Source organism: Streptomyces sp. NPDC020958 (assembly GCF_055562175.1).
Window position 1 is genome coordinate 579,322 of sequence record NZ_JBVHFU010000001.1, and the last position, 57,671, is coordinate 636,992.

General features: G+C 68.2%; 46 protein-coding genes and 1 pseudogene (2 of these 47 only partly in view). 27 read left to right on the forward strand and 20 right to left on the reverse strand.

Going from position 1 to position 57,671, the window contains the following annotated elements:
- Positions 1 to 602: the 3' portion of a TetR/AcrR family transcriptional regulator gene (locus ACZ3KP_RS02690; RefSeq protein ID WP_467495779.1), read on the forward strand. Its footprint begins 52 nt before the window's first position; only the last 602 of its 654 coding nucleotides appear in the window; its start codon lies beyond the left edge, outside the window; the stop codon is at positions 600 to 602.
- A 24-nt stretch (positions 603 to 626) separates the two neighbouring features.
- Here ACZ3KP_RS02690 and ACZ3KP_RS02695 read toward each other — a convergent pair whose 3' ends face one another.
- Positions 627 to 1,535, reverse strand: coding sequence for a short-chain dehydrogenase/reductase (locus ACZ3KP_RS02695; RefSeq protein ID WP_467495781.1), 909 nt, complete (start codon positions 1,533 to 1,535; stop codon positions 627 to 629).
- Between the two features lie 187 nt (positions 1,536 to 1,722).
- Positions 1,723 to 2,778, reverse strand: coding sequence for an aldo/keto reductase (locus tag ACZ3KP_RS02700; RefSeq protein ID WP_387141573.1), 1,056 nt, complete (start codon positions 2,776 to 2,778; stop codon positions 1,723 to 1,725).
- Between the two features lie 188 nt (positions 2,779 to 2,966).
- Between ACZ3KP_RS02700 and ACZ3KP_RS02705 the strand changes: the two genes are divergently transcribed.
- A complete protein-coding gene (locus tag ACZ3KP_RS02705) occupies positions 2,967 to 3,635 on the forward strand; it encodes a TetR/AcrR family transcriptional regulator (protein WP_387141575.1) in 669 nt (222 codons plus the stop codon).
- A gap of 356 nt (positions 3,636 to 3,991) precedes the next feature.
- On the opposite strand, the gene ACZ3KP_RS02710 is transcribed toward ACZ3KP_RS02705, so the two are convergent.
- Complete coding sequence (locus ACZ3KP_RS02710; protein WP_467495783.1) at positions 3,992 to 4,381, reverse strand: hypothetical protein; 390 nt, start codon at positions 4,379 to 4,381, stop codon at positions 3,992 to 3,994.
- A gap of 441 nt (positions 4,382 to 4,822) precedes the next feature.
- On the opposite strand from ACZ3KP_RS02710, the gene ACZ3KP_RS02715 reads away from it, so the two are divergent.
- Together ACZ3KP_RS02715 and ACZ3KP_RS02720 are read left to right on the forward strand one after the other, a co-directional pair.
- Complete coding sequence (locus ACZ3KP_RS02715) at positions 4,823 to 5,344, forward strand: restriction endonuclease (RefSeq protein WP_467495785.1); 522 nt, start codon at positions 4,823 to 4,825, stop codon at positions 5,342 to 5,344.
- Positions 5,345 to 5,633: 289 nt separating this feature from the next.
- Entirely contained in the window at positions 5,634 to 5,786 is a 153-nt protein-coding gene (locus ACZ3KP_RS02720) for a hypothetical protein (protein WP_387141584.1), read from the forward strand.
- A gap of 82 nt (positions 5,787 to 5,868) precedes the next feature.
- Here ACZ3KP_RS02720 and ACZ3KP_RS02725 read toward each other — a convergent pair whose 3' ends face one another.
- From ACZ3KP_RS02725 to ACZ3KP_RS02760, 8 genes are all read right to left on the reverse strand, one after another.
- Positions 5,869 to 7,674: an RICIN domain-containing protein gene (locus ACZ3KP_RS02725; RefSeq protein ID WP_387141587.1), complete on the reverse strand. Its 1,806-nt coding sequence runs from the start codon at positions 7,672 to 7,674 to the stop codon at positions 5,869 to 5,871.
- 26 nt (positions 7,675 to 7,700) lie between these two features.
- A complete protein-coding gene (locus ACZ3KP_RS02730; protein WP_467495788.1) occupies positions 7,701 to 9,875 on the reverse strand; it encodes a beta-galactosidase in 2,175 nt (724 codons plus the stop codon).
- 48 nt (positions 9,876 to 9,923) lie between these two features.
- A complete protein-coding gene (locus ACZ3KP_RS02735; RefSeq protein ID WP_387141590.1) occupies positions 9,924 to 10,859 on the reverse strand; it encodes a carbohydrate ABC transporter permease in 936 nt (311 codons plus the stop codon).
- Complete coding sequence (locus tag ACZ3KP_RS02740; RefSeq protein WP_387141602.1) at positions 10,856 to 11,797, reverse strand: carbohydrate ABC transporter permease; 942 nt, start codon at positions 11,795 to 11,797, stop codon at positions 10,856 to 10,858. Before ACZ3KP_RS02740 ends, ACZ3KP_RS02735 begins: the two co-directional genes overlap by 4 nt.
- A gap of 77 nt (positions 11,798 to 11,874) precedes the next feature.
- Positions 11,875 to 13,272 carry an ABC transporter substrate-binding protein gene (locus ACZ3KP_RS02745; RefSeq protein WP_387141593.1) on the reverse strand — a complete coding sequence of 466 codons (1,398 nt, stop codon included), beginning with the start codon at positions 13,270 to 13,272 and terminating at the stop codon, positions 11,875 to 11,877.
- A gap of 367 nt (positions 13,273 to 13,639) precedes the next feature.
- Positions 13,640 to 14,737 (reverse strand): LacI family DNA-binding transcriptional regulator, encoded by a 1,098-nt coding sequence (locus tag ACZ3KP_RS02750; protein WP_387141596.1) that lies wholly within the window; start codon positions 14,735 to 14,737, stop codon positions 13,640 to 13,642.
- A 1,055-nt stretch (positions 14,738 to 15,792) separates the two neighbouring features.
- Positions 15,793 to 16,818 carry a LacI family DNA-binding transcriptional regulator gene (locus tag ACZ3KP_RS02755; protein ID WP_387141599.1) on the reverse strand — a complete coding sequence of 342 codons (1,026 nt, stop codon included), beginning with the start codon at positions 16,816 to 16,818 and terminating at the stop codon, positions 15,793 to 15,795.
- 309 nt (positions 16,819 to 17,127) lie between these two features.
- On the reverse strand, positions 17,128 to 19,128 hold the full coding sequence (locus tag ACZ3KP_RS02760) for an RICIN domain-containing protein (RefSeq protein ID WP_387152551.1): 2,001 nt from the start codon (positions 19,126 to 19,128) through the stop codon (positions 17,128 to 17,130).
- A gap of 565 nt (positions 19,129 to 19,693) precedes the next feature.
- Between ACZ3KP_RS02760 and ACZ3KP_RS02765 the strand changes: the two genes are divergently transcribed.
- The 6 genes from ACZ3KP_RS02765 to ACZ3KP_RS02790 all read left to right on the forward strand — a co-directional run bounded on the left by ACZ3KP_RS02765 (position 19,694) and on the right by ACZ3KP_RS02790 (position 28,213).
- A complete protein-coding gene (locus ACZ3KP_RS02765; protein WP_387152553.1) occupies positions 19,694 to 20,692 on the forward strand; it encodes a LacI family DNA-binding transcriptional regulator in 999 nt (332 codons plus the stop codon).
- Between the two features lie 305 nt (positions 20,693 to 20,997).
- A complete protein-coding gene (locus tag ACZ3KP_RS02770) occupies positions 20,998 to 22,296 on the forward strand; it encodes an ABC transporter substrate-binding protein (protein ID WP_387152555.1) in 1,299 nt (432 codons plus the stop codon).
- 51 nt (positions 22,297 to 22,347) lie between these two features.
- Positions 22,348 to 23,232, forward strand: a complete 885-nt coding sequence (locus tag ACZ3KP_RS02775; protein ID WP_467495791.1) for a carbohydrate ABC transporter permease — start codon at positions 22,348 to 22,350, stop codon at positions 23,230 to 23,232.
- Between the two features lie 6 nt (positions 23,233 to 23,238).
- Positions 23,239 to 24,135 (forward strand): carbohydrate ABC transporter permease, encoded by an 897-nt coding sequence (locus ACZ3KP_RS02780; RefSeq protein ID WP_467495793.1) that lies wholly within the window; start codon positions 23,239 to 23,241, stop codon positions 24,133 to 24,135.
- Positions 24,132 to 26,783, forward strand: coding sequence for a family 78 glycoside hydrolase catalytic domain (locus ACZ3KP_RS02785; RefSeq protein WP_467495795.1), 2,652 nt, complete (start codon positions 24,132 to 24,134; stop codon positions 26,781 to 26,783). The genes ACZ3KP_RS02780 and ACZ3KP_RS02785 overlap by 4 nt, the downstream gene beginning before the upstream one ends.
- Positions 26,780 to 28,213 (forward strand): family 43 glycosylhydrolase, encoded by a 1,434-nt coding sequence (locus ACZ3KP_RS02790; protein WP_387145871.1) that lies wholly within the window; start codon positions 26,780 to 26,782, stop codon positions 28,211 to 28,213. The genes ACZ3KP_RS02785 and ACZ3KP_RS02790 overlap by 4 nt, the downstream gene beginning before the upstream one ends.
- Before the next feature lie 414 nt (positions 28,214 to 28,627).
- Here the strand turns inward: ACZ3KP_RS02790 and ACZ3KP_RS02795 are convergent, their stop codons facing one another.
- On the reverse strand, positions 28,628 to 29,941 hold the full coding sequence (locus ACZ3KP_RS02795; protein WP_467495798.1) for a PucR family transcriptional regulator: 1,314 nt from the start codon (positions 29,939 to 29,941) through the stop codon (positions 28,628 to 28,630).
- 222 nt (positions 29,942 to 30,163) lie between these two features.
- Between ACZ3KP_RS02795 and ACZ3KP_RS02800 the strand changes: the two genes are divergently transcribed.
- The 3 genes from ACZ3KP_RS02800 (at position 30,164) to ACZ3KP_RS02810 (ending at position 33,398) form a co-directional block, all read left to right on the forward strand.
- Positions 30,164 to 30,979, forward strand: coding sequence for an alpha/beta fold hydrolase (locus tag ACZ3KP_RS02800; protein ID WP_467495800.1), 816 nt, complete (start codon positions 30,164 to 30,166; stop codon positions 30,977 to 30,979).
- A gap of 315 nt (positions 30,980 to 31,294) precedes the next feature.
- A complete protein-coding gene (locus ACZ3KP_RS02805) occupies positions 31,295 to 33,016 on the forward strand; it encodes an aldehyde dehydrogenase family protein (protein WP_387145862.1) in 1,722 nt (573 codons plus the stop codon).
- A gap of 28 nt (positions 33,017 to 33,044) precedes the next feature.
- Positions 33,045 to 33,398 carry a nuclear transport factor 2 family protein gene (locus ACZ3KP_RS02810; protein WP_467496756.1) on the forward strand — a complete coding sequence of 118 codons (354 nt, stop codon included), beginning with the start codon at positions 33,045 to 33,047 and terminating at the stop codon, positions 33,396 to 33,398.
- Here ACZ3KP_RS02810 and ACZ3KP_RS02815 read toward each other — a convergent pair.
- Positions 33,371 to 33,826 (reverse strand): dihydrodipicolinate synthase family protein, encoded by a 456-nt coding sequence (locus ACZ3KP_RS02815; RefSeq protein ID WP_387145856.1) that lies wholly within the window; start codon positions 33,824 to 33,826, stop codon positions 33,371 to 33,373. The genes ACZ3KP_RS02810 and ACZ3KP_RS02815 overlap by 28 nt on opposite strands.
- A 207-nt stretch (positions 33,827 to 34,033) precedes the next feature.
- Here ACZ3KP_RS02815 and ACZ3KP_RS02820 point away from each other — a divergent pair, with 207 nt between their 5' ends.
- From ACZ3KP_RS02820 to ACZ3KP_RS02845, 6 genes are all read left to right on the forward strand, one after another.
- Positions 34,034 to 36,577: a flavin-containing monooxygenase gene (locus tag ACZ3KP_RS02820; protein WP_467495803.1), complete on the forward strand. Its 2,544-nt coding sequence runs from the start codon at positions 34,034 to 34,036 to the stop codon at positions 36,575 to 36,577.
- Positions 36,578 to 36,633: 56 nt separating this feature from the next.
- On the forward strand, positions 36,634 to 37,419 hold the full coding sequence (locus ACZ3KP_RS02825) for a glucose 1-dehydrogenase (RefSeq protein ID WP_467495805.1): 786 nt from the start codon (positions 36,634 to 36,636) through the stop codon (positions 37,417 to 37,419).
- Positions 37,420 to 37,689: 270 nt separating this feature from the next.
- Complete coding sequence (locus ACZ3KP_RS02830; RefSeq protein ID WP_387147693.1) at positions 37,690 to 38,193, forward strand: SRPBCC family protein; 504 nt, start codon at positions 37,690 to 37,692, stop codon at positions 38,191 to 38,193.
- A 278-nt stretch (positions 38,194 to 38,471) separates the two neighbouring features.
- A complete protein-coding gene (locus tag ACZ3KP_RS02835; RefSeq protein WP_387147690.1) occupies positions 38,472 to 38,978 on the forward strand; it encodes an SRPBCC family protein in 507 nt (168 codons plus the stop codon).
- Positions 38,978 to 40,036 carry an LLM class flavin-dependent oxidoreductase gene (locus ACZ3KP_RS02840; protein WP_387147687.1) on the forward strand — a complete coding sequence of 353 codons (1,059 nt, stop codon included), beginning with the start codon at positions 38,978 to 38,980 and terminating at the stop codon, positions 40,034 to 40,036. Before ACZ3KP_RS02835 ends, ACZ3KP_RS02840 begins: the two co-directional genes overlap by 1 nt.
- The gene (locus ACZ3KP_RS02845) at positions 40,033 to 40,536 is read left to right on the forward strand and encodes a winged helix-turn-helix transcriptional regulator (RefSeq protein ID WP_387147685.1); all 504 of its coding nucleotides are present in this window, start codon (positions 40,033 to 40,035) and stop codon (positions 40,534 to 40,536) included. Before ACZ3KP_RS02840 ends, ACZ3KP_RS02845 begins: the two co-directional genes overlap by 4 nt.
- Before the next feature lie 39 nt (positions 40,537 to 40,575).
- Here the strand turns inward: ACZ3KP_RS02845 and ACZ3KP_RS02850 are convergent, their stop codons facing one another.
- From ACZ3KP_RS02850 to ACZ3KP_RS02860, 3 genes are all read right to left on the reverse strand, one after another.
- Positions 40,576 to 41,442, reverse strand: coding sequence for an alpha/beta fold hydrolase (locus ACZ3KP_RS02850; protein ID WP_387147682.1), 867 nt, complete (start codon positions 41,440 to 41,442; stop codon positions 40,576 to 40,578).
- A gap of 115 nt (positions 41,443 to 41,557) precedes the next feature.
- Positions 41,558 to 42,043, reverse strand: coding sequence for a zinc-binding dehydrogenase (locus ACZ3KP_RS02855; protein ID WP_387147679.1), 486 nt, complete (start codon positions 42,041 to 42,043; stop codon positions 41,558 to 41,560).
- Between the two features lie 380 nt (positions 42,044 to 42,423).
- Positions 42,424 to 43,026 carry a TetR/AcrR family transcriptional regulator gene (locus tag ACZ3KP_RS02860; protein WP_387147676.1) on the reverse strand — a complete coding sequence of 201 codons (603 nt, stop codon included), beginning with the start codon at positions 43,024 to 43,026 and terminating at the stop codon, positions 42,424 to 42,426.
- 630 nt (positions 43,027 to 43,656) lie between these two features.
- Between ACZ3KP_RS02860 and ACZ3KP_RS02865 the strand changes: the two genes are divergently transcribed.
- Positions 43,657 to 44,769 carry an alpha/beta fold hydrolase gene (locus ACZ3KP_RS02865; RefSeq protein WP_467495810.1) on the forward strand — a complete coding sequence of 371 codons (1,113 nt, stop codon included), beginning with the start codon at positions 43,657 to 43,659 and terminating at the stop codon, positions 44,767 to 44,769.
- Positions 44,770 to 44,780: 11 nt separating this feature from the next.
- On the forward strand, positions 44,781 to 46,133 hold the full coding sequence (locus tag ACZ3KP_RS02870) for a LuxR C-terminal-related transcriptional regulator (RefSeq protein ID WP_387147670.1): 1,353 nt from the start codon (positions 44,781 to 44,783) through the stop codon (positions 46,131 to 46,133).
- Between the two features lie 403 nt (positions 46,134 to 46,536).
- On the opposite strand, the gene ACZ3KP_RS02875 is transcribed toward ACZ3KP_RS02870, so the two are convergent.
- A complete protein-coding gene (locus tag ACZ3KP_RS02875) occupies positions 46,537 to 47,169 on the reverse strand; it encodes a TetR/AcrR family transcriptional regulator (protein ID WP_467495813.1) in 633 nt (210 codons plus the stop codon).
- 96 nt (positions 47,170 to 47,265) lie between these two features.
- Between ACZ3KP_RS02875 and ACZ3KP_RS02880 the strand changes: the two genes are divergently transcribed.
- Positions 47,266 to 48,444: a saccharopine dehydrogenase NADP-binding domain-containing protein gene (locus ACZ3KP_RS02880; protein WP_467495815.1), complete on the forward strand. Its 1,179-nt coding sequence runs from the start codon at positions 47,266 to 47,268 to the stop codon at positions 48,442 to 48,444.
- 203 nt (positions 48,445 to 48,647) lie between these two features.
- Complete coding sequence (gene lpdA, locus ACZ3KP_RS02885; RefSeq protein ID WP_467495817.1) at positions 48,648 to 50,060, forward strand: dihydrolipoyl dehydrogenase; 1,413 nt, start codon at positions 48,648 to 48,650, stop codon at positions 50,058 to 50,060.
- Between the two features lie 57 nt (positions 50,061 to 50,117).
- Here the strand turns inward: lpdA and ACZ3KP_RS02890 are convergent, their stop codons facing one another.
- The 3 genes from ACZ3KP_RS02890 to ACZ3KP_RS02900 form a co-directional block, all read right to left on the reverse strand.
- Positions 50,118 to 50,879: an amidase family protein gene (locus ACZ3KP_RS02890; protein WP_387145399.1), complete on the reverse strand. Its 762-nt coding sequence runs from the start codon at positions 50,877 to 50,879 to the stop codon at positions 50,118 to 50,120.
- A gap of 670 nt (positions 50,880 to 51,549) precedes the next feature.
- The gene (locus ACZ3KP_RS02895) at positions 51,550 to 52,125 is read right to left on the reverse strand and encodes a TetR/AcrR family transcriptional regulator (RefSeq protein ID WP_387145396.1); all 576 of its coding nucleotides are present in this window, start codon (positions 52,123 to 52,125) and stop codon (positions 51,550 to 51,552) included.
- A 1,206-nt stretch (positions 52,126 to 53,331) separates the two neighbouring features.
- On the reverse strand, positions 53,332 to 54,309 hold the full coding sequence (locus ACZ3KP_RS02900) for a GlxA family transcriptional regulator (RefSeq protein ID WP_387145390.1): 978 nt from the start codon (positions 54,307 to 54,309) through the stop codon (positions 53,332 to 53,334).
- A gap of 69 nt (positions 54,310 to 54,378) precedes the next feature.
- On the opposite strand from ACZ3KP_RS02900, the gene ACZ3KP_RS02905 reads away from it, so the two are divergent.
- The 4 genes and pseudogenes from ACZ3KP_RS02905 to ACZ3KP_RS02920 all read left to right on the forward strand — a co-directional run.
- A complete protein-coding gene (locus ACZ3KP_RS02905; protein ID WP_387145387.1) occupies positions 54,379 to 55,407 on the forward strand; it encodes a nuclear transport factor 2 family protein in 1,029 nt (342 codons plus the stop codon).
- A 404-nt stretch (positions 55,408 to 55,811) separates the two neighbouring features.
- Positions 55,812 to 56,156, forward strand: a complete 345-nt coding sequence (locus tag ACZ3KP_RS02910; RefSeq protein ID WP_387145384.1) for an alpha/beta hydrolase fold domain-containing protein — start codon at positions 55,812 to 55,814, stop codon at positions 56,154 to 56,156.
- A gap of 27 nt (positions 56,157 to 56,183) precedes the next feature.
- Positions 56,184 to 56,417: a hypothetical protein gene (locus ACZ3KP_RS02915; RefSeq protein ID WP_387145382.1), complete on the forward strand. Its 234-nt coding sequence runs from the start codon at positions 56,184 to 56,186 to the stop codon at positions 56,415 to 56,417.
- 844 nt (positions 56,418 to 57,261) lie between these two features.
- Positions 57,262 to 57,671, forward strand: a pseudogene (locus ACZ3KP_RS02920) (NADP-dependent oxidoreductase) (its annotated part continues 529 nt past the right edge of the window); the annotation flags it as partial.

Consider the following 57,671-nt stretch of genomic DNA (forward strand, 5'->3'; position numbering starts at 1 on the left):
CTTCGGCCATCAAGGCGCGTACGGTGGCGTCCGCCAGCGGCCTGTCGACGATGGTGGTCTACAGCCACTTCGGGGGTATCCCCGAGCTCGTCCGGGCCGTCGCGGATCACGGGTTCGAGGAGCTCGGCAAGGCTTTCTCCCAGGTGCCGGTGACCGACGACGCGGTCGCGGATCTCTTTGTCATGGCGTTGACCTGTCGACGGGTCGCCGGTGAGAACCCTCACCTGTACGACCTGATGTTCGGGCTGTCCACTCGTGCCACCTACCGACCGCTGTCGGATGCCGACCTCCGGTTCAGCGGACGCTCGCCGGCCTTCCGCAAGGCCCACGCGGTCGTCGCCGAAGCGTGCGCACGGCTCGTGGGTTCCGGCCGGGTGGCGCAGCAGGACCCCGATGTCGTGACGGCTCAGTTGTGGAGCTACGTCCACGGCTACATCACCCTCGAACTGGCCGAGCACTTCACTGAGTTCGAGGACCCGGTGACGCAGGTGCTGCTGCCGATGGGGGTGGGTTTCGCCGTGGGGCTGGGTGACGAACGGGAGCGCGCGCTGGCCTCGCACGAGGAGGGCCTGCGCTCTTTCCGCTCGACGGCAGGGAGTTGACGGGGGATCAGTCCGCTTTGCGTCTCAAGCGCCGGGTCGGGAAGGTCCGGTACTCCCGGTTGGGTTGTCGACGCCGGGTACCAGCTGGTCATGTCGGCCCAGTGCCTCCACCTCGCGTTCGAGGGTGGGCACGGCTCGGGCCGCGAAACGCCGCGCCCAGGGCCATGCGAGTGGTGAATTGATGGCTGCCTTCGCCCAGTTGGCCGCGGCGATCGCACGTGGCACGTACACCCTGCTGCGCCGGCGGACGACTCCGTCGACGATCGCCGCGGCTGCCTGGTGGACGCTCGTGGTGACGTTGCCCGGGTACGGCAGCCGTCTGCGCAGGTCCTGGAAGGAGGGCAGGTCTCCTTCGGCGCCCCGGACGATGTCCGTGTCGATCCAGGAGGGGTGCACCAGACCGACCGTGACACCGAGATGGGCCACCTCCTGGCGGTAGGCCAAGGCCAGCATCTCCACCCCGGCCTTGCTCGCGCCGTATGCGGCCATCGAGGCCAGCGGCATGAAGGCCAGTGCGGAGGATACGACCATCGCATGGCCGCGGCTGCGCTCCAGGTGGGGCGTCGCGTACTTCAGGGTCCGGAAGACACCGTTGAGGTTGATGTCCAGAACCCGCTCGAACGACGCGTCGTCCGTCTGCCGTACGGTCCCGTAGGCCGCGACCCCCGCGTTGGCGACGATGATGTCGATGCCGCCCATGGTCTGCGCACAGTCGTCGATCGCCGACTTCAGGGCGGCCCCGTCGCGTACGTCGGCCGTCCGCCAGGACGCGTCAGGGCCCAGGGAAGGGGCGAGCTCGCGCAGTCGATCGGGTTCGAGTCCGAGGAGGGCGAGTCGGGCGCCGCGGGCGGCGGCGACCCGTGCCACCTCGGCCCCGATCCCGCGCGCGGCTCCGGTGACGACCAGCCTTCGGCCTGCCAGGTCTTGTTTCATGGCCCGTAACATAACTTCGTTATTGGGGGAGTGCAATAGGTGATAGGTGCCAGGGTTGAGGGGAAGTGTGCGGGTGTGCCCTGCTCGGCTGCCGCCGGCCGGGGGTTGGCTGCGAGCGGTCCGACGGGGCGAGCGGCGGACCGTTGCTCCAAGGAGTGCTGTCGGAGCCGAGGAGTGCCTGCGCGTATCAGGCCACCGGCGTGGCTGGCGGTGTCACGCGGCGGGCGTCGCCTCCCTGGACGGCGTCCCTGGCGCCGGCAGCGGCCTCGTGGGGCACTCCGAGGGGGATCGCACTGACCTCGGACAGGCGTTGGAACTGCTTCGGTGTGAGCCGGACGTCCAGCGCGGCCAGGTACTCGTCCAGCTGTCCGGGGTTCCGCGGGCCGATGATCGGCACGTATGAGATAGGCGCCTGTGTGGCACGCTCGCGGAGCCACGACACCGACACCTGGGCGGGGGTCGCGCCGGTTTCTTCAGCAACAGCCAGAACGGCGTCGACCACGGCGGTCTTCTGTTCGGTGCTCTCGGTGTGAATGACCGCCTTGAGGTCGGTCAGTCGTCCTTCCGTGCTGTGGCGGTACTTGCCGGTGAGCAGTCCGCCGCCGAGCGGGGACCACAGGGCGGCGCCGAGTCCCAGGCTCTCGGCCATCGGCAGTAGTTCACGGTCGGCGGTCCGCTCGACGAGGCTGTACTCGACCTGGATGCCCGTGACCGGTGCCCAGTTCTTCAGGTCGGCGAGGGTGACGGCGCGGGAGACCCGCCACGCGGGGAAGTTGGAGAGCGCGACGTGAAGGATCTTGCCGGACGTGACGAGGTCGTCCAGACCCCGCAGGATCTCCTCCATGGGGGTGAGGTTGTCGGGGAAGTGGACCCAGTACAGGTCGACGTAGTCCGTCCCGAGGCGCCTCAGGCTAGCCTCCAGTGACGCGATCATGTTCTTGCGGCTGTTGCCCGTCCGGGAGATGCCCGGTTGGGGGGCGGCTCCGTTGGTGAACTTGGTGGCCAGAACGAAGTGGTCACGGTCGGCGGCGACGAACTTCCCCACCAGTTCCTCCGACTCGCCGAACTGGTAGCTGTCCGCCGTGTCGAGAAACGTTCCGCCGGCCTCGGCGAACCCGTCGAAAATCCGGCGTGCCTCGTCGGGCTCGGCGCCGGCGCCCCAGCGGGTGCCGAAGTTCCCCGTCCCGAGTGCGTACTCGGATACGCGCAGTCCTGTCTGTCGTCCAAAGGTCGTGTAACGCACCAGATCTCCTTCGTGCTGATGACCCGTCGAGGTCGAGATGAGCGGTGGTGGGTGAGGCGCCAGGCGGGACTGCGGCCCGGCCGAGGCCATCGGGGGCCACCGGGCGCGGGGCAGCCGATGCGCCGATCCGCGTGCGGCGTGATGCCGGACGTGGCAGGTGTCACTAAGTAAGACGGTCGGTGTACTTGATGCTTCACCATAGCTGCCGCGACCGCCCATGTAAAACGATCGGTATCCTTGAGGGTGTGAACGAACCCACCGCTGTACGCCGACGTCAAGGCCGGGGTGCTCGGGAGCGAATCCTCCGAGCGGCGACTGAGCTGTTCACGGCACAGGGGATCAACGCGACCGGGATCGAGCAGCTGTCGACCGTCGCCGGAGTGTCCAAACGCACGCTCTACCAGCACTTCCGCAGCAAGGACGAGCTCGTCGTGGCGTATCTGCGGTCGTTGGACGACGACCCCGAGTCCGTCGTCCCCGAGCAGCCGACGCTGGCGACAGCGAGCCCGCGGGAGCAGCTTCTGGCCGTCTTCGACTGGAAACCGACGGAGACCAAGGCCCCGTTCCGGGGATGCCCGTTCTTGAACGTCAGCGTCGAAGTGCCGGACCCGGGCCATCCCGCGCACGAGCTGGCAGCCGCGAAGAAGAAGAGGTGTGCCCGCCGCCTCGCCGACATCGCGCGGCAGGCCGGGGTCGCCGACCCGGAAACCCTCGGTGAGCAACTGGCACTGCTCTTCGACGGGGCGGCCGCGCGTGGCCTCGCGCTGAACAATCGTCATGTCATGGCGTACGCGCGATCCATCGCAGAGACGTTGGTGGATGCCGCCCTCGCTGACGCCGGTCGAGGGTCTCCGTGACGAGGTTGCTTGTCCCGTGCGTGACGTCGTCGCGATTCCGTGGTGGATGACAGGACGGGCCGATCTCCTCGAAGCCACGGACAGGTCGGATGCCGGTGCCGGGCCGAACGGTTTTCAGCCGCGGAGGGGCCGGAAGAGGGTTTGGGGGTTGTCCGGTCGGCTGCGGCATGCTCCGGTTCTCCGACCGTACGACGCGCATCGGCCGCCGCCTGGGCCTGTGCCTGCGCGACGAAGCGGGTGTCCACGACCCAAATGGACAGTCGTGCTTGTCCGGGTAGGTGAGAGCCCTACGGCCTGTGGGGCAGTTCACGGACGACCCGGAGTCGTACCGCCGTCAGCGGCGCCACGGTCCCCGGTCACCCCTCTGTCTGCCGTCCCACTCCCAAGATCACGACTGGATGCGGCCGCCGCGACAGCGCGTCCCGGTACACGTCATGCCGTGGAGACAGCGGATGCCGGGGGTCGGCCTGCCGGTCCGCGGCCAGCCGGGACTGCCCGGCCAGGAGCTTGAGAGCGCTGACCGTGAGCCCCACCACGCCGCACCCCGTCGCCCGACTCGGACCACCTTGTTTCAGGACGAGCCCGACGGCGGCGGACCCGAGCGCCATGCCCGAGGTCATAAGCGTGACGAGCCAGACGAACGCCTTCGTGACGGTGCCCGCCGGGGCGCGCTCTCCGACCAGGACGAAGGAGACGGTCAGCACGGGTGCGGGGAACAGCCCGGTCAGCACAATTAGGCCAGCCATCGAGGGGGACTGGGCAACAGGCACAGGAGCGCGTACCCCGGTGCCAGACAGACGGTCAGCAGCAGAGCCCGCCGCGCGGCGGGAGCGCCCGGTGGCGTACGGCGCCGTAGAGGAGGGCACTGAAGGCATTGAGGGCTAGGAGTGCGAGTGCCCCTGGGCACGCGGCGTTCCTCCGCGTAGGCCACGACGACGACATCGAGCGTGCCGAGCGCGACGCCCCGCGGGTGAGGGGCTGACCAGCAGGATGACGAGTTGAGTGGCACGAGTTGAGTCAGCCATGGCTGACTCACGCTCTTCCTGACTTGCCCTGGGTTGTCGAGTCTCTCAGTTCAGGATGCTGCGGAGGAGGTCGAAATGGCTGTTCGACGTAGACGAATGTCGGCTGGTCGTCGTCGGCGGCGGATGGCGGAGGCGAAGCCGAAAGTGCTCGGCACTGGCGGGATGCTGATCGTGCTGGTGGTGTTCTGGCCGGCGGTGCTGCCCTACGTCGTAGGAGGCGCGCTCCTTGGCGGTAGCGGAGTGGTGAGTTGGTGGCTGTGGCGTACGGACCGGATGGTGCGTGCCCGAGACTGCCGCTGGCGGCAGGAAGATGCGATGGTGGCGGGGCGGCGAACCCTGGCCGAGGTAGATGCGATGACCGTAACGGATTTCGAGGAGCTGGTTGCCGCGCTGTGCCGCCGTGACGGGTGCACGGGGGTCCGGGGGGTGGGCGGTGCGCACGACAACGGTGCTGATGTCGTCGGTCGGCTTCCTGACGGCCGGACGATGGTGATCCAATGCAAGCGGTATGCCCCCAGCAGTACCATCGCCAGCCGTGAGTTACGTGACCTGCTGGGAGCGAAGGTGCACTTCCGGGCCGACGTCGCGGTGTTCGTGACGACCACACGGTTCAGCCGTCCCTCGGAAAGGTTCGCGGTGGAGTATGGCATTCTCGTCGTCCATCGCGATCATCTCGGTTGTTGAACAACGGGGCGTACCTGTCATTGTTGAGCCGTGTGAATGGTCGCGGTCAGGGGGACCCCCGTCACCGGGCGCATTGGAAGCAGGTCTACGGGAAGTGATCGATTCCGCGGGTCCGGGTCACCCGCGTCGACTACCTCTGCTGACGTGTGATCGGTGCTGAGTGCCCGTGTGCAGTGCTGCCGGTCGCCCGTCGAACGGGTCCATCGGGTGGCTGAGCCGGGTGAGCAGGATGGCGCTGCGTGTCTGGAAATGGCCTCAGCCTGACTCTGAAGCTCCTATAGATCGTCAAGTGGCCGCAGATGTCGATGGTGCGCTGGTGAGGGTGGTGATAGACCTCTCGCGCGACGAAACGCTTGAGGTACCTGAAGATGTCCTTGGTCTTGAGCCCTTCGATCGGGCCGCCCTTCTGTTCGGTATTGCAGTCACTGTTCTATCGCCCTGAAGCGGCAGATGACCCGGTTGGGGCCCGGTTCGATCGCCGGAGCCCCGACCGCTGTCCCTGTCAGGTTGTGGAGGAAGACGGCCTACCGCACGAGCTTCCAGTCCTGCGACCCGTCCGAGGCCTCGTTCTGGAGGGTCAACGGGGCTCCGAAGGACGCGCCGGTCAGATAGAGGTCGGTATTCTTGGCCGCCTGGAGCCTGTAGTAGCCATCGGTGGTCTTGACGAGGTTCCAGCTGCCTGAGGAGCTGTTGTCGACCCACTGGCCGATCTTCTGACCAGCCGTGGCGTTGCCCGTCCAGATGGCAGCCGCCCTGCCGCCGGACTTGTTGAGCAGGGTCGTACCGCCCTGCGGTTCGGTCACCACGTGCCAGTACTGGGTGTCCGGGTCGGCCGCCGCTCCCGCGTCCTCCAGGGCCACGTCGGGCACGTCCCCGTTGCCGAGGTTGGCGTCGTTGGTCTTGTTTCCGGTGCCGATCACCTGGCCGGTCCTGCGGTTCACCAGCCGGTAGTAGGGGCCGTCCGAGTCCCCGAGGTCGACCTCGGCGTAGGCGATCGTGGACGTGCCCTGGTTGTTGAGGATGGCGATACGGCCGGTGCCGTCGACGTACTGGAGGTTGCGGCTGTAGCCGGCCGGTGATGTCGTCTGGTACTCCGTCCACACCCCGTCGCTGCGCCCGCTCTCGTTGACCCAGACGTCGCCGCTGTTCGACGCGTTGTAGACCAGGCGTCCGTCGGGGAGCCGGATGATGACCGGGCTTCCGCCGCCCGTGAGCGGGTGGGAACCCGCGACGACCGGCAGTGAGCCGACGGACATGCCGGTCTGGGTACCGCGGAAGAACTTCAGAGGGTTGTCGGCGATCGCGTACCTGGTGCTGGCCCCGCCGCCCCAGTACTCGAACGTCAGCAACCACCTGCCGTCCGCCGTCGGGACGACATTGGTCATGCCCGGCCGGCCGCCACCGATCTCCGTCTTGCCGCCCTCCATGTCCTGGCTCGAACCGGAGATGTCGACGACCGGGTTGCTCCACTTCCCCTCGCTGCCGTCCCAGGTCTTGTGGACGAGGATCTGGCCGTGCGAGTCGGCGGCGGTGTCGTTGGCGGGGTCGAGAGCCGGCACACCGGTGACCGGGTCGAAGCCCGTGTAGTCGTTCTCGTCGGAGTAGTAGCAGACGAGCTTGCCCTGGTAGACCATCAGGTACGGCTCCCACAGGGGATCGACCTGCTTGTCCGTGTTGGCACTCGCGACGTTCTGCCCGATGGCGCCTGCGCTGCCGCCCTGCCACCCACCGGTGGCGATGACGTTGACCACCTTCCAGGTCCTGCCGTCGTCACCGCTCGAATACAGGGCGATCGCCAGGTCCTTGCGGTCCCCGTCGTTGCTCGGCGTCCAGTTGGGATCAGCCGCCTTGTGTTCCTTGTAGTAGTAGTCGTCGCCGGAGACGACACTCGCCAGGAGCAGCGTGCCCTTCTTGAGGCTGCCGACCTTCTGCGGAAGGACGTAGAGGTAGGGGTTGGTCCAGTTGCTCGTGTACTTCGCGTACCGGGGATCCTTGGAGAGATAGGCCGGAGCCTTGACCTCCGACAGCGGCTGCCAGCTCGTGCCCTGGTCGTCGCTCTTGTAGACGGGGAGGGTCTGCCCGTCGGCGCTCCCCGTCCCTGGCACGACCGTGGACTTCTCGAAGGTCGCGACCAGACGCCCGCTCGGCAGCTGCGCCGACTTCGGGTAGACCGCGCAGTTGCCCCGTCCCTTCAGGCACGGGTCGCTGCCGAGCTCGTAGAGAGTCCCGCCTGTCGGGTCGTACGCGTGCGCGCTGACCATGGGTATCGCAAGGATCGCGGATGTCGCCGCGAAGGTGCCGAGGGCTCGTCCAAGCCTTCTTCTCTGCATGGCCCCTCCTCAGGGGATGGATCGGGTCAGCTGGCTGCTACAGGGGCCGACGCGCTGTCGGCGTCGGGGGCGACGAGAACACGTACGTCCCAGGCGCCGAGGTCCAACGCCGAGCCGGCGGAGACGGGGGTGCCCGTCAGCGCGTCGGAGAGGTCCACGGGGGCGGAGACGCTGGTGGGCTCCCAGCTCCAGTTGTGGACGATGTGAACGCGGCGGCCATCGGGGGAGGTGCCGGTAGCGGCGGTGACGGTAACCGGGAGGTCCCCCCACGCGTTGCGGGAGTCCGGTGCCATCCAGGCGGCCAGTACCCGGGCGAGGTCGCGGCCGGGGACGGTGCCGACGGTGGTGACGCGGCCGGCACCGTGGCGGCGGCTGGTTATTGCGGGCCAGCGGCCGAAGTGCGGGTGGTCGTAGGTCGCGAGCACGTCGGCGTCACCGACGGTCAGACCCTCGGCCCACTGGGTCGCCGTTGCGCTCTGTGGGAGCTTCAGCGGGCTGTTGGGCGCCGCGCGAACAGCGACATCCTGGACGAGGTTGCTGAACTCGTCGTAGGCGACGCCTGCGGCTGCGGTGAGGCGCCCCGGGGCCAACTCGGCGCGGGCGCGTGCCTCGTGGTCCGCGTAGCCGGTGCGCGGGCCCAGGACCAGGTGGCCGCCCGCCTCCGCGTAGGCCGCGAGCCAGTCGAGCGTCGAGTCGGCGGCGAGATACAGCGCCGGGACGACGAGGACGGGGTGGCGGCCGACTGCTTCCTGTGGCGTCAGGCCGTCCCGTTCGCCGGTGGGGTCGTGCAGTTGGCGGGCGTGGACGATGCGTACCTGGCGGGCGGCATCGAAGGCGCCTCGGTAGAACGGGTCGAAGATGCGGTGGTAAGCCTCCGGGTCCGGCTCGCCGTCCGGCTTCGCGAGCGGCGGGTACTTCTGCATGAGCCACTTGCTCGGCGTCGAGTACACCATCGTGATGTCCGCGTCCGGTTCGAGCCCGGCTACCAGCTCGCCCGCCGCCTCGAACTCGCCGCCCAGACAGGCGAGTTCGGCGTAGGTGCGACCCGGCTGTCCGTTGTGGGGAAGGATTCCGCCCCAGTAGGTCTCGGCGCCGAAGTGCAGAGTGTGCCAGTGCCAGTACTCGATCATGCGGGCCCCGCGGCTGACGAGGGCCCAGGCTGCCTGGCGCCACTGGCCGTCGTAGGCGGGGCGGTTGTCCCAGGGGAACCCGATGGAGCCGGCGTTGGTCTCGGTGACGAGGAACGGTTCCTGGCGGGAGGAGAACATCCAGTCGGCGGTCTGGTAGAGCGACCAGACGCCGGTGGTCTGCCACTGCTGTTCGTGGTCGTCGGGGGTGGGGTCGGGGAGCAGCAGGGCGTCCTGCATGCCGTAGTACGGGTTGCCTGAGGTGATGTCGAGGCGGTCGGTCAGTTCGTCGTCCTCCACCCCGGGGCGCTTGTAGGAGATGCAGGTGGTGACGAACTGGTCGGGGTCGGCGTACTCGCGGACGATGTCGGCCTGCCAGCCGATGAACTCGGTGACCTGGCGGGCCTGGAACTCCCGCCAGGCGACGTCGTACTGGGGCTGCGCGTTGCCGTCCGGGGTCCACAGGTCGGCCCAGGTCGACAGCCGGTGCGACCAGTACACGAGCCCCCATTCGCGGTTGAGGGCCTCCACGTCTCCGTACTTGGCGCGCAGGTGGTCCACGAAGCGCTGGAAGACGCCGTGGTTGTGGAACAGTTCCAGGCCCGGCTCGTTGTCGACCTGGAAGCCGATGACCGCCGGGTGCTCCGCGTACCGGGCGACGACCTTGCGGATGATCCGCTCGGCGTGGAAACGGAAGGCGGGGTGGGTGAAGTCGGCTTCCTGCCGGGCGCCCCAGCCGATGCGCTCGCCGGTGCGTCGCTCGCCGGTGATCTCCGGGTACTGGCGGGCAAGCCACGGCGGCACGGCGTACGTCGGTGTGCCGAGAACGACGGAGATGCCACGCTCGTGGGCGGCGTCCAACACCGGTTGCAGCCAGTCGAGTTCGAAACGCCCGTTCTCCGGCTCCCAGGTCGACCACACCGACTCGCCGACCCGGATGACGGTGATGTGCGCGTCGGCCATCAGGTCGAGGTCGGTCTTGAGGCGTTCGGCGGGGCGATCAGTGCCGTAGGGAGGCCGGTATTCGTGGTAGTACGCGGCACCGAAGAGGACGCGGGCAGGCAGAGCCGTCATGAGAGGAGACCTCCGAAGAAAGAAGGAGCGGTACGAGGGCTGCGTGCCCTACTGCTTGACGCCGCCGGCGGCCAGGCCGCTCTGCCAGTAGCGCTGCAACAGGAGGAAGGCCACCACGAGGGGAAGAATCGAGATCAGGGAGCCGGTTACGACGAGCGCGAGCATGTCGCTGCTGGCGCCCGCCCCCCCGTTCTGCGCCTGCGCGGCCCATGAGGAGAGGCCGACCGTGACGGGATACAGATCCGGGTTGTTGAACATGATCAGCGGCAGGAAGTAGTTGTTCCAGGTCGCCACAAGTGTGAACAGCAGGACGGTGACCAGGCCGGGCCCCAGCAGCCGCAGGCCGATCCGGAAGAAGATCCGGGCCTCGCCGGCCCCGTCGATACGGGCGGCTTCCAGCAGGCTGTCCGGTACGGCGTCCTCGGCGTAGATGCGCATGAGGTAAAGGCCGAAGGGGTTGACGAGAGACGGCAGAATGACCGCCCAGGGGGTGTTGACCAGGCCCGCCTTGGCGAAGAGCAGGTAGGTGGGGATCGCCAGGGCGGTGGCCGGGACCATGACGGCGCCCAGCACGAGGTTGAAGGAGAACCGGTCACCGCGGAAGCGGAACTTGGCGAACCCGTACCCGCCGGCGGCAGCGAGCAGAGCTGCTCCGACCGCGCTGACGCCCGCGTACATGATCGTGTTCAGCAGCCAGTGGACAAAGACCCCGTCGTCCTGGGTGAAGGTCTTCTTGACGTTCGTCAGCAGCTGCGGGGCGTGCGAGAACCACAGGCCGAAGCTGTTGAACAGGTCCGGGGTGCTCTTGGTCGAGGCGATCAGCAGCCAGAACAGGGGCAGCAGAAAATAGGCCAGGGCCGCCATCATGGAGATGGTGAGCGGGGTGCTGCGGCGTCGGGAAGCCGATCCGCGCCCAACCGGTGCCGGGACTGGGGGCTTCGGCCGTGGTTCGGCGGTCCTGGCGATGGGGGTGGTGGTCGTCATGAAGTCCTCCTGCGGTTCGCGGTGAGCAGGACGGCGTAGGAGGCGATCACGATGATGAGGCCGAGGAGGAAGGACACCGTGGCCGCGTAGTTGACCTGTTGGCCAGTGAAAGCGAGCGTGTAGGCGTAGAGATTGGCGGTGTAGGAGCTGTTGATCACGTCGGGGGCGATGGCCATCAGCAGCTTCGGCTCGTTGAACAGCTGGAAGCTGCCGATCACCGAGAAGAGCAGGGTGAGCATGAGTGCGGGGCGCAGGGCCGGCAGTTTGATCGACCAGGCGATCCGCCAGGCGCCGGCCCCGTCCATCGAGGCGGCCTCGTACTGCTCCTCGGGAATGGTGCGCAGGGCGGCGTAAAGGATGATCATGTTGTAGCCGACGAACTCCCAGGTCACGATGTTGGCGAGGCTGCCGAGCATCCAGCCGTTGCCGAGGAAGTGCGGGACGGGCAGGCTGAGGTTGCGGCTGAGCTGGGCGAAGGGGCCGAAGTCCGGTCCGTACAGATAGCCCCACATGAGCGTGGCGACCACGCTCGGGACGGCGTACGGGACGAAGATGCCCAGCCGGATGACCCGGGCGAATCGGAGGAGCCCGCTGTCGAGGGCGAGGGCGAACGCCAGTGCCAGCAGCAGCATCACGGGGACCTGGATCACGAAGAACAGCGCGACGCGTCCGATGCCGTGCAGGAACTGTGAATCGCTCAGGGCTTCGGTGTAGTTGTCGAGACCGACGAACGAGGTGCCGCCGATGAGGCGTTCCTGGAACAGGCTGAGGTAGGCGGCGTAGCCGAGCGGGGCGAGGAAGAGCAGCAGGAACAGCACCATGAAGGGTGCTACGAACAGTGGGCCCGCCGCCCGGTGACGGCTCTTGCCGCCGTGCCCGAGGCGTGTCGACCCCTCTCGTCTCCTGCCCTTGGGGGAGGCCGCGGTTGTGGCAGTCATCATCGGGCCCTTCTGAGGGATGGGAGTGGTGTCAGTGAGGTCGGGTCCCGTGCCACCACACAGGACCTGACGGGCCGTTACGGCGTCTCGACGGTGAAGCCCTGGCTCTTGGCGTAACTGGTGAGCCGCGACTGCCAGCTGCCGAGCGCGCGGACGGTGTCGGTCTTGTCGGCTAGCGACTTGCCGACCGTCTCTGTCCAGTCGGTGGCCGCCTGGTCCAGGAAGGGGGGCCACTGGAAGGACGAGTTGACCGTGGAGCTGATGCCGGCGAAGACCTGGTTGACCTTCTGACCGCCGTAGAAGGCGGGCGCTTCCCCGGTGAACGAGGCATCGGCGAGGAGGGCCTTGGTGGCGGGAAAGAAGAACTGTTCGGTGGCGAACATCTTCGCGCTGGCCGGGTCGCTGTTGAGGAACTGCGCGAACATCGCCGCCGCGATGGGGTTCTTGGTCGAGCGGATGACCGCCGTGGTCGAGCCCCCCCAGTTGCCCGAACTCGGCTTCGACGCGTCCCACTGCGGGAGGGGGGCGGCGCGCCACTTGCCGGAGGTGGCCTTGGCGGAGCCGGAGAGGAAAGCCGGTCCCCAGGCGGCAGTGATCCAGGTGGCGTACTTGCCCTTGTTGAACCCGGCGTACCAGCCGTCGGTGAAGTCCGGGTCGGTACTGACGACCCCTTCCTGGGCCAGGCCGCCCCAGTACGCCCCGAGCTTCCTGGAGACGGCGTCGTCGACACTGATGGTGATGTCGCTCTTGCCGGACAGCACGTACGGCTTGGCGCCCGCCTGCCACAGCAGGCCGTGCCAGGCGGCGTGCTCGTTCGCCGAGAGATTGGTCAGGTAGACGTCGGGGTCGGCCTTGTGGAGCTTGCGGGCCGCGGCGGCGAACTCGTCCCAGGTCGTGGGCACCTGGATGCCGTGCTTGTCGAAGATGTCCTTGCGGTACAGCATGCCGAGCGGGCCGGTGTCCTGGGGAATCGCCCAGACCTCGCCCTTGGGGCCGCTGACCTGCTGCCAGGTCCATTCGACGAACTTGTCCTTCAGCGCGGAGGCGCCGTACGGACGCAGGTCCAGCAGGCTGTCGGTGATGGTGAAGGTCGGAATGGCCTGGTACTCGATCTGCACCATGTCTGGGGCGCCGCTGTCGGCCTTCAGCGCCGTACGCAGCTTGGTGTACTGCGGCGTGCCCTGACCGGCGTTGACGATCTTGACCTTGATGGCCGGGTACTTGGCCTCGAAGAGGGCGACCTCCTTGGCGATGTTCGGGACCCAGGTCCAGAACGTCAGCTCGGTCGGCGTCTTCATCGCCTTGTCTATGTCGGTCTGGCTGACCGCCTTGGACGATGCGGAGGAGCCGCCGGAGCCGCTGCCGCCGCAGGCGGTCAGGGTGACCCCGAGGGAGACGGCGCCCGTGGTGGTGAGGAACAGCCGACGGCTCATCGAGGAGCGGCCGGACATGGACGTGGACGTGTTTCTGCGCATGGTGAACTCCCGCCGGTGGCGAAGATGATGAGGGCACGCCTGGCGACGGCGTGCGGAGGTGTGATGCAGGTGGGGCGCGGACGCGCCGACCGAGGCTCGGACACGGGCGGGGCCGGGTGCGGGTCCTCGTGGACCGGGGCCGATGAGCCTTCCGTGTGCGGAGGTGGCGATCGCGGCCGAAGAGGATGAAGAGAGCGAACCAGAGGCGGAGACGGTGAGGGCGCAACGCCTGCCGGGTTCAGGAACGGCCCCGCGGCGATCGTGCGGCTGAGGCGGCCGAAGGGGCGGGGCGTGACCGGAGGAAGCGGCTAGTCCTCAGAACACGCGCCTGCCCCGAGCTTGCGTTGCCAGGGGTGACCGGTGTGGGTCAGCCGGCCGTGGACGGAGCTCGGTCCGGGAACCGCGGTGCCTGGTCCGCACCCCCGGAAGAACGAGGGTCGGTACGCCCGCTGCGGACCGGGGTCGTCCGGTTTGGCGGTGGCGCGGTCGAGGCGCGGATGATGAGATCGATCGGTGGATCGCTCGTGGGCAAGGGGGCCGCGTCCGGGTTCTCGATGGCATGGACCAGACGCATGAGTCCTTCCTGCGCCACGGCGTCGAACGGCTGCCGCACCGTGGTCAGCGGAGGAGTCACAAAGGCGGCGACCGGAATGTCGTCGAAGCCCACGACACTGACGTCCTCCGGCACCCGACGTCCGGCCTCGGTGAGTGCGCGGATCAGGCCGATCGCCATGTCGTCGTTGGCGGCGAACACTGCCGTGACGCCGTCTTCCTCGATCAGTTCACGTCCCGCCCGATAGCCGGACTCGGCCGACCAGTCGCCCTCGACGACCGGTGGCACAGTCCTGCCGTGAGCGGTCAACGTCGCCCGCCACCCCGCGAGACGGTCCCGGGCGGCGAACCACCGCTGAGGACCCGCCAGGTGATGGACCGTCAAGTGCCCCAAATCAAGCAGATGTTCTACGGCGGCGTGTGCCATCAGATCGACATCGCCTCCCGCGGTCAGCGCCCTGGGCGCGGTGACCGGTAGCGGCGCACCCAGGACGAGGACCGGTACGTCGATGCGCAGGGAAGCGTCTCCCTCGGCACCTTCTTCGTCGATCGGTTCGGAGATGACGATGCCGTCCACACCCTGATCGAGGAGCGAACCCACGGCACCGGTCACGCCCGCGGCGTCGCCTTCCATGGTGTTGACCACGCGCAGCGCGTATCCCGTGTCCCGGACGACCCGCTCGACCCCCATGAGGAGCGAGGCGGGACCGTACAGAGCCGTGCCCAACGTCACCACACCAATGGAGCGGGTGCGTCCAGAGGCCAGCGCCCGCGCGGCGTTGTTGCGCCGGTAACCGAGCTCTTCGGCGGCTTCCAGGACGCGTCGGCGCACGCCGGCGGAGACGTACTGCTCGTCGTTGAAGACTCTCGACACCGTCTTCTGCGAAACCCCGGCCACGCGGGCGACATCCACGCTGCGCGGAGCCGCGGTGGTGCTGCTGCGGGCTGTTCCTCGCGTCATGGTGTCTCCCGATGCCCGGATGGACGAGCCAGATGATGTCAGAACCGCAATTGACTGGCTACACGGTCTGTCTGCGCTGTCATGTCTACGCAGTCATAAGGCTGCCGTCAAGAGTTCGGAATGCATCCGTAACACCAAGTTGAGCTCTTACGGCGGGCTCGCCGACGGAGAGGTCACGGCGGGGTGGCATCCGCCGGCCCGGTGCACGTTCCGAGCTCTCTTCTGGACTCCCGCAGCCTTGCCCCCCGGACATGGCCGCAGCTGCCAGGGCCTCGCACTGGATCACCTCCGCCGGACGAGACTCGGCCTTCAGCCCTGCAATGTGTTGGCCTGCTGCTTCAACGGCAGAGGCGTGTGGGTTGTGTGCCAACCGGGCGGGGAGCCGCCGGAGTGGGGGGCGAGTTGGAGAAAACCGAACGCAAGGCTCACCGCTTTGTGGCCCAGCAGGGCGGGACGGGCAGAGACGCGCCGAGGGCGGTCACCGCTGCCCAGCCGGTGGAGTGATCGACCAGCGATCTGAGCTGTGATCCGAGCGCTCCGCCGACGCAGAAGGCGGCGATGAAGGCGCGCCGGGAGGTCCGGGTCGGCCGGGAACGGCGTGCCGGCCGAGGTTGAGGATGGTCGGTACACTCATTTCGAGCAGGAGGGGCGCCACGCAGTCAGCACGACTATGCCGAGGTCGGCTGGCGCATAGGCGAGTGCCGCCATGGCGCGCATGCCGACCAGCCAAACCGGCCGGGCAGGAGACGACCGCGCAGGCCGACCAGACGGAACTGACTGCTGCCCGGCGGGAAGCGGTCAATTCGCGCTGTCCCTGCCGTCACGGCCACCTCGACCAGCTCCGCCATGACATCGTGCAGGGCGCGGGCCGGCCGATCGCCGGTGCCATCGGCGCCTACTGGCACCGGCGTAGCGGTTGCCTCGACGTCACCGGCGCCCGCTGGGGACTCACGGCGCTGGAGCCGTCCTGATACTGCGCGCTTGATCGGCGACGGAGACCTCGACTCTCAGGGGGACGGCGGGGCGGTTGAGGCCCGCACCACGAGCTGGGTGGCCAGTTCGACCCGGTGGCTGTCGAGGGGTTCGCGCGCGGCGAGCCGCAGCAGAGTACGCAGCGCGGCGCGGCCGATCTCGCCGAAGGGCTGACGGACGGTGGTCAGGGGAGGGGCGCAGGTGTCGGCGGCCGGGGTGTCGTCGAAGCCGACCACGCTGACGTCGCCGGGTACCCGCAGGCCGTGCATGCGGGCGGTCTCGATGACGCCGAACGCCGCCAGATCGGTGGCGGCGAGGACGGCGGTCGGTGGATCTTCCTGCGCGAACAGGCCGGTGGCGGTCTGGTAAGCGGTCTGGAAGCGGGAGGCGCCGGGCTTGATGAGCCTAGGGTCGGCGGTGATGCCGGCGCCGGCGAGTGCGGCCTGGTAGCCGTGCAGACGTGCGGTGTTGGACACGGCATCGTGCCGTCCCTCGATCATCGCGATCCTGCGGTGGCCGAGCTTGAGCAGGTGGTGCGCGGCGGACATGCCGCCGTAGAAATTCGTCGCCCCGATGCTCGGCACCGACTCGTCGGGCACGTTCGTGAGATCGATCAGCACCAAGGGGATGTCGGCCCGCGCGAACTGTGCCCGCTGTTGCGGTGTCAGCTCGGAGGTGACCAGGATGACGCCCTCCCGGCCCGCGTTGGTGATCTTCCGGGTCCAGGCCGCGCCGACCGGGTCGTCGGGTGCGGTGGAGATCGCCACGTCCACGCCCGCCTCGGCGGCGGCTTCCGTGACGCCTTGGATGATCACCAGGTTGTCGGGGTTGGCCAGCTGGTCGAAGGTGAGGTCTACCGTCCGTACGGGCGACTGCGCCCCCCGAGGGCCGCGTGCGACGTATGCGTGCTTGACCAGCAACCGCTCGATGCGTGCTCGGGTCTGCGGGGCCACGTCGCTGTGGCCGTTGACCACTTTTGAGACGGTGGCCACAGAGACGCCCGCAGCCTCGGCGATGCCCGTGAGCGTCGTCCTGCTACGCCCGACGGAACGCTTCACCATGCTGATCCTTTCGTGGGATTCGACTGGCCGAGACCGCTGTACCTGCGCCAGCCCCTTGATGGCCACGGCGTGGTCTCCCGCGGGAACACGGGCCTCGCCGTTCTTGACGCGCCTGACGGAGCCTTCCATCTGCTCGCGGGAGGAACCCTGCGACGTGCTGGGGCACACGCCGGGGTCCGTCGGCCACCTTGCGGTGACTGCCTTTCACGACCGGCACCGTGGATGCTGGTTCTCCTCTGGAGGAGGAGAACCAGCATCCACGGTGCCCACTTCTCCCTGGTGCTGCCAGGGAGAAGTGGGCGTAGGGAGTCAGTTGATTTTCGTGATCGTCCACAGCCTGGCGGACGCGGTGGACACGGTTTCCTGGTCGAGCAGGGCTCCGTCGCTGGTTGAGGCTCCCGCTACGGCCAGGGCCAGTCCGCTGGCGCGGTTGATCACCTGGTACTTGCCGTTGCCGGTATCGGTGAGGGACCACTGCTGGGAGGCTGCGCCGGAAGCCGGGTTCTGGACGATGGCGCTGCCGCTGGCGATGTTCTGGGCCGAGTCCAGAACGTCGCCCGAGTTCACGTTGGTGATGGTCCAGTAGGAGCCGTTCTGGGTGAAGGTCCAGTACTGGTCGGGGTGGTTGACGTCGCGGTACTGGTCGGCCTGGGTGCCGCTGCTGGTTCCGACCGTCTCCGCGTAGTTGCCGCTGTTGACGTTGGCCATGACGTACTGGCCGCTGCCGAAGTCGGGTGCCGCGGTCTGCAGGAGGGTCCACCGCTGGTTGGCCGCCGAGGTGAGCGGCGCCTGGGTGACCTGTTCGTTCGTGGAGGTCTGACCGTTTGCGTCGGTCGCCATGGTCAGCGCCAGGTCGCTGCGGCGGTTGGTGATGGTGTAGCCGCCGGCGGGGGAGGGTTCGACGGACCAGTCCTGCTCGGCGCCGCCGGTGGACGTCCACTGGATCTCGCCGGTGCCGGAGGACAGGGAGCCGTTCGGGACGGCGAGGTATTTGCCGCTGAAGGTGTTGAGGATGTGGTAATAGCCGTTGCTCTGGAACTGGAACTGCCAGTTGTGGTCGGGGGTTCCGTTGTCTGCGGCTTGGACGACCTGGGATCCGGAGTTGGCGTTGGGGACGCCCAGGACCTGGGAGCTCAAGTTGTTCTGGATCTTGTAGGTGGCGCCGGTGGAGATGCCGCCGCCGTAGTCGTCGATGCCGTAGGTCACCTTGTTGGTGCCATTGGTGACCAGCGCGCCGCCCCGGGTGACCAGGAGGCTCTTGCCGTCGGCGAGGGGGAGCAGGCCGCGGCTGTAGCCCTGGACGGTGTTGGAGAACATGCGCACCCAGGTCGCGCCGTTGTCGGTGCTCTTGTACAGCTGTTGGTCGCTGTAGGCCTGCACGACGATCGTTCCGTTGGGGCCGCCGGTGGGTAGCCAGGTGACGTACGGGTCGCCGTCCGGCTTCTTGTTGTCCGTGGTGATGAGTTGTACCCCGGTGGCCGAGCCGAAGTTCTCCGGGTTGTCGGCGATCTTGTAGTAGACGGGGCAGCCGCCGCCGGGTGCGCCGCAGTACTCGTAGGTGAGGATGTACTTGCCGTTGCCGAGGCGGGCCACGATCGCCATGCCCGGCCGGGCGGCGTACGTCGAGTAGGCGACGTCGTCGACCTCCGAGGACCAGTTGACGCCGTCGGTCGTGGTGAAGTGCGCGAGCTTCTGGCCGTGCGCCGGGTCGCGCTGGTCGGAGATCCAGGCGATGAGCTTGTTGTTCGCCACCATGAAGTACGGCTCCCACACCGGGGTGTTGCCGTTGGTGTCGACGGCCTTGCCGCCGGTGGCGATGGAGCTGACGAAGGACCAGGTGACGCCGTGGTCGGTGCTGGCGTACATGTCGATCTTGGTCTGGGAGTTGCCGGCGGGGATGGAGTCGCCGGCCGCGATGATCGTTCCGGCCGGGAACGAGCCGATGGCCTGCGGCAGCTCGTACAGCGTGGGTTCGAGCTGGATGTTGTTCCAGGAGTTCACCTGGTCGTTGATGGTGGAGATCTGCGTCCAGGTGCGCCCCGAGTCGGTGCTGCGGTACACCGGCATCCCGTTGCCGGAGTACTGCTCGAAGGAGGCGAGGAGGGTGCCGTTGGAGTCGGTGCTGTGCTCAAGCCTGATCGCGTGCGCGTAGAGCGAGCCGTAGGACGGCGCTCCGCTCGGCGGCGTCCACATGGTGCCGCCGCTGTAGGTCACGGCGCCGGCAGGCGGGGCCGACGTCGTGATCGACATCAGCAGGGCGGCAGCGCCGACCACTGCGGCCTTCGCCAGTGCGTTTCGTCTTCTGTGCATGTCGTGGAGACTTCCTCGCCGTTGAAGAGGTGCTCTGAGGAGGGCATGCGCCGACAGCCGGTGCGGCGGCCGGCGCAGTGCTGGACGATGCGGGGCAGCCACGTGCGACGACGGCTCTGCGCGGTGCTCTGCACGTGGGGGCCGATGCTCGGCCGTTCTGCTATTGATGCGTTTCAATCAGTTCGGCGATCGGAGGCTCGCACGCTCCCTGCGGCTCGTCAAGAACTGCCGTCGCGATTACCCAGATCAAAATATTTCGGACGTCGTTAGGTGCCCGCAGGTGTCGATCACCCGTCCAGGGTGGGTTGGGCATGTTTGCGGGCGGCGGAGGCCGGGGCGTCGTACCGGCGTGTTACCTGGCTTGATGGGTCACACGCCGCGTCATTGGCGGATGGGTCCGGGCGCTAGACTTGGAGCGCTTCAACACGCGTCATGTATCCTGCCGCTTGCCCGCGAGAGTCCGGTCACTGTGAGTGCCGTCCGATCGGGGGCTGGATGAGACCGGAGGTCGAGGAGCGCTGTGGCAACCGCCCGTCCGCGAGTGCAGGGGCATGCGGGTCCGAGCATGCAGGACGTCGCCGACGCCGCGGGCGTTTCGGTCGGGACCGTCTCCAATGTCCTGAATCATCCGGCGAAGGTGAGCCCTGCGACGGCGCAGCGCGTCCGCGAAGCCATCAGCCGGCTGGGTTTCGTGCGCAACGACGCGGCCCGGTCGCTGGTGTCGGGCTCGACCAACAGCGTCGGCATGGTGCTCGCCGACATCGAGAACTCCCTCTTCATCGACATGGCGCACGGCGCGCAGGACGCGGCCCGGGCGATCGGGCAGAACCTGCTGCTCGCCAATACGGCGTGCGACATGGCGCTGCAGGACGACTACCTGGACCTCTTCGACGAGTCCCGGGTGACCGGGGTGCTGCTGGCGCCGATGGAGGACTCCTCGGCCGGAATCGCCCGCATCCGTTCCCACGGGCGCCAGGTTGTGCTCCTCAACTACGCTCCGAGACCGGGTACGTGCTGCTCGGTGCTGGTCAACAACGAGCACGTCGGATACCTGGCGGCTCGCCACCTCATCGACACCGGGCGCACGCGACTGGCCTACGTGGTCGCGCACGATGACTACCAGCCTGTGCGCGACCGGCGCAGAGGGGTGCGCATGGCGGTCGAGGAGGCGGGAGGCGGCGTCAGCCTGGAGGAGATCGACAGCGTCGGTCTGACCGCCTCCCACGGGCATGTCATCGGGCGGGAGCTCGCACGGAGGGCGCCCGGTGGAGTGCCGGACGGCCTGATCGTTGTCACTGATGCGCTGGCCAACGCCATCATCCACGAGCTGCACACCGTCGCGGGCGTCCGCGTGCCCGACCAGGTCGCGATCGTCGGCTGCGAGAACAACCGCGGAGCCGGCACCGCGGCGATCCCGCTGACTGCGGTGGACATGCCGGGTCGCGCGATGGGCCAGGAGGCGATCCGGTTGCTCATGGACGAGGTCTCCGCGGGCAAGCAGCACCGGCATGCCACCGTCGTGCTGGAGCCGGAACTGGTCGTCCGCGCCAGCGCGCCACTCTGACCAGGCGGCTCCGGCTGCCGGACCGACCGAGCGCACCCGTCCGCTGCCGCGCCTCTCCGGTTCCGTCCGCCACCGTGGCCCTTCCGGATCCGCCCGTCATTCCGACCTTCCGCACCGGTGCATCGGGCTGACCGGCTGTTTCTCGTTGCACGCTGGGACTGGTGTGTCCGGGCGGACGCTCCGCAACGCTCGGATGCGGTTCGGAAACATCCCCGACAGATCCTTGACACGCACCGAAGGGGGTCATAGGTTCCCGGCATCTCCCCATTGAAGCGTTTCAACGCCCTGTGTGCCGAGGAGCACCCGTGCACAAGACCCTCAGAACTCGCCGTATCGCCCTCCTGGCGACCGCCGCCACCTCGAGCCTGCTGCTGAGTGCCTGCGGCGGCGGGAGCGTCTCGAGCAGCGAGTCCAAGGCGTTCACCCTCACCATCAACGACGACAACCACATCGTGCAGCAGGAGCTCACCGCGCTGGGCAAGGGCTCGTGCGCGGCGCAGAACAAGACCCTGCCGCTGAAGATCCAGACGCTGCCGATCGGCAACGTCGACCAGAAGGTGCAGCTCCTCGCGGGCCAGAACGCGCTGCCGGTGCAGTTCGCGGCGGGCGGCACACCGCAGCTGACCAAGACCCTGGACAAGGCCGGCCAGGTTCTCGACCTGGAGAAGACGCTGAAGGACCTCGGTGTCTGGAACGACCTCCAGCCGGCCGCCGTGAAGACCGTCGAGAACCTGTACGGCAAGTTCAACGTCATGCCCTACCAGTTCAACATCGAGGGCATCTGGTTCAACAAGAAGCTCTTCGCCGACCACCACGTAGCCACCCCGACGACCTACGACCAGCTGGTCTCGGCCGCCGCGAAGTTCAAGGGTGCCGGCATCACCCCGTTCGCCGCCGACGGCAAGGACGGCTGGCCCCTGACCCGTCTCATCAGCGGGTACATCTTCCGCGAGCTCGGCCCCGATGCCCTGCAGGCGGTGGCGGACGGCAAGGCCAAGCTGACCGACCCGGCATATGTGAAGGCCGCTCAGGCCGTCGCCGACCTCGGCAAGGCGGGCTACTTCGGCAAGGGCGTCGGATCGATCGACTACGACACCGCCGTGCAGCAGTTCCTGACCGGCAAGGCCGCGATGTTCTACATGGGCAGCTGGGAGCTCGGCGACTTCAACGACAAGACCAAGAACAAGATCGGCGCGGACAACGTCGGCTTCCTGCCGTTCCCGACCGTCGCGGGCGGCAAGGGCAGCGCGGACCAGATCCCGGCCAACGTCGGCCTCCCGGTCGCCGTGTCCGCGAAGTCGTACAACGCCAAGGTCGGCGACTGGCTGTCCTGCATCACGAAGAACTACGGCGCCGCCTCGCTGAAGGATCAGGGCACCATCTCCGGCTTCAAGCCCAATGGCGACACCGGCACACTGCCCCCGCTCACGCAGACGGTCCAGGACACCATCACCAAGACCAAGACCAGCACCCTGTGGTTCGAGGCGCTGTTCAACACGAAGGCGACGGAGACCAGCCAGACCAACGCCGCGCCGCTCGTCACCGGGTCCCTCTCGGCCAAGGACTTCATGTCGAAGGTCCAGGCCGACCTCGACAACGGGTGACCCGTCCCGCCCCACCGTGCTTCGCCCCGACCCCTTCGTGAGAGAGCCGTCATGCGTTCAGTTCTGGGAGACCGCCGTGCCATCGCCGTCCTGCTGGGCCCGGCGCTGGCGGTGTACACCCTGGTGATGCTGGTACCGATGGGCTGGTCCCTCGGCTACACCTTCTTCAAGGGCAACGTCATCGAGGGCTTCACCTTCGGAGGGTTCGGCAACTTCACCAAGCTGTGGCACGACCCGCAGGCGCACTCCGCGCTGTGGTTCACCTTCAAGTACGCCATCGCCGTCAGCGCCGGGCAGGTCCTGTGCGGATACCTGCTCGCGCTGCTCTACGTGTTCGTCCTGCGCAGGTCGTCGGCGGTGGTCCGGACGCTGGTGTTCTTCCCGGTGATCCTGCCGACGGTCGCGGTGGCCCTGATGTTCCAGAAGATCTTCGCCGTCGCCCCGCAGAACGGCCTTGCCAACATCGCCCTCGACGGGCTCGGCGTCCACCACGGCGACTGGTTCGCCGGCGCCGGCGGGTCGTTCATCGTCCTGGTCGTCATGGACGTGTGGCGCTCCATGGGCTTCTACGGCGTCCTCATCTTCGCCGGCCTGCTCGACATCCCCGACGAGACGCTCGAATCGGCGCGGCTGGACGGTGCCACCGGATGGCGGCTGATCCGGCACATCGTCCTGCCGCTGTCCGCGCCGGTGCTGCTGTCGTCGATCGTCTTCAGCATCAACGGCACGCTGAAGGTGTTCGACTCCGTCCTCGCCCTCACCAACGGCGGCCCGGGCAGCGACACCACGCCTTTGACCCTCTACATGTTCCGCACGGCGTTCTCCTACGGCGACTACGGCTACGGCAGCACCATCGCGTCCCTGCTCACCGTCGTCTGCCTCGGCGTCACCCTGATCATCTTCCGCTTCTCGCGCCGCGACCTGACCAAGGGCTGAACTCCCATGACCGACATGATGACGGCACCGCCACGGGAACTCCTGCCTCTGCCACGGCGGGCCACCGTTCGAAAACGCGGGTACACACGGCGCCTGACACGCAACCTGCTGGTCACCCTGCTGGTGGTCGTCGAGGTGACACCCCTGCTGTGGCTGCTGCTCAGCTCCTTCAAGACCCAGTCGGAGTTCGTCAACGACCCCGCCTGGTCGCTGCCCGGAAAGTGGGACCTGCACAACTACGCCGACGCGTGGACGACCGGACATGTCGCCCTCTACATCCGCAACAGCCTCCTGGCAACCGCGCCCTCGCTCGCACTCATCATCGTGCTGGGCACCGCCGCGGGCTTCGCCCTGGAGGTCATGATCTGGCGCGGCCGCCACCAGGTCCTGCTGGTCTTCCTGGTGGGGATCATGGTGCCGAGCCAGATGATCCTGCTTCCCCTGTTCCGCGTGTACTTCCAGACCGGGGTGTCCGGGACGATCTGGCCGCTGATCATCACCTACACCGCGGTCGGCCTCCCCCTCACCGTCTTCATGATGGCCACCTACTTCCGTGCCGTCCCCCGCGAGATCTTCGAGGCCGCCACCCTCGACGGGGCCGGCATGCTCACCGCCTTCTGGCGGATCGGCTTCCCCGTCGTCCGCAACGCCGTCTTCACTGTCGCGCTGGTGCAGTTCTTCTTCATCTGGAACGACCTGCTGATCTCGCTCACCTTCACCACCAACGACGACCTGCGCACCATCCAGGTGGGACTGCTCAACTTCACCGGCCAGTACGGGGAGACGGCCTACGGGCCGTTCTTCGCGGCGATCAGTATCAACGTCGTCGGCGCCCTCGTGCTCTACCTGCTGATCAACCAGCGCATCATCAAGGGTCTGACGGCCGGGGCGGTGAAGGGATGACCCGCGAGCCCCTACCGACCGTGGCCGCTCCGACGGCCGAACACCACCGGGAGCCGCTCGGCATCGGCGAGCCGTCACCCCGGCTTTCCTGGAAGACCACGGCACCCCCGGGGTGGACGCAGCACGCCTACCAGATCGAGGCCAATCGCGCCGACGGCACGCACCGCACGGAATGGCTCACCTCCCGGGACTCCGTTCTCGTCCCCTGGCCCTTGCGACCGCTGGCGTCCCGCGAAGCCTGCCAGGTCCGGGTGCGGGTCCGCGGAGCCGACCACGTCACCAGCGCCTGGAGCCCTCTCCTGCACATCGAGACGGGGCTGCTGACACCGGCAGACTGGACGGCCCGCGCGATCTCACCGAGCGAGCCACCGCAGTCGTACGACAGTCAGCGCCTCCCAGTCGACCGCCAACCGCCGCTGCTTCACAAGGAGTTCACCGCAGGCGCGGACGTGGAGCGCGCCCGGCTGTACGTCACCGCCCACGGCCTGTACGAGATCGAGATCAACGGCCGGCGGGTGGGTGACCATGCGCTCGCACCCGGCTGGACCAGCTACCACCACCGGCTGCGCTACCAGACCCACGACGTCACCGACCACCTGCGCGCCGGCGCCAACGCCATCGGCGCGTGGCTGGCCGACGGCTGGTACCGCGGACGCCTCGGCTTCGGCGGCGGCCATGCCGACCTCTACGGCGACCGCATCGCGCTCCTGGCCCAGCTGGAGATCGTCCACCGCGACGGAACAGTCACCGTCGTCGGCACCGACACCTCCTGGCGCGCCGGCCGGGGGCCGATCCTCGCCTCCGGGCTCCTCGACGGCGAGACGTACGACGCGCGGCAGGAGCTGCCCGGCTGGTCGAGCCCTGGATTCGACGCCAGCGGCTGGTCGTCCGTGGACCTGGTCGACCGGGACCCGGCGACCCTGGTCGCGCCCACCGGCCCGCCGGTGCGCTGCACCGAGGAGTTCAGCCCGGTCCTGGTCACCGCTCTCGACGCCGACCGGCTTCTGGTGGACTTCGGACAGAACCTCGTGGGCCGGGTCCGCATCACGGTCTCCGGTCCGGCCGGGCACACGGTCGTCATCCGCCACGCCGAGGTGCTCCAGGACGGTGAGCTGTGCGTACGCCCCCTGCGCGGCGCCGCCTCCACCGACCGCTACATCCTGCGCGGCGACGGACCCGAGACCTGGGAGCCGCGCTTCACCGTCCACGGATTCCGGTACGCGGAGATCACCGGCTGGCGCGGCGGCGACCCGTCCCATGGCATCGTCGCCCGCGTCCACCACACCGACATGGCGAGAACCGGCTGGTTCGAATGCTCCAACGAGCAGGTGAACCGCCTGCACCAGAACGTGGTCTGGAGCCTGCGCGGCAACTTCGTCGACCTGCCCACCGACTGTCCACAACGTGATGAACGGCTCGGCTGGACGGGCGACATCCAGGTCTTCGCGCCCACCGCCGCTTTCCTGTACGACTGCCACGGCATGCTCGCCTCCTGGCTGCGCGACGTCGCCGTCGAACAGCACGACGACGGGACCGTCCCCTGGTACGTCCCCGAGATCCCCGGCGGCGAGCAGTGGACCCCGGCCAGACCAGGCGCCGGCTGGGGCGACGTCGTGGCGCTGACCCCATGGCACCTGTACGAGGCCTCGGACGACGCCGGCCTGCTCGCCGCCCAGTACGACAGCGCACGGCGCTGGGTCGACCTCATCACCGAACTCGCCGACGAGTCCGGCCTGTGGAGCCAGGGCTACCAACTGGGCGACTGGCTCGATCCGTTCGCCCCACCGGAGGATCCGGGAGCCGGCCGCACCGACCGCCACCTCATCGCCACGGCCTACTACGCCTGGTCGCTGCGGCATGTGGCACGGACCGCCGGCGTCCTCGGGCGCGACGACGACCAGCGGCGCTACGAGCACCTTGCGCAACGCGTTCGGCAGGCGTTCCTCGACGCGTACGTCCGGCCCAGCGGCCTCATGACCAGCGACACCCAGACCGCCTACGCCATCGCTCTCCAGTTCGACCTCTTGCCGGACGGGGCAGCCCGGGCCGCCGCCGGACGCCGGCTGGCCGCCCTGGTCGCGGCCGGTGGACACACCATCCAGACCGGCTTCATCGGTACCCCCCTGGTGGCCCCCGCGCTGAGCGCCACCGACCACGACGACACGGCGTATGCCCTGCTCCTCCAGCAGGAATGCCCCTCGTGGCTGTACGCCCTCAAGCACGACGCCACAACGATCTGGGAACGCTGGGACAGCATGCTGCCCGACGGCACCGTCAACCCCGGCGAGATGACCTCGTTCAACCACTACGCCCTGGGCGCCGTCGCCCAGTGGCTGCACACCACGGTCGCCGGACTGGGCGCGAGCGAGCCCGGCTACCGCGACATCGTCTTCCGCCCCAGACCGGGCGGCGGCATCTCGTGGGCGAGCGCCGCCCACGAGTCGCCGTACGGGCGTGTTGCGATCCGCTGGGAGCTCGACGCAACGGAACTCACCGTGGAGACGACCGTGCCCACCGGCGCCACGGGACGGATCGAGTGGCCCGACGGGGGCGTGACCACCCTGCCGACCGGCACCACCAGTATCCGCCGACAGCACCTCAGCCCTGGCGTGAACCGGCCCACAGCGACACAAAGGAGTCTCGCGTGACCAGCCATCACCACGAACAGCCCCGTCCCGGCATACCCAGACGGGCGAGGCGGCACCCTGCCCTCGCCGCGATCCTGGTCGCGCTGCTGACCCTGCTGGGGCTGGCCACGGCCGGTCCCGCACAGGCCCTCAGCGGCGACCTGCGTATGCACGACCCCAGCGTCATCAAGGTCGGCACCTGCTACTACGGCTTCTCCACCGGATTCGAGAACGACCCGCTCAACCCCAGCGGCTCCATCACCATCCGCAAGACCTGCGGCGGCACCGCGGCCTCCGGCTGGACCAAGGTGGGCAACGTCTGGGAGGCGACCCCCTCCTGGATCACCGCCAGGCTCGGCTCGACCCCGCCGAACATCTGGGCCCCGGACATCAAGTACTTCAACGGCGTCTACCACCTCTACTACGCCGGCTCCCTGTGGGGCACGAACTACGCGGTGATGGGCCTCGCCACCGCCACCAACATCGAGGGGCCCTGGACCGACCAGGGCATGGTCACGGACGTCAACTACCCGATCGATCCCAACGTCGACTGGGGCCCGGACGGCCGGCTCTACATCTCCTGGGGTTCCTGGACCGGCAGCGGCACCTACATGCACGTCCTGGACCAGTCCACCGGCAAGCTCTCCACCACCGACAACAACCTGTGGCACATCGCCGTCGGCATCGAGAACCCGACGATCATCCTCACCGGCGGCTACTACTACCTGTTCGGCTCCAAGGGCCTGTGCTGCAGCGGGGTCAACAGCACCTACTACACCGTGGTCGGCCGCTCCACCAGCATCACCGGCCCCTACCTCGACCAGAACGGCACCGACATGGCCTCCGGCGGCGGAACCACCGTCCTCACCGGCGCCTACCCCAAGGTGGCCGCAGGCGGCGCCGACGCCTACGACGACGGCACCTCCAAGTTCCTCGCCTACCACTACTACGACGGCGACAACTCCGGCCAGGAGACCCTCGACATCCGCCAGGTGACCTTCGTGAACGGCTGGCCGGTCATCGCCGGTCCGCTCGGCGCCGCGAACAACCACCTGCTGAACCGCAACAGTGCCAAGTGCGCCGACGTCTGGGGCCTTGACACGGCCGACGGGGCCGCGGTGAACTCCGGCAACTGCAACTCCGGGGCCAACCAGCAGTGGGTACCCACCGCCGTCGGCTCCTCCTACGAACTCGTCAATGTCAACAGCGGCAAGTGCCTGCAGATCTCCGGCGCCTCCACCGCCGACGGAGCGGTCGCCGTCCAGTCGACGTGCACCGGAGCCTCGCACCAGCTGTGGGCGAGGACGGCGGTCATCGGCGGCTACGTCACCATCACCAACGTGGGCAGCGGCAAATGCCTGGAGGTCGCCGGGGCGTCGACCACCAACGGCGCGGCCCTGGACCAGGCAACGTGTAGCGCCGGCACGAACCAGCAGTGGATGGTCGTTTGACACGCCAGGACACTTCCTGGATGCAGGGCGCAGGGCTGTACCGCCAGCCGCGCCCCGCGCGGTCTGTGAGCGTTTGGTCGCCAACCGAGTCCGCTGCTCGACCGGCTACGTCATACCCGGCGGCGTCGTGCCCGCGCTGGAACGGGCCTCCAACCACGCAGACCACAAAGGCGCGTTGATCCTGCTCACCGGCCATCAGAGGGCGGAGGCCATACGTCGGCGGGGTCAGAGCCCCCCACCCCCTGGCGGCAGCGTGCGAGCCGATTCAGCGAGGGGGAGCCAGTGGGCTTCGACGCGAACCGCCAGCGCGCATCGCCGTCATGCGGGAAACCGCCCGGCCCGTCTGGGAGGCAAGTGGCGGATGCGGACGCCGGAGCGGTGTCCGCTCCCACCCCTCCGTGTCGTCGCAGCTCGCTAACCGTTGACTGAGGCCGTCGTGCCGACGCCTGTGAACAGACCGATTCCGTCTGCCAGATGGAGAGCGAGCTCGAGTTGGAGGCGATTCTGCTCGGGCGGGCGACCGAGCAGCCCGCCGATCCGTTCGAGCCGGTAGCGGACCGTGTTGTGGTGGACGCCGAGACGGACCGCTGTGGCGCGGAAGTTGCAGTTCGACGCGAAGTAGGTTTGGAGCGTCGTACGCAGACAGCGCGTTTCGTCGGTGTCCTCGGTGAGCGGTCCCAGCTTGTCACGGACGAAGTCCTCGCAGAAGGCGGCATCGTTGCTGCACAGGGCGATGAGTTCGGCATCGTCGAAACGGGTCACCGTCCCGGCGGGACGCCGTGCGAGACGTGCGACCCGTACGGCCTCCGAGGCTTCGCGATGGCTCCGGCGGAACCCGTCGAGCCCGTGTGCCGGCCGCCCCTGACCGATCAGGACCGGTGCGTGCGGAATCCGCGCCGCGCGAACCTCGGCGGTTGGGACCCAGCACAGCGTGGTGTCGAGGTCGACGCGGACGATCAGCGGCGGAGCCGACGCTGTCAGACGCATAGCGAGGGTACGCGCGAGCGGGTCCAGTGGCGCGTCATCCCGGCTGTCCGGATGGCGACCGAGGACGAACGCGACATGACGGCCGGTGAGGTCGTACCGCAGGTCCTTGCTCGCGGCCCCGACGTCGAGACCGTCGTCGGTGTCCTCGAGGATCCTGCGGACGTACGCGGCCCGCGCCACGGAGCCCTCTCGCGACATCCTTTCCGCCTCGTCCCGGTAGTCGGCCACGACCTGGCCGATGACCCTCTCCAGCCAGCCGAGGGCGAAGGAGGTTCCGTAACTGGCGACCTTCACCGACAGTTGGGGGTCCGGGCAGTACTCCTCGACCGCGTTCGCCCAGTTCTCACACCAGTACGCGGTGCCCACGCGATAGCCGCTCATGACCTCGTCCTCGGAGAAGCCGTTCTGAACCAGCGCACGGGTCGCGAGGATGACCTCGGTTGACGGCATGATGTCCTCGAGCGACGCACTGTTGGCCAGTGCCTGCAGCAGGGCGGCGTTGGTGGCGTGGCAGGCGGCGTTCGCCAGCTTGAGGGGGGTGTGAGCCCTACTCGTCAAGTTCGGGCGTGTCGCCACGATGTGGTTCCACACGCCCTCGCCGATGTCGGTCCTGTGGGGCACCAGTGCAGCGGCGACGTCACGAGCGGCGGACGCGATCGACGGTGACACCATTGTCATGCGTTCATTGTGTACCCAGGGCTCACCTGCGCAAAGGCTTCGTCCGTCGAAGCGGCACGGCACGCCGGTGCCACCCGGTTCGACGACGCGGTGCGGTGTGAGGACGCAACAGCCACATGGTCAATTCCTGCCGGTTCTCTTGACCGGCTGACCGAAGACACCGATGACCGCCGCGGCTAGCGTGAATCCCGATCTTCCATCTGTCCGCAAGGCAGACCGGCGCACCGTGGCAAGGAGTCGGACGCAGTGAATTCTTTTCTGGCGGAGAAGGCGGAAAACCTGTTCGTGGACGGCCCTGCTGCCCGATTCGGATATCGGCGAATCGGGCAGCGGGGAGGTGTGCCTCTGGTCCTGCTGAATCGCTTCGGCGGAACCCTCGACTGGTGGGACCCGGAATTCCTGGACTACCTGGCCGTCGGCCGCGATGTGATCTTTTTCGACCATGTCGGGATCGGCTACTCCACGGGGCAACCGCGTGACTGCGTCGAAACGCTGGCAGAGGACGCCGTGGAGTTCCTCGACGCGCTGGGCCTCGCGCAGGCCGACCTTCTGGGCTGGTCGCTGGGCGGAATGGTCGCTCAGCGAGTCGCGCTGCGGCGCCCCGACCTCGTCCGTCGGCTGGTTGTGGCCGCCAGCACCGCTGGTGGTCAGGTGCCGGGAGCGCCGCCCGCCTCCGAGCGTGCCGCGAGCAGCATGGCCAAGTCCGAGACCACCGTGGACGATCTGGTGACGTTGTTCTTCCCGGAGACAGAGGCCGGCCGTGCCCATGGGTTCGAGCACATCGGCAGGGTCTCGACACGCCTGACCCCCGAGGCGCCGGGTGTCTCGCCCGAGGCGCGGGCGGCCGGTATGGCCGCGATCTTCGCGTTCGCGTCCACACCGGTCGACCAGGTCCGGTCCGATCTCGCGGCCATGACTCATCCCGTCCTGTTCGCGGCCGGGATGAAGGACTGGCTCATTCCCGCAGCGGCGTCCTTCTTCGCGGTGGAGCACATAGGGTCCTCGGCGATCCTGTCGGTATACGGCGACGCCGGCCACGCCTTCCTGTTCCAGCACGCCAAGGCGTTCACCGCCGAGGTGCGGGCCTTCCTCGACGCGTAACGCGCCGACCACGAATGTTCGCCGGATTCGGCGAACCGGTGCGGACATGGCTTCCACGTGACCCACGAGGCGGGTGGGTGCGCGGGATCCATTGCCTCCAGGCAGAGACGGCGTCGGTCACGACCGGCTCTGCGGAGGCCGATACGGCAAGAGAGGCGCCCACACCCTGGTGCAGCCCCGCGCGAGCCGAACCGATCGGTGCGGCCACCGGTTCGCCTCGCGCCGCACCCACGGGTCGCGCGACACGAGAGAAAGGGAGAGTCTGACATGCCTGATTCCACACCACGGACACCGCTCGGAACCGAGGACGCTTCAGTGAGCGAGACCGGGACATCGCCGTCGGCAGCCGCCTGGACGACAGAAGTCGACCGCGCCCTCGCCGAGTTGGCCGGTGGTGAAAGCCGCTGGGCGCAGACCGGTCTGGCGCAGCGGCGCGAGTTGCTGGAGCGGATGCGCACGGCGACGGCCGCACAGGCTCAGGCATGGGTGCGTGCCGCTGCCGCCTACAAGCGCCTGCCGGGGGACAGCCCGCTGATCGGCGAGGAGTGGATCACCGGACCATACCCCGTCGTGACCGGCCTGTCCGCCCTGGCCGCAACGGCGAAAGCGCTGGAGGAGGGGCGAAGTCCTGTCGACCGGGCCGCCGTCCGGCACGCGCCCGGCGGCCGGGCCGCGGTCCGGGTCCTGCCCCACAGCATGTGGGACCGGCTCCTGCTGCACGGGTACAGTGCAGAGGTCTGGATGCCGCCGGGCATCGACGCGGAAACGGTACGGCGCCAGGCCGGCCTGGCGCTGCGGCGGCCTCGTGAGACGTCCGGTGTCGGCGTGGTCCTCGGGGCCGGCAACATCACGTCGATCCCGATCCTCGATGTGCTGTACGAGGTGTACGCGCACAACCGCGTCGTCGCCCTCAAGCTGAATCCGGTGACTGACGGGCTGCGGGCGGTCTTCGCCGAAGTCCTGGCTCCGCTCGTCGAGATCGGTGTGGTGCGCATCCTGACAGGGGGCGCCGATGTGGGGGCCTATCTGGTGAACCATCCCCTGGTCGCCCACGTCCACATGACCGGCAGTCAGGCGACCCACGACGCGATCGTCTATGGTCCCGGTGCAGAAGGGGCGGCGCGCAAGGACGCGGGTACGCCGCTCCTGCAGAAGTCCGTCACCAGTGAGCTGGGCGGGGTGTCGCCCACCATCGTGGTGCCGGGAGACTGGTCCGACGCGGATCTGCGGTTCCAGGCCGAGCACGTCGTCACCCAGCGGCTGCACAACGGCGGCTACAACTGCTGTGCGAGCCAGGTCGTCGTGGTCAGTTCGGACTGGGAGCAGAAGGACCGGTTCCTGGAACACCTGAGGGCCGGGCTCGCCGCGGCGCCCACGCGCCCCGCGTACTACCCGGGAAGCGAGGACCGGGTCGTGCAGGCTGTCGCGTCCTACCCGGAGGCAGAACACATCGGCGAACGTCTGCTCATACCTGATCTGGACGCGGATCACCCGGGGCAGGCTCTGACCACCGAGTACTTCGCCCCCGTACTGGGTGTGCTCGAACTGCCGGGCTCGGAACGGCAGTTCCTGTCCGACGCGGTGAAGGCCGCCAATGATCAGTTCGCCGGAACGCTGGGCGTCAATCTCATCGCACATCCTCGCACCATCAAGGAACTCGGCGCGGCAATCGATGTGGCGATCACCGAACTGCGCTACGGCACCATAGGCCTGAACGTCTGGACAGGCGTGGGATTTCTCACCGCGAGGGCCGGCTGGGGTGCTTTCCCCGGCCACACCCTGGACGACGTGCAGAGCGGAATCGGCGTCGTGCACAACGCGCTGCTGCTGGACGGGCCGGAGCGGACGGTGCTGCGCGGTCCGTTCCGGCCCTTTCCGCGCTCGATCCTGCACGGGGAGTTCTCCGTGTCCCCCCGGCCGCCGTGGTTCGTCACCAACCGCACCGCCGCCTCGACGGGGCGGCTGCTGACCGACTTCTCCGTATCACCTCGTTGGGCAGCCCTGCCGGGAGTCTTCGCCTCCGCGCTCCGCGGCTGACCCCTCCACCCGGGAGTGTGCTCGATCGATCCAGTCAAGCCAAGACGTTCGCTACCAGGCGCTCGTGGAGAACGACTGGGATCGGTTCGCCCAGTTGTGCCATCCCGATCTGGCCTACACGCACGCGATCGGCGTCACCGACACGCTGGACTCCTACCTGGAGAAAGTCCGTGCGGGCTCCTTCGCGTATCACGACATTGACCATCCCATCGACTTCATCCGCGTTGTCGGCGACGTCGCGTTGGTCGTCGGCGGGATGAACGCGCACGTCACCGCCGGGGGTGTGGAGAGGACCCTGCGCAACAGGAGCCTGGCGGTCTGGAAACACACCACCGGCAGCTGGCGACTCCTGGCCTACCAGCCCACCCCGACCGCCGGTTGAGGAGGGCGGGGGAAGTGGTGGTCCCCCAGCAGCGCGGAGGCGCCGCCCGCGGCGGCCATCCGGGCCAGTCGCGCGGCTTCGAGGCTGCCGTCGGCGTAGATGCCGTGGACGAGCGGCAGCCGGTCGCCGACCTCTTGCTGCGCGATCTCCAGTACGCGGCGCTGTTCGTCGAATGTGCACGACGCCACTTCCGTCGAATGCGCGTTGATCGAGATCGCCGATATTCCCTCGGTCGACGTCACATCGTGCAGATGCTCACGGAACGCCTGTTCATCTATGGACAGGTCGTCATGGTAGGGAAGTAGCACGGCGGGGATGACGCCTTGCGGTAGGAATTCTGAGTGACGAGGCATGAGTGCTTTGTTTTCCCTTTTCTCGATGGATTCCTCGCCACGGTAGTCATCACGGTGAGCCCTGTCTTCGGCCACCTGGTCAGTGAGGCGGACGTGGACCGACCAGGTGGCGACCGGGTGCGACTCGGTAGCCACATGGTCAATCGCCCGCACGATGTATGACCGGGTGACCGAAGACATATCCCGGCGTCGCGGCTAGGGTCATTTCTGATTTCCCCGTCGGTAGGGAATGACGAATCAGATATTGTGAATCAGAGATCGTGGAGAAAACGGCCAATGGTCATGGAACATGATGTCGTCGTTATTGGTGGCGGATTCTCCGGCCTGTACGCGGTGCACAAGCTGCGCGATCAGCTCGGACTGGATGTTCAGGGATTCGATGCCGCCGGAGGCGTCGGTGGTACTTGGTGGTGGAACCGCTATCCTGGCTGCCGCTGCGATTTCGAGTCGGTCCACTACAGCTACTCGTTCTCCGACGATCTGCAGCGCGAGTGGGAGTGGTCGGAACGCTTCGCCGCCCAGCCGGAGATCCTCGCCTACCTCGAGTGGGTGGCCGACCGGCTCGATCTGCGCAGGTCGTTCACCTTCAACACGCGCGTCACCTCGGCGACCTGGGACGAGGACGCGTCGCGCTGGACCGTCCGGACCGATGACGGCGGGACCTGCACGGCACGCTACGTCGTCAGTGGCGTCGGGGTCCTTTCCGTGCCCAAGACCCCGGAGTTCACCGGGGCGCACAGCTTCGAGGGCGAGCTGTACCGGACGAGCAGCTGGCCGCACGAGCCCGTTGACTTCACCGGCAAGCGGGTCGCGGTGATCGGCACCGGCTCGACCGGTATCCAGGTGATCCAGGAGGTCGCCAAACAAGCCGCGCACCTCACCGTGTTCCAGCGGTCACCCGCCTACGCGGCGCCGCTCGGCAACGGAAAGGTCGAGCCCACACAACGGCGGTGGAACGCAGATCACCACGCCGAGCTGCGCGCCGGGTCCCGGCACAGCTTCATCGGCGTCCCCTATGACCTGGCGAGCGGGCCGGCCGCGGCGTTGACGCCCGAGGAGCAGCGCAAGATCCTCGACAAGTACTACGACAGGGGCGGCTTCCCCCTGCTCGTCTCGACGTTCTCGGACATTCTGTTCTCGCAGGAGGCCAACGACACCATCTCCGAGTACATCCGGGAGCGCATCCGCGAACGGGTCCGGGATCCCGCGACGGCCGACCTGCTCACCCCGACCGATCACCCGTACGGCTCCAAGCGACCGCCGTTCGAAACGGACTACTACGAGGTCTACAACCTGCCGACCGTCGACCTGGTAGACGTCAGCAAGGCCCCGATCGAGGCCATCACCCCGACCGGCGTGCGCACCAGCGACGCGCTCCGGGAGTTCGACGTGATCATCCTCGCGACGGGATTCGACGCCATCACCGCGCCGCAGGTCATGCTGAACATCACCGGACGCGACGGAGTCACCCTCGGTGAGAAGTGGGCCGACGGCCCGACCAGCCTGCTCGGGTCCCAAGTCGCCGGCTTCCCCAACTTCTTCATGATCGTCGGTCCGCAGAGCACGGCCATCTTCTACAACGCGCCCCTGGCCATCGAGGACGCCGTCGACTTCACCGCGGCGGCCATCGCGCGCGTCGAGGCGGACGGCGCCAGGACGATCGAGCCGACGCCGGAGGCCGAGCGCGTCTGGGGAGAGCTGTGCACGAACATCTTCAACCTCACCCTGATACCCCGAGCCGAGAAGGCGTGGTGGCTCGGCGGAAACATCGCCGGCAAGCCCCGAGGGGCCTACATGTTCGTCGGCGGCGCGCCCCTGTACCGGGCGTTCCAGGCCGACATCGCGCGACGCGACTACGCGGGATTCGCGCTCGGCGGACGCCCCACGCCCTTGTCTCCGCTGCTCAAGCTGAGCCCCACTGCCGCCTTGGCGTACGGCACCACGCTGGTCGGAGATTCCCAGCCGCCCCAGGAAAGGACCCTGGAGGACATCCGGGCGCGCGCTGCCCGGCTGATCCAACTCCAGCTGCCCGGGCCGCAGGTGCGCGTCGAGTCGATCGACCACCCGCAGGCCCGGATCTACATCCCCGAGGCCGGCGGCCCGCTCCCCGTACTGGTCTATTACCACGGCGGCGGCTTCCTCGCAGGATCGATCGATCTCGCCGACAGCCCCGCTCGCCTGATGGCAGCGAACCTCAAAGCGGTGGTCGTGGCGGCCGGATACCGGCTGGCACCCGAGCATCCGTTCCCCTCAGCCACCGACGACACCTTTGCCGCCCTGCAATGGGTCCGCGGCAACATCGCGGATTACGGGGGAGATCCCGAGCGGATCGTGGTCATGGGCGACAGCGCCGGCGCGAACCTGGCGACCGTCGCCGCGCTGCGCGCCCGCGACGCCGGGATCGAACTCGCCGGGCAGGTCCTGGTGTACCCGCCCCTCGACCCCGAGGCGTCGACCGCGTCGCGCACCGAGTTCGCTGATGGTCCGATTCTCAGTGCCGCCTCGATCGACGGCATGTGGGCGGCGTACCTGAGCGGCAGTGAGGTGACTGCGCTTGCGGCGCCGAACCGGGCGGAGTCGCTGGCGGGAGTCGCTCCCGCCCTGGTGGTGACTGTCGAGCTCGACCCCTTGCGCGACGAGGGAGAACAGTACGCGGGCGCGCTCGCCACGGCCGGCGTTCCCGTGCAACAGCACCGGTTCGACGGCTTGTTCCACGGCGCCCTCGGCATGACCGCGGTCATCCCCGAGGTGCAGAGGCTGTACACGCTCATCGGCGGCTTCTTCCAGGAACACGCCGCGAAGCACGAGGCCGTCGAGTCGGCGTGACCGTGCCGCGGAGGCGGAAGCGACCGAGAACAGAGATCACCGACAGGAGTAGCGAGATGACCGGACGTGTCGAAGGCAAGGTCGCCGTGGTGACCGGGGGAGCGAGCGGCATCGGGCGCAGCAGCGCCGAACGGTTGGCCAACGAAGGCGCGATCGTCGTCGTCACCGACGTGCAGGACGATCTCGGCGAGAAGACCGTGCACGCCATCAGGGAGTCCGGTGGGCGCGCGGAGTACCTTCACCATGACGTGGCGCAGGAGACGGCCTGGTCCGACGTCTTCGACCAGGTACGAGCCCGCCATGGCCGGCTCGACGTGCTGGTGAACAACGCCGGCATCGGAATCATGGGGCCGGTCCTCGACGCGACGCTCGCCGACTTTCGGCGGCAGATCGAGGTCAATCTCGAAGGCGTTTTCCTGGGTGTCAAGTACGCGATCCCGTTCATGGCCGAGGGCGGCGGCGGCAGCATCGTCAACATGTCCTCGATAGTCGGCATCATCGGGCAGCCGCTGATGGCCACCTACGGAGCGACCAAGGGAGGCGTGCGCGTCTTCACCAAGGCGGTCGCCCTGGAATGCGCCACTTCCGGCACGGGGGTGCGGGTCAATTCAGTCCATCCGGGGATCATCGAGACACCGATCTGGAGCGCCAACGGCTCCCCCGACCTCGACGCGATGAGCGACGCCTCCGTTCCGCTGGGCGCCAAGGGCCTTCCATCCGACATCGCGAACGGCGTGCTGTGGCTGGCCTCCGACGAGAGCCGCTATGTCACCGGGTCGGAGCTGGTCATCGACGGTGGAGCGAGCGCCGGGGGAACCGGACCCCTGATGAGGAGCGAATAGCCGCCATCCCAAGCCCCGCCCCTGGCGTTACCACGGCGCCGGAGCGGTTGGCTCCGGGGCCGTTCCCGGTGCGGATTGCTGACAGGGCCTCTCCGGAGGGTGACGTCGCTGGACCCGGCGCAAGGGCTCGACCCTCCAGTGTCCGCGGATCGTGTCTGCACAGGGTTGACGCCGGCTCGTGCGGGTTCCTGACCGTACGGCCGCGCTTGCTCCGGCATCGGAGCCCGACAGGGACCACACACAGTCCCCACACGAGACAAGGAACCTCTCATGCCGACAATCGACTACGCCACCGTCATCGATGCCGAGGCCCACCGTGTCTGGCAGGTGCTGCGCCGCTTCGGCGACATCGCCAAGTGGTACCCGGCCGCCGTCACGCAGAGCGCCATCGAGGACGGCCTGCCCCAGAGCACGGTGGGATCCGTCCGGGCCATGGTGCTGGCCGACGGCAATCCGTTGCGCGAGCGACTGCTGTCCATGGACGATGCGAACCGGACCATCAGTTATGGGTTCGCGGACTCGTCCCTGCCCTATGACGACTTCGTTCTGACGGTGCAGCTCGTATCGCTGAACGACGGACCGCGCACCTTCATCCGCTGGACCGCGCGCTTCGACGTGCGGCCCTCACATGATCGAGAGGCGGGTGTCAAAGCGCTGCGCGATCTCATCAGCGGGGGTGACGCCAGTCTTCACGCCTTCCTTCGCGATGACCGGGATCGTCAGCCGGCCTGTCACGAATCAGGCGCGGACCTTCACGAACGTGACACCCGGTGAGTAGGACGACGCATCGCCTGATCGATACGGCCAAGGGCTCTCCGGTCCGCTCACCCCCGACCCGACCGTATCGCGTGGCGACGACCAGCTCTTGGTCGTCGCGAGAGCAGCGAGGGACGAGCAGCGGCACAAGGCGCCGGCTCGCCGAGGTACACACCCGGTGACCGGGCCAGGGTCGGTTGGTGCGTCGGGTCTTCACGCATCATCATTGACTGGCTAAGTCTCGTTACGCAACTCTTTCGCCGGCGTCGTGAAACGAGCGAGGAGGCTGGTTCATCGTGGAGTGGACAGGCGCACGGTACGCCGACATGCCGACAGCCGAGGTGCGGACCTGGATCGACGCTCCGTGGGAGCGGGTCTGGGAGCTGGTCTCGGACGTGACCCTGATGCCGGGCATGAGCGAGGAGCTCCAGTCGGTCGAGTGGCTGGGCGGGGCCACCGGTCCCGCCCTTGGAGCCAGGTTCGTCGGCCGTAGCAAGCACGATGCGTTCGGGGAGTGGGAGACCACGTCACACGTGATCGAGTACGAACGGGGATGCGTCTTCGCTTGGGCGGTGGGGGACCCGGATCGTCCCAGTGCGGTGTGGCGCTTCGGGCCAGAAGCGAAGGACGGTGGGACCGAGTTGTCGGAGTGGATGAGGATGGGGCCCGGCCGCTCGGGGCTGTCCTTCGCCATCGACGCGATGCCGGACAAGGAGCAGAAGATCGTCTTCGTACGGATGCGGGAGTTCGAGCGCAACATGGCTGCCACCCTTGGACACATCAAGACGCTGGCGGAGGCGTGATGCGCACCGCGACCACCGTCGAGGCAGCAGGCGGCGGGGCCTGGTCGGACCAGAGCGATTTCGTGGTGGAGGCCGAGAAGCTGGGCCTCGACGTCTGCTGGGTGGCCGAGGCCTGGGGCTCCGACGCCCCCTCCGCGCTGGGCTACTACGCGGCCCGCACCCAGCGGATGCTGCTCGGCTCCGCTGTCATGCAGGTCGGAACTCGCACCCCGGTCGCCCTCGCACAGACGGCGATCACCCTGTCCAACCTGTCCGGCGGACGGTTCCTGCTGGGCCTCGGACCCTCAGGGCCTCAGGTGATCGAGGGTCTGCACGGGGTGCCGTTCGCGCGTCCCCTGGCGCGTGTCCGCGAGACGGTGGAGATCGTGCGGCAGGTGATGGACGGTGGCAAGATCTCCCACTCGGGTGCCGAGTTCCAGATCCCGCTGCCCGGTGGAGAGGCCATGCCTATGCGTCTGTCCATGCGTGCCGAGCACCGGATTCCGATCTACCTGGCCGCGCTGTCACCCGCGATGCTCAGGCTGACCGGGCGGATCGCGGACGGCTGGCTCGGTACAAGTTTCGTTCCCGAAGGCGCGGGCGATGCCTACTTCGCTCCGCTGGACGAAGGCCTGGCCCGCAGCGGGCGCGGTCGCACGGAGTTCGACGTCTGCCAGGGTGCGGAGGTGGCGTTCGCGCCCGACGAGGAGGCACTCGGCGTGATGGTCGCCGGCCGCAAGAAGGAACTCGCTTTCAGCCTCGGCGGGATGGGCTCGGCGTCGACCAACTTCTACAACCACGCCTACAGTCGCCAGGGTTGGGCGGAGGTGGCCGCGCAGGTGCGCGAGCGCTGGCAGGCAGGCGACCGTGCGGGCGCGGCCGGCCTGGTGACCGACGAGATGGTGCTGGCGACGACGCTGATCGGTACCGAGGACATGGTGCGACGACGTTTGCGAGTGTGGCGCGGCGCGGGGGTGGACACCGTCCGTCTCTACCCGGCCGGTGAGAGTCTGGATGCCCGGCTGGCCACCCTGGGAAGGGCGATCGAGCTGGTGCGCGAAGTCGGTGGCGCGTCGTGAGTGCGCGTAAGTCGTTCGCGAACTGGCCTTGTTCGATCGCCCGCACCGTGGATCTGCTCGGTGACGCCTGGACGTCCCTGGTGCTGCGGGAGACGTTCTACGGAAGCCGTCGCTTCGAGGAGTTCCAGCAGCAGCTGGGCATCGCCCGCAACACCCTTGCCGACCGTCTGCGGCGACTGGTGGACGAGGGGTTGATGGAGAAGCGGCTCTATGAGAGCGAGCCTCCTCGCCACGAGTACGTGCTGACGGAGAAGGGACACGATTTCTTCCCGGTCCTGGCGGCGATCACGCGGTGGGGTGACCGCTGGCTTGCTGGCCCGGAGGGGCCGCCCATCGCCCTGCACCACGAGGCGTGCGGCCACGACGCCAGCCCTGAAGTGGTGTGCTCCGCGTGCGGCGAGCCCGTACGGTCCGACAACACGTCCGCGCGGATCGGCCCGGGATATCCGGAGAAGCTCAGAGAACGGCCCGACGTCCAGCGCCGCTTCGCGCGCTCCTAGCCCATCCGGGCGCAGCAGCATCAGGTCGAGGAGGATCTTCTAGAGGAATTCAAGCGCGCTTGTCACGAATTCCGCGTGGTACTGGAAGATGCCCCCGTGTCCGGCGTCCGGGTAGAGCGGGACGAGCTGGCTCCGGGGCAGGCGTGCGGCGAGATCGAGGGTGTTCTGGCTAGGCACCATCCGGTCGTTCTCACCGTTGGCCACCAGCACTGGTTGGCGGATGACCGACAGGTCTGACGGTGTCTGGCGGCCCCAGCGTTTGATGGCCTTGAGCTGGGCGCGGAACGACGGCAGCGAGATGTCCTTGTCGCGGTTGTCGGTGCGCTCCTTCAGCCGATCCATGAAGGCGTGTCCCGCCCGCTGCCCGTTGGCGCTGTCGGTGAAGAACAGGGACAGTTTCGGGTCCTGGCGGGTCAGGGCGCCCTTCAGCGTGGCCTGGATCGTGAGCGCGGGCACCCGGTCGATGCCGGGGCCTCCGGCGGGGCCTGTGCCCGCGAGGATGACCTTGCGCACAAGGTCCGGTTCCTTGGCCGCGACGACCTGAGCGACGAAACCGCCCATCGACAGACCCAGCAGATCCACCTGCTCGAATCCGAGGGACCGCACGAACAGCACCGCGTCGCGAGCCATCGCCTCGATCGTGTCCGGTGTGGAGCCGCCCGAGCCGCCCACGCCACGGTTGTCGAAGGCAATCACGCGGCGCCCTGCGGCGAGCCCGTCGACGACACGCGGATCCCAGTTGTCCAGGACCCCGGCCAGATGAACAAGGAGAACCAACGGCACGCCCTCCTTGGGGCCGAGTTCCCGATAGGCGAAGTCCACACCCCGTACGGACACGGAGCGGGTCGGCGCATCTCTGTACGACGCCGAGGACGAGGGAAAGGGGGAGTGGTGCGGTGTGTTCATGTCCGGGTCCTTCTGCAGCGGGGCTTCGGGGCGGTGCCGGTGACCGGCGGTGGCTTCGTCGGGGCGCTCGTGGACGGACCGTGAGGGCCCGGCGGGTTGTTCGCTCAGGTCATCTTCACCACGGCCTTGCTTGCCCTGGGCCGCCCTGCCTCGAGATGCTCCAGTGCTTGCCGGGCCGACTCGCAGGGGAAGACGGTGCCGACGACGGGACGTTGCCGGCTTCGATGAGATGGGTGAGCTCGCGCAGCTGGCTGCCGCCGGCCCTCATGAACAGGCAGCGATCCGTGGCGTGCTGGCGCCGGTAACGTCGGCGGGTCCGAAAACCCGGTGCGGACATCGCCAGCCCGATGATCGGATGCGCTCCGGGCTCTCTGGCGAACGCGGCGTCGGGCGGGCCCGGGACACTGATGATCTTTCCGCCGGGTTTGAGGACCCGCGGGGAGTTCACAAGCGTCTCGCCGCCAGGTGAGTCCAGGACGACGTCGTAGTCGTGCGAGACCGTCTCGAACGCCTGCTCCCTGTAGCCAACGACGACATTCGCCACATCACCGGCCCGCAGGCCGTCCTTGTCTCCGTAGCGTTCCACCTGGAAGGCCTTCATCGTCGTCTCCATATCTCGTCCGCCGGCGAACGGACTCTTGTTCGTCGCGAGCTGCCCTGTGCAACGCTGCCGCTTTGCGGTGATTTGCGTGCACGTGCATGATGCGAGGGTGCAGGTGTCCGAATCGGTTCCAGCTTTAGATTATGTTCGTAATTTTAAGGTCCCCGGCCGATGGACCGCAAGCCGGCGGCCTCGTCTTCAGGGGAATGTGGCCGCGGCCGGTGGCGCATTGATCGGCGGGGTCGGCCGCCTCCGTCTGGGCGTTGCGAGGCCCCGCTGGGGCCGTGGCGATTGGCCGACGTGGAGCGGGGTTGCCGAATGCCGGCATTCCATTCATGGGGGCGACCGGAGGTGCGGGGGCGCGTCCTCTGCCGGGTGCCTCAGCTCGCGGTCCCGGCGTGCTCATGGTCGATGCTCAGCAGCGCGAGGGTGTTGCGGATGCCCTGCTCGAGGACTTCGTCGGCGAGCCGACGGTCGGCGAGGGCTCGGGAGAGCTGTAGTGTCCCGGCCATCATGGCGTAGGTGCTGAGCGTCACAGTGCGCACCGAGAGTGGATCGTCGGGCGCCAGGCGAGCGGCGATGCCTTCGGCGATGACCAGTACGCCGTCGGTGTAGGCCTGCTTGGTCGGGTGCGCGCAGCGGCCGATCTCGTCGAGCAGGGCGGCAGAGGGGCAGCCCTCGCCGCGATTGTCGCGGTGCCAGGGGGACAGGTACCAGCGGACTATCTGTTCGAGTCCGGCGCGGCCGGGTGCCGCGTGCGCGACGATGTTCGCGTTCTGGGCGTGCAGCTGGTCGGCGACCGTGGTTGCCACGAGATCGTCCTTGGATGCGAAGTGCGTGTAGAAGGCGCCATTGGTCAGGCCTGCGGCCTTCATCAGCGCCGTGATGCCCGAGCCGTCTATCCCCTCGCTATTGAACCGGCGTCCGGCCGCCTCGATGATTCGCTGCCTGGTCGCCTGCTTGTGCTCTTTCCCGTATCGCACGGCACACTCCTTCGGTCGCCGGAAGGGCCGCTCACCCTCCACCGGCTTGCCCACTGTATTGTATTGTGAACGTAATTCAATGATTCTGTGCGGTGCTCGCCCGGAGTGGGGCGGTGTGTTGGCGCCCGCGGCCGCGTCCTTCGATGGCCGCCGGGTGCCCGGCTTGTGCTCTGCGGTGCCGCTCGTCACAACTCCGCCCTCGGTGTAACGACAACTTCTTTCTCGTGCGGCTGCGGGGTGGGAGGGGGCGTCCTGCCGTAATGCAATGTGGTCCAGGGGTGCGCAGTTCGGGACTCCGCATCTCAATAGGGCGGGCGGCCGTTCCCGTGCTGGATGGCGGTGATGACGGCCGCGAGCGGCGCGGATGGCCGAAGGGGCGGGCTGGCGGGCGCGTGCGCCACGACGCTCAACGGAGCCGAACGGTCCGGACGGCTGCACCACACGGCGGGATATCGCACGTGGTCCCGGCTCGGCGAGCCCCAACAGGGCCGCCGACGAGGGCGATTCGGGCCGCGACCTGCGGATTCCGCCAGCTTGATCGGCTACACCACTCGGCGGGACGCCATCTTCCCGTGGCTGCCCCGTATGCGCGTGAGGCGGTCTGGCGTCATGTGGGGCAATCTGTGCGCGGTGTCCGGCATCGACGTCATCCAGGGCGGCTCACCGCTTGCAGCCCGATGGAATTACGGTCATACTTTAATGATCGAAGAGAGACCGAAGGGCTCGAGCGCACATGGTTCGGCTCACTGGGCTTTCGCTCCGACCCCGGACTGCGCAGCCGCAGCCGAGAAAACCAGGTGTCTGCTCTGCGCCCTCTCCTCCAGTAGTGAGAAGGGGACTCGCTCGCAGCAACTCCCCAAGAAAGGCACGACGATGAATGACGCAGAAGCAGCACGAGGCGATGTCGTGACGTCGTACAAGGACGCGCCGACCCGCACCGTCACCGCCGGGGGAGTGACCTTCGCCTACCGTGACCTCGGCCCGCGTACAGGTGTCCCGGTGGTGTTCATCACCCACCTCGCCGCCGTGCTCGACAACTGGGATCCCCGGGTCATCGACGGCTTCGCCGCCAGGCACCGGGTCATCACGTTCGACAACAGAGGCGTCGGCGCCTCCACCGGCAAGACGCCGGACACCATTCAGGCGATGGCGAAGGATGCGGTCACCTTCATCCGGGCGCTCGGGCTGGAGCAGGTGGACATCCACGGATTCTCGATGGGTGGCATGATCGCCCAGGTGATCGTGCAGACCGATCCGGAGTTGGTCCGCAAGCTGATCCTCACGGGCACCGGCCCGGCCGGCGGCGAGGGCATCAAGAACGTGACCCGGCTGTCCCACCTCGACACCGTCCGGGCGCTGTTCACCCTGCAGGACCCCAAGCAGTTCCTCTTCTTCACCCGCACGGCCAACGGGCGCCGGGCCGGCAAGGAGTTCCTGGCCCGACTGAAGGAGCGGACCCAGGACCGGGACAAAGCCATCTCTCCGGTCGCGTACCTGACCCAGCTGAAGGCCATTCACCGCTGGGGGCTGGAGCGGCCGCACGATCTTTCCGGCATTCATCAGCCCGTGCTCGTCGCCAACGGCGACCACGACCGGATGGTTCCGACGCCGAATTCGGCCGACATGGCCCAGCGGCTGCCGAACGCCGAGCTGGTGATCTACCCCGACGCCGGTCACGGCGGCATCTTCCAGTTCTACGAGAAGTTCGTGCCGACGGCTCTCGAGTTCCTCGCGCGCCCGTAGACATGGAACGCGTGGCCGATTCCAGACAGGCGTTCGAGCTCGGCAGTATGGCGCTGCGGGCGGCGTGGGCGGCCGGGCACGCCGAGCTGCAGCGCGAGGCGCTTGAGCGGCTCGAGCGGCGGCTCCCGCAGGGGGACTTCCCGAACGCCGATCTGCTGCCGTTGTTGCGCCAGTGGTGGACGCAGGACCAGGGTGGCGGAGCCGACGACCGCGGTCAGGTCGTGGCCCCCGGAGCCGAGGTCCTCCGTCGGATCGGCGGCGGTTCCTGGTTCCTGATGCCGCCTGCGCCGGTGGCGTTGGCCTGGGGAATCGAGTCCGCACTGGATGAGGCTCTGCGCTCGGAGATCGACCGGCTGCGGCCCACGGACCACGTGACCGCCCTGACCCAGGCGCTGGCCGAGGCGGCCGCACTGGGTATCGCGCAGGGCTCCTGGACCTCGACCGCGGCGAACGCCCTGGAAGGGCTCCAGGTGGCCGAGGAGATCGGCGACGACCACCTGGCGTCGCAGTGCCGCAATTGCCTGGGATGGCTGGCAGCCGCCCGGGGCGAGGAGGCGGCCGTCGCGGACTACGCCGCCTTGGCCTTCCAGGTTTCCGTGCCGCGCAGTGTGCGCCTGCTCAGCGCCGCCACGCAGTGGACCCTCGGCATGTCGGCGCTGTTCGCCGGCCGGCCCGATCAGGCGTTGGACCACCTGGTCTGTCTGACCGAGGAAGGCCACCACGCGGCGCACCCCACGATCGCGGTGCTCGCCGCGCCGGACACCGCCGAGGCCGCCATCCAGTCTGGACAGCGGGCGACGGCCGAGGAGCAGGCGCGAGTGCTGCGGGCGTGGGCCGAACGGACCGACGCGGCGTGGGCGATCTCCGCGACGCACCTGGTCCATGCCCTGCTGGCATCAGGGGCGGATGCGGAGAAGCACTTCCGGCTCGCGCTGGACGCCCCCGGAGCCCGGTCGCGGCCCTTCAACCACGCCCGCACGCGCCTGCTGTACGGCGAGTGGCTACGGCGGGCCGGTCGCCGCGCCGACGCCCGGGCCCAGTTGGCCGAAGCGGAGCAGATCTTCCGGCGACTGGACGCGGCACCTCTGCTCGCCCGCACCCGGGCCGAACATGAACTCACCGGGCAGCACCCGCGCCGCGATATCACCCCGGCCCCGGACACCGCAGCCGTCCTCACCCCGCAGGAGCTGAGAGTCACGCGGCTGGCCGCGCAGGGGCTCACCAACCGGGAGATCGGGGCACAGCTGCTGATCAGTCCCCGAACGGTGGGCCATCACCTGGCCAACGTGTTCCCCAAGCTCGGTATCGTCTCGCGCGCCGACCTCGCGTGCATCGACTTCGGGGACGGACCGGCGGCCCGCTGACCCGGCGCCGGCGGACTTCGTCGTCGTTCACACCTGAGGTGCCGGATGATGCGGTGATGCCCCGGCCGTTCGGCCCCCGCGCCCTCTGGGACACCGCTGCCCAGATGCCCCTGGCTTCCAGCCGTGCCGAGTGCCCCGGCGTGCCGGGCGACGCAATCCGTACCGCTCAACTGCCCCACACGAGGGCCGGTCTCCGGAGAGATCACTTCACGCTACGACCCTGAGACCGTGCCAGGGCTTGAGGGGTCGTGGCGCTGAGCGTGCCGTTCGTCGGCCGAGGCCAGGCAGCGCTGCCGGGCAACGCCTTCGGCGAGCGGCGGCCGAGCGGCACGCAACGACAGGCCAGGGCGGCCGAGGCGGGTCGCCGCCACACGGCGACGCCGTCCGCCGGACTCCGGTCAGATCAACCATGGGCGCTGACGCCGTCGGCCGCCAGGCCGGACATCAGCAGGCTGATCGCATGGAACGTCCTGTTCAGGGCCTCCTCCCGGTCCGCCGAGGCGGCGATGATCTGGTTGCCCTCGCACAGACCAGCCAGCAACAGCCGGGCGACAGGGGCGACGGGAACGTCCGGTTGCAGTTCACCGCGCTCGGCCAGCACGGTCAGCAGCCGTTCGATCGGCGGCCGGGCGAAGGTGTCGTTGATGTGCCGGTACTGTGCGCCCAGGACCGAGGGCGCCTGGGCCATCAGCTCCCGGTGCAGGGGATCGTCGATGGTCCGACGCAGGAAGGCGTGGGTGAGGTCGGCGACCGCAGTCATGGCGGGCTGGCCCGGCAGCGTCGCACGAAGCGCCTCGCACGTCGCGTCGCCCAGGACACCGAGCTGCTCAAGCAGCTCGGTGTAGAGCTTGGCGAACATCGCCTTCTTGTCCGGGAAGTGGCTGTAGAAGGTGCCCTTGCTCACCCGGGCCGCCTCGGTGATGGCCTCGACCGATGTGTTGGCGAACCCGCAGTCCACGAACAGCTTCCGAGCGGCCGCCACCAGGTCCGCCCGGGTCTGCTCCGCATACATCTGTCGTCGGTTTGGCCTTTGCATACGCACCATCGTATATTCGGTGACCTGGAGTCAGTGAATGACTATGGGTCATTCGATGGTGGTCGGGACAATGCCCTCCGGAAGGCAGGCGGAGCCGTGGAAAAGCGCAGGATCGTGTTGCTGGGTGCGACGGGGTACACCGGGCAGCGCGTGCTCCGGGAACTCCTCGCGCGAGGGGAGAAACCGACCCTGGCCGGGCGGAGCCGGACCAGGATGCTGACCCTGGCCGACCGCTTCGAGGCGGACCTGCCGGCCGTCGAGGTCGATGTCACCTCGACGGCCGACCTCACCCGCCTCGTGGAGCCCAGCGATGTCGTCGTCTCCACGATCGGACCGTTCATGCGGCTCGGTATGGCCGCGGCCACGGCTGCCGCGCGGGTGGGGGCACACTACTTCGACTCCACCGGGGAAGGGACCTTCGCCCGCCGCGTCCTCCTCGAGCTGGACGCCGTCGCGGCCGTCCGGGGAGCGGCCCTCGTGCCCGCGTTCGGCTACGACTACGTGCCGGGTAACCTCGCCGGCGCGATCGCCCTGTCGAAGGCGGGCGAGCGGGCACGCCACGTGGAGGCCGGCTACTTCATCACCCGTGCCGGACACGGGGACGAGCTGAGCTACCGCAGCACCCTGCGTGACGCGTACACCCTGACCACGCCAGGCACACGTCAGACGCTGGTCGCCACGGCGGCCGAGGACGGGTTCGCCTACCGCAACCCGCGCCCCTGGGCCCCCGCCCGAGTGGTCGACGAGCGAGTAGGCAAGCGGGTGCGCACCTTCCACTACGGCGGCGTCAAACGCACGGCCATGACCGTCCCGGGCACGGAGCATCTCGGACTGCCAGAGGTCTTCCCTCAGCTGGACAGCGTCGAGGTGGGCCTCGGCTGGTTCGGACGGTGGACTCGCGCGGTGCAGATCGCCGCCACGATCCAGACGCCCCTGTTGCGCTCGGCCAAGGTGCGGGCCGCTCTGGAGCGGTGGTCCGAGCGGCTCCCGGGATCACAGCGCGAGCCGGACCCCGACGGCCGTTCCCTGGTGATCGCCGTCGCCCGCGACAGCCGGGGCCGGCCGCTGGCCACGACGGCCCTGACCGGACCAGATCCGTACGAGATGACGGGATCCCTCCTGGCATGGGGTGCCGTCCACGCGGCACAGCCGGACGCCGTCCTCAAACCCGGCGCCCATGGCCCCGTCGTCGCCTTCGGCCTCGACACTCTCAGGCTCGGTGCCGCAGAGGCCGGAGTACACGAGGTCGGCGGGGCGTCGGCCGGCCGTCGATGATGACGGCACGGGCATAGATCACCGCGCCGCGGTGCTGAAGCCGACGTCAGGGAAGTCGCTGCCGGGAGCGTGGACCATCAGGTCGGCGTCCACCGGTTCCCCGTGGCCGGGGTCCCCGCCGGAGTGTTGACAACAGATTCTTCGATCAGGAGTGAGCCCGCCCCTCGCAGGGGCCGGCCGCCTCAGCGGAAAGGAAGCCGTCCATGGACGAGCAGGGTGGGCATTTCGACGTCGTCGTACTCGGCGCGGGCCCCGGCGGCTATGTCGCCGCCATCCGAGCCGCCCAACTGGGCAAGCGCGTCGCGGTCGTCGAGGAGAAGTACTGGGGCGGCGTCTGCCTGAACGTGGGCTGTATCCCCACCAAGGCCCTGCTGCGCAATGCCGAGCTCGCGCATCTCTTCACACGCGAGGCGAAGACCTTCGGCATCAAAGTCGAGGGTAAGGTCTCCTTCGACTACGGGGAGGCCTTCCGCCGTAGCCGGAAGGTCGCGGACGGCCGGGTCAAGGGCGTCCACTTCCTGATGAAGAAGAACAAGATCACGGAAATCAGCGGTCGCGGTACCTTCCTCGACCCGCACACGATCCAGGTGGCCGACTACGAGGGCAACACCCGCACCATCGGCTTCGATCACTGCATCATCGCCGCCGGGGCGAGCCCCAAGCTGCTGCCTGGCACCCGCCGTACCTCGCGCGTGGTGACGTTCGAGGAGCAGATCCTCGCCGAGGACCTGCCGCAGTCGATCGTCGTCGCGGGCGCCGGCGCGATCGGCGTCGAGTTCGCCTACGTGCTGCACAACTACGGCGTCAAGGTCACCATCGTAGAGTTCCTGGACCGGGTCGCCCCGCTGGAGGATGCCGAGGTCTCCGCCGAACTGGCCAAGCAGTACCGGAAGTTGGGCATCGACGTGCTCACCTCGACCCGTGTCGAGTCGATCGACGAGTCCGGCCCGCAGGTCCGGGTCACGGTCACCGGCAAGGACGGCGCTCAGAAGGTGCTGGAGGCGGACAAGGTCCTGCAGGCGATCGGCTTCGCCCCGAACGTCACCGGCTACGGGCTGGAGAGCACAGGCGTGCGCGTCACCGAGCGCGGTGCGATCGATGTCGACGGCCGCTGCCGCACCTCGGTCCCGCACATCTACGCCATCGGTGACGTCACCGCGAAGCTGATGCTCGCGCACACGGCCGAGGCGATGGGTGTGATCGCCGCCGAGACGATCGCGGACGTGGAGACCATGGAACTGGACTACGTGATGATCCCTCGGTCCACCTTCTGCCAGCCTCAGATCGCCAGCTTCGGCTACACCGAGGCGCAGGCGAGGGAGATGGGCTTTGACGTCCAGGTCGCCAAGTTCCCGTTCACCGCGAACGCCAAGGCCCACGGCCTGGGCGACGCGACCGGCTTCGTGAAGCTGATCAGCGACGCCAAGTACGGCGAGTTGCTCGGTGCCCATCTCATCGGCCCCGACGTCACCGAACTCCTCCCCGAGCTGACCCTGGCCCAGCAGTGGGATCTCACGGTCCACGAGGTCGCCCGCAATGTCCACGCCCACCCCACCCTCGGCGAGGCGGTGAAGGAGGCCGTGCACGGGCTGGCCGGCCACATGATCAACATGTAGCGCTGTGCGTCGCGTTGTGTTCGTCGCTCTCCTGGCCCCCGGCCGGGCGGCCGGGTCTCAGGCGAGGGCCGGAGGCGTCACGAAGCCGTCTACCTCCCGGCCGAGCAGCGCGGCGAATTCGATGGTGGTGAGATCGCCCCCGCTCGGGCCCGTGGCCTGCAGACCGATGGGCATGCCGCTCCTGACCTTGCGTACCGGGATGGTCGTCGCCGGTGCTCCGGAGACGTTGGCGACAGCGCTCCACTTGACCTGGTCCCGGTAAGGGCGTCGTACACCGTCCACTTTGAAAGGCCGCCCGAACCAGTCGATGAGTTCCTGGTGATGGGCGGGAGCGGCCGTCGGCGTGACCGGCATGAGCACGATGTCGAAGTCCTGGAAGAACTCGAACCATCGCTGCCGGATCTCGTTGCGCACCATATGGGCCTGCAACCAGTGGAAGTGGGACTGGAAGGTTCCGCGCAGGGCGGGTGCGGCGTTGCCGCGCGGATGCTGGACGAACCGGGCCAGTGTCGCGGCACTGGGGGCAGGGGCGAGGCCGGTGCGGTCGCCCGCGCCGAAGAGCACAGGCAGAAAGGCCTTCCTATGATTCGTCGCGAGGTCGACGGGGAGGTTCGCCGGCTGGACGGTGATCTTCGCACCGGCCGTTCGCAGCACGGTGACAGCGTCGTCCATGGCTTCCACAATTTCGCGGTCGACCGGACATGAGGGATCCTCGCCCCACGGCGATCCGCTCAAGGCAGATCTCGACGAGTTCCCGGCTTGAGATCTCACCCGCTGCCAGCGCACGCGACTGCTGCACGGCCGACTGGAACGGGACATCACTCACGGTATGCCTCATCTCTGACTCTGACGGCGCCTAATTGAATGGCGATCGTAATATTGCATTCGACAGGCGATACGGTTGACGGCGGGTGAAAGGCAGCGGCCTCGCAGAGGGGGATTCTGCGGCGCGACGCAGGCGGGTGACGTGAGAACGGACCAGCGACATGCCCGGCCGGCAGCCCCGGCATCCACGCTGATGTCGGATGCCGGTTGACTGACGGTGGCTTCCGCGCTCGCTTCGCATTCAAAGGCGGCCTCGTCGCTGACATCGTCGTGGAAGACCTGGCCGTGTCTCTTGTCGTGCAGCACTGTCGCGTCCAGGCCGCGGGTGGTTTTGTCGGGTGGGACGCCATCGAGGAGGTGCGCACGTGCCGCGTGGCGCTCTGACACCCGGTTCTGGGCAATTGAGGCGCTTCATCCGCGCCTCTGTGTCGGACGAGGGTGGGCGTCGGATGCCTCGCCGCCCTGTTTGGCGAGATCGGCTGCCGTGCGCACGGCACCGAGCGCTGTCCGTGTCGCCTGCATTCATCGATAGCGGGGCGGTCGACCGGCATGCATGTACGGCAGCGACCTGCCGGGGGCTGCCCGCAATAGTGGGGGCGAACTGGAGATGGAACTCCGTTCGACCGGTTGACGGATGGTTCTCGGTGGCTCCGGCTCGGGCCCCTCAGGGGACCGGACACCGGACGGCATCCATCAGCAGACCGAGCATCCGCCCCAGCTGGTCCCGCCCGCCTGTCGCCGAGGTCGTCGTGAACATACCGACGAGCGTGACGACGATGTCCTCGGCGTGGACATCGTCGCGCAGTGTCCCGGCGGCTGTTCCGGCAGAAAGGATTGCTTGCACCGCAGCGCAGAGTTGTGCGTGTGCCGGTGATGCAGTCACGACGTCGGACGTCAGAACGGCGCGCAGCGCGTCTGCCCTCTCTCGTCTGGTGCTCGCGTAGTCGGCGAAGAGTTCCATCCAGCTGCGTAGTGCGTGAGCTGGATCTTCGGTGCGGAGGAGGACTTCGGGCTGGGCGCACAGCTGGTCGAGCTCCTGCTGGTAGATCGCTTCCACCAGCGCTTCTCGGGTGGGGAAGTGCCGGTACAGCGTGCCTATCCCCACGCCTGTGTCCCGCGCAATTTGCTTCAGGGACACCGATGCCTCGGATGTGAACGCGACGCGCGCGGCGTCGAGCAGCCGGGTGCGGTTGCGTGCCGCGTCCGCACGGATGGGTTTGGGTGTGTCACGGATCGACATGGTTCCAAGGGGCCTTCGGCTGTTTCTGCGGCGAGCAGCCGAGGGCCCCCAGCCTTGCTGGGATGGCGGAAGGGGCCCACGGAGTTGCCGCCGTGTGGGTCGGTGGAAAGGCGGATGACGTTCAGTGGCGCATCAAGGCCGTGGAATGTCACAGGGAAGGCGGGAGCCCGTTGTCCGTGCACTGATGGCCTCAGGCTTTGAGAGTATGATCATAATACTAAAGGAGGGGGTGAAGTCGCAAGAGGGTCATCCATGGTGAGTCGAGGAGTTCTCCGGCGCTCGCTTGTCCAGGCTGGCCCCAGCCCTGGTTCGGGTGGTGCCCCGCGTCGTGGTAGGGGGATCGAGGGTTACGCGTTCCGGCGCAAGGCCCTGACGATCTCCGGAGAGGCGGTAGTCCGCGAGGCGTCCCGCTGAGGCGAGTTGATCAGTCGCTGGCAGAGACACCGCCCCCGAACTGCGGATTGCGGTGCCCTGGCCGGTTACACCACCCGGCGGGAGGCCATCCTGGTTCACGCCGAACCGTTCCATCGCCCGCGGTCTGGCGGAGATGTAGAAGGCGCCCAGGATCGGTTGCTCCTGCGCTGATCCGGATGGTCTCCCGCCTGCTCACCAGCCGCCCCGTCGTCTTCGCCGTCGGCAATCTGCTGTACCCCGTCGGCACCCCGACGTCGCCGCACTCGACGGCTGGCCCGTTGCCCATCCGGCCGTCGACCGCCTGCACGGTAGGCGCCAGCCGGTGACGGTGTCCCCTGACAGCCGACGCTCCCTTCAGCTGGGTCGCATCGCAGATTCTGCGCCCGCACAAGGCCGACTGCTGTTGTGGAGTGCCGAGTTCGTCCGTCTCCTCAAGGTGGCCATCCGTCAGGACGGCCGTGTGCTCGCCCGGCGCACCCTTGCCCGGCCCGTGGCCCCCGGTCGCGCCGTCTGCGTTCCGGCCTCGGTGCTCGACGGCATATCGGACACCGGTGGCCCCGTCCGCATCGGCCTGTAGCCGACATCGGTGATGCTCCTCGGCCCGAGGCGTATCACCGAGGGCGACCCCTCGGTGGTCACAAGGAGGGCGGGCTATGTATTGCCGCCCACCGTGTCAGGAGTCGTCCCGCGATCGGTGTGCGTCTTCGACGGCACAAGGCAGCGACACTCCTGTAGCCGAGACCGGTGACGAACTGCGCCCCGTCGGGGATGAAGACCAAGGTCGTCTGCCGCTCAGACGGCGGCGTAGGCGGTGCGAGGACTGGGTGACAGGGCGCCGCGGAAGGTGCGCCGGTAGGCGATGGGGGAGACGCCGATGGCGGCGTGCAGGTGTTCGCGCAGCGAGGTCCCGCCACCGAAGCCGACCTGGCCGGCGATCTCGTCCACCGGGAGGTCGGTGGTCTCCAGGAGGTGTCGAGCCCGCTCGACGCGCTGCTGGATCAGCCAGCGTCCCGGGCTCATGCCCACCTCTTCGGTGAAGCGGCGGGCGAAGGTGCGCAGGCTCATGTGGGAGTGCTCGGCGAGGTCGGCCAGGGTCATGGGCTCGTGCAGGTTCTCCAGTGCCCACTGCCGGGTGGGGGCCGTGCCGCTGGTGGTCTCGGGTACCGGGTGCTGGATGTACTGCGCCTGTCCTCCGTCACGCCACGGGGGCGTGACGCACATCCGGGCGACCTGGTTGGCGACCTCGCTGCCGTGATCCCTGCGGATGAGGTGCAGGCAGACATCCAGCCCGGAAGCGGCGCCGGCCGAGGTCAGCACGTCCCCGTCGTCGATGAACAGGACGTTCGGGTCCAGTGAGACCTGGGGAAACCAGGCGCGGAAGAGGTCCGCGACCACCCAGTGGGTGGTGGCCGGCCGTCCGTCGAGGAGCCCGGCGGCGGCAAGGACGAAGGCGCCGGTGCAGATCGACACGAGGCGGGCGCCGGGAGCCCTGGACGCGAGTGCCTCCACCACGGCATGCGGTACTTCCCTGGTGACGGCGGTGGTGACGAAGGGCGGGACGACGACGGTGTCCGCAGTGTGCAGCACCTCCGGGCCGTGCTCGACGGTGATCGAGAAATCGGAGTTGGTGCGGACCGGACGGCCGTCGACGCTGCAGGTGAGGACCTCGTAACGGCCCTCTGCGGCCCCGAAGACCCGGCTGGGAATGCCCAGTTCGAAGGGGTATACCCCGTCGACGGCCAGAACGACGATGCGGTGAATACGAGACATGGCACGATCCCGTCGAAAGTTGACTTTCATGCCATGGTATCGAACGGCGGCGGCAGTCACGCTGAACGCATGACGAACACCGCCACCATGCGGGTCATTGGCCAAGATGCCTACGGTTCCCCCGAGTTCGAAGAAGTGAGCCCTGTGAACACCACCACGTCCGTCCGCCGTCGTACCCTCGCCGCCGCGATCATGGCCGTCGCTCTCACCGCGGCCGCCGTCCCCTCCACGGCTGCCGCACTCTCTCGGGCTCCCGGCCTCGGACAAGCGGCGGGGATCCCCGTAGTCGGGCACGGCGAGAGTGCCCGCCTCGGCTATCAGAAGGCTGTCGTCGTCCAGGTCATGAGGGGCGTGTTCGAGCGGGGCGACACCTCGGTAGTCGACCGTTTCGTACGACCGGACTACATCCAGCACAGCCCGCTGGCCCCCGACGGCGCCGAGGCGCTCAAAGCCTTCGGGGCCGCCTTCCGAGGGCAGTACCCGAATGCCAGGTTCGACATCAGGCGGGTCATCTCCGAGGGTGACCTGGTGCTCGTGCACTCCCACGTCGTCCTGACCCCCGGCACGCGCGGTATCGCCGTGTTCGACATATTCCGCTTCCAAGGTGCGAGGATCGCCGAGCACTGGGACGTCGTGCAGGACGTGCCGGCGACCACGGCCAACGGCAACGACATGTTCTCCACGCTCAGCAGGCCGCAGACCGAGGCGCCCGGCCCCGCGCGGCTCACTGAGCACAACAAGAAGCTGGTCACCGCGTTCGTCGAGCAGTACCTGGTGAAGAAGGATCTGTCCGCCATCGACGCCTACGTGGGCCCCGAGTATCACCAGCACAACCCCTACATCCCTGACGGCGTGGCGGGCGCGAAGGCCGGACTGGGTGCCTACTACGCGCAGTTCCCGCAGCTGGTGGCCACCCCCAAGCGAGTGATCGCCGAGGGCGACCTGGTGGCCGTTCACAGCCACACCGTCAACGTGCCCGGCGAGCGGGGCCAGGCGGTCGTGGATCTCTTCCGGGTGCGGGGCGGAAGGATCGTCGAGCACTGGGACGTGGTGCAGGACGTGCCGGAGGCCTCCGCCAACGACAACACGATGTTCTGACGGTCGGTGAGCCATGACCGCCGCAACGGTCCGGTTGCGCGTGCCCACCCTGTTGCAGCCCGGAACGGTGGGTTGATCAACGAACTCAGCGTACGTATGTGATGTCCGGATCGGCTGCACGCCCTCAAGAGGTCCTCGCTCCTGACGCGTTCACGAAAGGGAAGGACCTCGACGGCCGGGTGCGCCTGACAAAGGCCCCATGGAGGAGCCGTGTCTGATCACGCCGCAGTTGAGCTGAGCCGACAAGCGATCGAATCTGCCGACTGGATGGCCGGACTGAGGGTTCCCGAGCCGGAGTTGGATGCGACGCGCACCCGGGTGGAGAGCGCCGCATCCAACTCCGGCCCAGGAGCCGAAGGCGTCACCTATCGGGAGGTGGATGCCGGGGGTGTTCCGGGGATCTGGTGCGAACCGGTCGGCTCCGGTACTACGTCATCCTGCGCGGTCATGCCGGCGGTTCGGTTGTGCCGACGGCATTCGTCGACCGAAAGCTCGCAGGCCATATCGCCAAGGCTGCCGGGGCTCCCGTACTGGTCCTGGACTTCCGGCGGGCGCCTGAGCACAAGTACCTGGTCCAGTTGGACGATGCGGAGACGGCCTTCAACTGGCTGCTCTCCGAAGAGTATGAGCTGGGGAACATCGTCACGATCGGCCACTCCATCGGCGGGTTCCTCGCCGACGCGCTGGCGCTTCGCCTCCGCGACAAGAAGCGGCCTCTGCCTGGTGCCATCGTGTCGACCTCTCCCTGATGCGACCTCGAAATCTCCAACGAGACCATGGAGACCAACGCCGAGACGGACAAGATCCTCAGCAAGGAGATGCTGGAGTTCTTCTGGGAGTCCTGGGTCGGCGGCGCGGGCATCGCGTTCACGGACACCAGGATCAACCTGAACCGGGAGGACCCGAGTGGTCTGCCCCCACTCTCGTCTCCTGGGGAACGTACGAGGTTCTGGCCGGCGAGGACGAGGAGTTCGCTGCCCGCGTCAAGGACGCCGGAATCGACACGGTGACCGTGGTGGTCCCCGGAGGCCAGCATTCGTACGTCTTCGGCGCCAGCCGCGTTCCGGGGGCCGACGCTGCCATCGTGCAGATCGGTGCTTGGGTTCGCGAGAAGATCAAGATCTGACCGGTCAGGACCCGCCAGTTACGAGACCCGTCCGAGGCAGGGCGCAACGACGTGGGTGCCTCACGACTGGGCGTCGACGCGCCCCGGTCCGGAGCAAGAAGGTACCCACCTGGAGCTTGTGGCATCCGGGTGGGTATGCGTGAACGCGAGAGCCGCAGGTGTCCGCCTCTCGGACTTGCATCTCGCAGACCGGGTTTCGCCCCGCCTGCGGGGAGATTACTCCGTGGCCCGAGATTTCCGGCGAGTCCGCCCCCCAGAGAGCCAAGGGCTGGTCCCCGGTAGCCGATGGTTCTGCCCTGCCTGCTTCGCAACCGACTTGACGGCGTATCCGGGGACAGAAGATCGTCTCCGTCGTGATGGGGGCCTCCCACGCGAGCGAAGCCTGGCGCGGGGGAGTGGAGTAGCGGTCGGGCGTACCTCTCGGCGCTGTCAGCGCTGCGGCCCACCGCACGGCCCATCGTTCCCCCCGGGACCGCTCGTGCCACTGAAAGCAGTGCACCAGGGCCGCCCCGCAGCAGCCGGGCGCCATGTCCACTCGCCAACCGTCGGGTTGCCTAAGGCGCCAGACCCCGTGGCCTCTCACCTGGGGGTTCGTCGTCGACGGCCGGAAAGACGACCTGGCACGGTGTGCCGTGGCGTGATCCCGTTGAAAATTGGCATTCATGCCATGGTGTCGAACGAGGGCTGACGGCGAGGCTGAGCGCATGACGAATTCCAACACCCCCACCATGCGTGCCGTCCGCCAGGAGAGCCACGGTTCCCCCGAGGTTCTCCAGGTGGTCGAAGTTCCCCGTCCCGTGCCGGGCCCGAGCGAGATCCTGGTCGCCGTCCGCGCGGCCGGCGTCAATCCGACCGACTGGTACAACCGCGCACAGCCCCTGACCATCGACCGCATGCCGCTGGTCCTGGGCTGGGACGTCTCCGGAGTCGTCGAGGCCGTCGGTGTGGGCGTCACCCTGTTCAAGCCGGGCGACGAGGTCTTCGGCATGCTGCCCTACCCGCACGGCGTCGGAGCCCATGCCGAGTACGTGACCGGACCGGCCCGGGCCTTCACCCGCAAGCCCGAGAGCATCGATCACGTCCAGGCCGGCGCCCTCCCGCTCGCCGCCCTCACCGCCTACCAGGCCCTCGTCGACAC

What these genes read in the sequence shown, in the direction of transcription:
- ACZ3KP_RS02695 (WP_467495781.1), bottom strand. Translation starts at nt 1,535, where the DNA reads ATGAAACAAGACCTGGCAGGCCGAAGGCTGGTCGTCACCGGAGCCGCG.
- ACZ3KP_RS02705 (WP_387141575.1), top strand. Translation starts at nt 2,967, where the DNA reads ATGCTTCACCATAGCTGCCGCGACCGCCCATGTAAAACGATCGGTATC.
- ACZ3KP_RS02710 (WP_467495783.1), bottom strand. Translation starts at nt 4,381, where the DNA reads ATGGCTGGCCTAATTGTGCTGACCGGGCTGTTCCCCGCACCCGTGCTG.
- ACZ3KP_RS02715 (WP_467495785.1), top strand. Translation starts at nt 4,823, where the DNA reads ATGCTGATCGTGCTGGTGGTGTTCTGGCCGGCGGTGCTGCCCTACGTC.
- ACZ3KP_RS02725 (WP_387141587.1), bottom strand. Translation starts at nt 7,674, where the DNA reads ATGCAGAGAAGAAGGCTTGGACGAGCCCTCGGCACCTTCGCGGCGACA.
- ACZ3KP_RS02730 (WP_467495788.1), bottom strand. Translation starts at nt 9,875, where the DNA reads ATGACGGCTCTGCCTGCCCGCGTCCTCTTCGGTGCCGCGTACTACCAC.
- ACZ3KP_RS02735 (WP_387141590.1), bottom strand. Translation starts at nt 10,859, where the DNA reads ATGACGACCACCACCCCCATCGCCAGGACCGCCGAACCACGGCCGAAG.
- ACZ3KP_RS02740 (WP_387141602.1), bottom strand. Translation starts at nt 11,797, where the DNA reads ATGACTGCCACAACCGCGGCCTCCCCCAAGGGCAGGAGACGAGAGGGG.
- ACZ3KP_RS02745 (WP_387141593.1), bottom strand. Translation starts at nt 13,272, where the DNA reads ATGCGCAGAAACACGTCCACGTCCATGTCCGGCCGCTCCTCGATGAGC.
- ACZ3KP_RS02755 (WP_387141599.1), bottom strand. Translation starts at nt 16,818, where the DNA reads ATGGTGAAGCGTTCCGTCGGGCGTAGCAGGACGACGCTCACGGGCATC.
- ACZ3KP_RS02760 (WP_387152551.1), bottom strand. Translation starts at nt 19,128, where the DNA reads ATGCACAGAAGACGAAACGCACTGGCGAAGGCCGCAGTGGTCGGCGCT.
- ACZ3KP_RS02765 (WP_387152553.1), top strand. Translation starts at nt 19,694, where the DNA reads ATGCAGGACGTCGCCGACGCCGCGGGCGTTTCGGTCGGGACCGTCTCC.
- ACZ3KP_RS02775 (WP_467495791.1), top strand. Translation starts at nt 22,348, where the DNA reads ATGCGTTCAGTTCTGGGAGACCGCCGTGCCATCGCCGTCCTGCTGGGC.
- ACZ3KP_RS02780 (WP_467495793.1), top strand. Translation starts at nt 23,239, where the DNA reads ATGACCGACATGATGACGGCACCGCCACGGGAACTCCTGCCTCTGCCA.
- ACZ3KP_RS02785 (WP_467495795.1), top strand. Translation starts at nt 24,132, where the DNA reads ATGACCCGCGAGCCCCTACCGACCGTGGCCGCTCCGACGGCCGAACAC.
- ACZ3KP_RS02820 (WP_467495803.1), top strand. Translation starts at nt 34,034, where the DNA reads ATGGAACATGATGTCGTCGTTATTGGTGGCGGATTCTCCGGCCTGTAC.
- ACZ3KP_RS02825 (WP_467495805.1), top strand. Translation starts at nt 36,634, where the DNA reads ATGACCGGACGTGTCGAAGGCAAGGTCGCCGTGGTGACCGGGGGAGCG.
- ACZ3KP_RS02830 (WP_387147693.1), top strand. Translation starts at nt 37,690, where the DNA reads ATGCCGACAATCGACTACGCCACCGTCATCGATGCCGAGGCCCACCGT.
- ACZ3KP_RS02840 (WP_387147687.1), top strand. Translation starts at nt 38,978, where the DNA reads ATGCGCACCGCGACCACCGTCGAGGCAGCAGGCGGCGGGGCCTGGTCG.
- ACZ3KP_RS02850 (WP_387147682.1), bottom strand. Translation starts at nt 41,442, where the DNA reads ATGAACACACCGCACCACTCCCCCTTTCCCTCGTCCTCGGCGTCGTAC.
- ACZ3KP_RS02855 (WP_387147679.1), bottom strand. Translation starts at nt 42,043, where the DNA reads ATGAAGGCCTTCCAGGTGGAACGCTACGGAGACAAGGACGGCCTGCGG.
- ACZ3KP_RS02875 (WP_467495813.1), bottom strand. Translation starts at nt 47,169, where the DNA reads ATGCAAAGGCCAAACCGACGACAGATGTATGCGGAGCAGACCCGGGCG.
- lpdA (WP_467495817.1), top strand. Translation starts at nt 48,648, where the DNA reads ATGGACGAGCAGGGTGGGCATTTCGACGTCGTCGTACTCGGCGCGGGC.
- ACZ3KP_RS02890 (WP_387145399.1), bottom strand. Translation starts at nt 50,879, where the DNA reads ATGTCCCGTTCCAGTCGGCCGTGCAGCAGTCGCGTGCGCTGGCAGCGG.
- ACZ3KP_RS02895 (WP_387145396.1), bottom strand. Translation starts at nt 52,125, where the DNA reads ATGTCGATCCGTGACACACCCAAACCCATCCGTGCGGACGCGGCACGC.
- ACZ3KP_RS02900 (WP_387145390.1), bottom strand. Translation starts at nt 54,309, where the DNA reads ATGTCTCGTATTCACCGCATCGTCGTTCTGGCCGTCGACGGGGTATAC.
- ACZ3KP_RS02905 (WP_387145387.1), top strand. Translation starts at nt 54,379, where the DNA reads ATGACGAACACCGCCACCATGCGGGTCATTGGCCAAGATGCCTACGGT.
- ACZ3KP_RS02915 (WP_387145382.1), top strand. Translation starts at nt 56,184, where the DNA reads ATGGAGACCAACGCCGAGACGGACAAGATCCTCAGCAAGGAGATGCTG.